We start from the raw sequence: 57,671 nt of genomic DNA, 5'->3' as shown, positions 1-57,671 counted from the left end.
AAGAAATCCGTGACTTATTAAAAAAAGAACAAGTTTAAATCCTTTGTATTAGACGTCATGTAGCACTAAAAAGTTAGCATAGAAAAAGGAAGCTGCGCGCAGCTTCCTTTTTTATTACGCCTTATTTAAACGTTCCTCAATTAACATCTCCAAGTCCTCAACAATTAAGTCAATTGGTACACCGTCCGCTTCTTCTGAATAGCCGCTATAATTTTTTACCATACGACCATTCTCGTCTACTAAAAAGAAAGTTACCGAATGGGTCACTTGGTCAGAGTTTGGGTCATCTCTCACTAATTGTTTTGTGGATTTTAATGCATATTGTTCAATATACTTTTGATTGTAGCCTGTTAACAAATTCCATTTCGACTCATCAGGTACAGGATAACGCGATAAATATTCTGTTAGCACTTCTGGTGTATCCGTTTCTGGGTCAACCGAAAATGCTACAATATTATAATCTTCAATCCCCTTTTTTACTAAAATATCTTGCACTTCTGTCATATTATAAGTCATTGGCTGACAAACAGTATTACAGTTGGTGAAGATATACATACCGAGCCATGGTTTTCCTTTTAAGCTATCGAGTGATACTTGGTCACCACGATGATTGATGTGCTCAAATGCAGCAAGCTCAACATCAAAATCTTCTTTAAATTTTGTATTACTACACGCACTAAGTACTAGAGCAGCAACAATAACAAGTAACCAATGCTTGATTTTCATATTTGTCCCCCACCTTCAAAACGCTATTTTTATCGTAGCTGATAACGCTTGCACAAGCAAGCCTTCATGGGTGACACATTTACTACTTTTTTGTGAAATTAACTTCACAATTAAGCGAGTTCTTTTAGAGCTTTGCAAATGGCTTCTAATTTTTGTTCTATCCTGTGTAATAAATAAAAAGAGACGACAATAGGAAAACCAACTTCTGATAACAGCCCCATCCACTCTGCCACTATGCTCTCCTCCTCGTTGCGAATCATGGATTTATAAAAGAACTGTAATTTTGCGTTCTACAATATGCGCACCCTTAATTGCCGTTAATCGTTGGTTCTCATGCTGAAATACGTTCGTTGCTAACACTTGATCCATGACTGCTTGAACATTTGCAGTTGTAGTTGTCACAATTGGTTCTGGTACTGTAATACTCACATTTTTGTCATGAGCTGTTTTAAACTGTAAATATAATGTTTTCATTATTCCCCTCCTATTCTGTAAGATCTGTTGTTGTTACTGTGTAAATACGTGATACATCCTTTGTACTTAACGAACTTAATGCTTGGGCAACATCATATATCTCTCGTGTAGGTGCTGCAGCATTTAATTTATTGTAGTTCGTTGCTTTTGTAACCGGTTTGCCATCTTTTTCACCGTCGTAAAATGCAATGTGTAATGTTGCTTTTGTAACTGTTGCTTGTGCCAAAGTAATCCCTCCTTTCACCAAATATTATGGAACGAAATCTGCATTTGGGGACAAGTGTGGTGATTTTTTTTTACAAAGCACGTATAATAAGGGCATTAGAAATAAAGAGGTGAACGATGTGAACGAGTTAAATGATGGCTTTATGTGGTTCATTTTGTTTTGGACATTTGTTTTAATTACCCTCATGGGAATTGGCGGATTTTTTATGTTCCGTAAATTTTTAAAACGCATGCCTAAACAAGATGGTTGGTCGGATTTGGATTGGCAAGAATATTATATTAATCAGTCCTTACATTTATGGGACGAGCCATCAAAAGAATTATTAGCAGAACTAGTAACACCTGTGCCTGAGCTCTTTAGACAAGTAGCTAAAGAAAAAATTGCAGGCAAGATTGCGCAAATCGCACTAGACGAAAAAGCAAAGAAAATTAATCACGACCTCATCATTCGAGGTTATATACAAGCAACACCAAAGCGTGACCATAAATTTCTGCGTAAAAAATTAGATGAAATGCAAATCGATGTTACACCATATGAGCATTTATTTGAGTAAAAAAACAGCAAGCCATCCGTAACTGGCTTGCTGTTTCTTATTATGTTATGCTGTTCATTTTGCCACGCAAAACTATACAATAGTCTAGCCTATCGTTTTCTCTAAGCGTTTGAATTGAATTAACATCGCAATGCGCCATGGTAAAATCATAAAGAACGCTAAGATCCAAAACATCCCGCCTAATTCACCTACATCAATGGATGAGCTCAACACGCCTTTTGCGACTAAACGTATGAGCAATAATGCCATTAAAATAAAGAAAAAGGCTTTAGACCGTTTCATGAAAATTGCTGTACCACGCACTTCAAATTTAGATGTCATAATCAAAACAATTGAAAATAACATGCCCACAATAGCAGCTTCTAAAATTTGAAGAGGTGCCACACGAAAATAAGGCGAGATAAACATTAGCGCCCCCGTTGACATGGCAAACGGCGGAATAATAATCTTTTTTGCGTTGACTGGCTTTTTTGCGGAGCGCATGCGTACAAACATGACAAAGATGCCCATCACAACTGCCATGACAGAAGAGCCGATCACTAAATAGTGTGAAGGAATCTGCTGAAAAATCGCTTGCATTCCTCTTCCTCCTAAATCTACATGTCTTGCATTAACTTATCTGCTACCATACGTAAAAAAGCAGGCTCAAAAGGTTTTGTAATAAAATCTTTTGCACCGCTCTCTAACGCTTCACGTATTAAGCGTTGTTGCCCTAATGCTGTTACCATAATAATGCGTGCATTAGGATACTTTTTAATAATTTCTTTTACTGCATCAATACCGCTCATAACAGGCATCGTGACATCCATCGTTACTAAATCTGGTTGAAGTGTTTCATATTGAGCAATCGCCTCTTTACCGTTCGCCGCTTCCCCAATCACTTCATAACCCCACTCTGTAAACATTTTCGAAATAGCGACACGCATGAAAAGCGCATCGTCTACAATTAATACTTTTGCCATATAGCTTGTCTCCTCACGAATCGCAATACTCTTCTAATAGTAACAGATTAGAAGCCCGTAAAGCCACCGAAAATTGGAGAAAGCAAACGTGTGATATACGTCATACCATCAAAGAATAGTAATAATCCGACTGCTATCATAATATAACCGCCTACTACCACAATCTTTTGGCTGTTTCGACGAATCCAACCTAAACGTGAAACAAAGAAAGATAATACAAAGAATGGAATGGCAAAGCCTAAATAATATAACAGCATATACATCATACCTGATTCAGGATTTGTACCTGCCATTACTGTAATACCTGCTAGAATAGGGCCTGTACATGGTGTCCACCCTGCTGCAAACGCAATACCAATTAAAAATGTGCCAATATAGCCTGACGGACGATTTTTAAATTGTACTTTATGGTCTTTCATTAAAAAATCAACTTTTAATAGGCCAACAATCATAAGACCAAAAATAATAATTAAAATTGCTCCTACACGACGTAACAAATCTTGGTAATTAAATAACATTTCTCCAATAAAGCTTGCACCAAAACCTAGCGCGATAAATATGACCGAAAACCCTGCTAAAAAGAATAGCGTATGTAGAACCGCTCGCTTTTGTAACATCCCTTTTTCCGAGTTAAGCTCGTTAAAAGACATACCCGTAATATACGATAAAAAAGCAGGATAGAGGGGCAATGTACATGGTGAAATAAAACTTAAAAACCCAGCTCCAAACGCCAAAAAAGCATTCACATCTGTTTGCATTTCATGTCTTCCTCTCTATGCGTACTGCTCTCTAGTGTAGCAAAAAAACAACATGAATGCTGTATTTCTGTTTATGAATTTTATTTGTCGAGATTATGAAAAAAGTGTGTGATTGCCCATAAAAAAAGAGATTGTGCAATTACAACAATCTCAATGATACTTTATTTTACTCATCTTCATCATCTACATATTCTAATATATCGCCTGGTTGACAATCTAATGCTTTACAAATAGCGGCTAATGTAGAAAATCGAACAGCTCGCACTTTACCTGTTTTTAATTTGGATAAATTCACGATAGAAACATCTACCTCTTTTGCTAATTCAGTCAACTGCATCTTACGGTCTGCCAATACTCGATCGAGACGAATAATAATCTTCATCTTTATCACTCCTAAACTATCGCTATCTTTATAAGGTGAACCAGCGAATTGAAATGGTAATTTTACAACTTTTATAGACTATAAACGTTGTTTTTTGTCACTTAACTATTTAATACCACATTTTGATTAATACAAACCTCGTTTTAGTGAAACCTTTAAAAAAGTTACCCTCTGTACTAAATTTTCAACCATAAGCATAAAAATTATAAAAAAATAAACCAACAAATGTCGGTTTACTTTTTAGTTGAAATGATTTCACCACTTCTCACATCATTAATTTCTTACGTGTAAATTGACGATACATGGATATTAAGAAAATAACAATCGCTAACCATACTAAACCGAATGCAATAAATTGAATTTTACTAAATGGTTCTTGGTAAATTAAAACACCTAACATCAATGTGATTGTTGGGGATAAATACTGAATAAAACCTACTACATATAAAGGAGCACGTTGCGCTCCCATAGCAAATAAAATAAGTGGAATTGCAGTTAAAATACCACCTAACATTAACAATAGACTTGTCTTAACGTCACTATGTAGAAAAACAGCGTCTCCCTGTACAAATAAATAGATATAATAACTTAATGCAATCGGTAATACAAAGAATGTCTCAATAACTAGTCCACGCGTAGCATCTAAACGAATTTTCTTTTTTAATACACCATAAGTAGCGAAACTAAACGCCAATATTAAAGCAATCCATGGTAATTCACCATAATAGATGGCAAGTAACAATACAGCACTAATCGCTATAACTGTAGCTAGTTTTTGTGCTGAAGTTAGCCTTTCTTTAAAAAAGATAACACCAAATAAAATAGATAAAATAGGGTTAATATAGTAACCTAAACTCGTTTGTACAATATGATTATGATTCACTGCCCAAATATACGTAAACCAATTAAGGGAAATAACAAAGGAGGCAATACCTAACTGCCAAAAAGCGGTTTTTTGTTGCCATAATTGTTTTACGTCTTGCCACAGTGGCTTACTTTGCTTACGTAATACTAAATATAACCATGTAAAAACAAATGCCCAAATAACACGGGCTGCTAAAATCTCCATGCTAGGTACATGGGTTAATTGCTTCCAAAATAAAGGGAATAATCCCCAGCATAAATACGCGAGCAGTGCAAAAATTACACCTTTTTTAAATTCACTCATCATGCACTCCTCCGTCTTTTTTATAGCGATTAACGTATTATAACATAGAAAATTAGTAGGGTTAGTAGAATTCGATTTAGAGACAAAAAAGCCGTGCGACCAAAATGGGTCACACGACAGTTTCACTTTGTGCCTGTAGTAAAACAAATTACAAATGGCGTTGTTGTTACTGCGCCATTAAACTATTACTGACGGTTTAGCTTCTCGTATTCTAGTTGTAATTGCTCAATGCGTTTACGCCCTTCTTCTCGTTCACGAGCGGTTTCAACCTGAATGCGTTTTGTTTCTTCAATCCCTTGCATAATCGTTTGCCAAGTTTGTTCAATCGTTTCGATTTTGATGCTTGAGGAGCCAGCCATCTCAGCAATACGCACACTACTATTACTAATATTCTCTGCATTTTTAATAAGCATTTCATTAGTACGACGGTCTAACTCGCTCATAGAATCTGCTACAAGTCGCTGACGTTTGACCATAACGGCATGAATTAAGCCTTGTTTAAAAATAGGAATTGTAGTAACGAATGCTGAATTCATTTTAGCAATAAGATGGTTATTACCTTGCTGCATCATACGAATTTGTGGTGCAGATTGGAATGAAACTTGTTGTGCCATCTCTAGATCATAGCGACGTTGCTCTAATAATTGTAAACTATTACGCAATGTTTCATATTGCATACCTGCTTCTTGATCGCCTTGCGCAGCTCTCTGCTCATACTGTGGAATCAACTGACGTACTTCTTCTATTTTTAATTCAATGGCTACAATGTACTTACTTAAATCTTGGAAATATTTTAAGTTCTCATCATACATTGTTTCTAGTTCAATTGTATTTTGCTTCATTTCAATCTCATACTTCATAATCTCTTGTTGAATATTATCTACTTCACGGTTCATTGTGTCGTATTTAGAAAGGAAACGTTCAATTTGTTCTTTACCTTTATTGAAAAGCCGTTTAATAAAGCCACCGCTTTTAGCTTCGTCTTTAAAGTCTTCTGGATCGAATTTATCCATAACTTGATTCAAATTATTTAATAATACGCTTGACTCTTCAACTTTACTTGCACGCATTTTACTTAACATACGGTCTGAAAATTGCGAAATCCCTGTTGCTGTTTCACGACCTAACTCTAACATCGCAATTTGGTTTTTCACATCAATTTTGTTTGCTAATGTTTGTACAGCTGGGTCTTCACGTAGTGCCAATTTATTTTTAGCGATGGTTGATAAACCTTCTCGTGCAATTTCTGGTAGTGGTTGTTGTTCTGGTAGTGGCTGCATTGTAAAGTTACTTGAATGTGCTGTTGGTTCTTGATATGGATTAGCTGTATTTGAAACAGCTGGTTTCTCTACTGGTAATCCAAATGGGTCTGTGTTTTGTGTCATGCCCATAACCTCCTTGATTATCTTTACCTCTTAGTATAGCGAATATAATAGCACCCTTGCTACTCTGTAATACGAAGTTAAAGAAAAAAAGTTTCGTTTTTCATGAATTTGGGGAGAATGTGACAATTATTTTAGATTTCCCTAACAATGCTTCAGTTAGCACTACTCAACTGTTTAAAAAGTTGGTAAAATGAATGCGTTAGGGAGTGCTGATAACTATGGGTAAAAATTTCATGGTAAAATTAATTAGTGCCATCATTGCTGGTGTAGCACTAAGTTTATTGCTTACACTAATTAATGTGTTAACAATTAATGATGAAACCTTCTCCATGTATTTAACATTGAATGTATTAATTGTTGTACCTTTATTTTTAGTATTTGGCATTGCTTTAGCTTTTGTCATAGAGCGCTATGCTAAAGATGAGAAAGGTAAATTATGGGGATACGGAATTATAGGTGCTGTTGTTTCTGCCGTATTGTATCTCACGTTAGTAAAAGGGGATATACAAGAGCTTATTTACTATGCTTCTGTTGGTGTAGTAGCTGCCTTGTTTTTCTTTATGATGCAAAAGTTAATTGCTCCTATGCTTGATCGCATTGAAGTTGCTAGTGCACTACAAGATGAGGCGCGAGAAGAATATGCACGCGAAAAAGAATTAAAACAAAAAGAAAAAACGCAACAAAAATAAAGATCGTGAGACAAATAAAAGTGATAAGAGACAATGATCATTGTCTCTTACCACTTTTTTGTTTATCAAGCTTTTTATTAAAAAGGAACATTAACATAATGAAATACTTTTCACCTACTGTATTCCGAAAATGATACGGTGTACAAGACAATGATTAGACTAAGTCCCTTGACTAGCTTTTAAGAAAACCAACCTTTTTCATTGACGAATGCTTTAATCCGCTCAAATAGCGTCTGAAAAATTTGCAAAAAATCTTGTAATAAGTTGAAGTACCATAGTAAAAAAATAATGGTAGCAAGTACTAAAAAGCGTAACGAAAATAAAGTACTCACAACAAACTTTAAAACGATACATGCTAAAATAATACAAACAATAATAATAATGGTTTCCATAACGTTCACCTACTTTTCGTCCTCTTTACTTTATACGTTTCTAACAGTTTGAGGTTTCATACCTAGGCAAAAGTCTCATACAATAAATATAAGTTAAGGGCAATAACAATACTAGCTACAAGCCACCCCAGTACCGTAACCCATCTTTTATTTACCAAAATACCCATTAACTTGGCATTAATTGTAAAAATAAGCAATGGAACAAGCGCAAAAGCAATCCCAAAAGATAATACAACTTGGCTCCATACTAATGCCTTTGTTGCATTTACTCCTAAACCGATAATCACAAGTGGTGGAATCATTGTAATAGCGCGCCTTACGTAGATGGGAATATGTTTATTAATAAAACCTTGCATGACTACATCTCCTGCCATTGTACCAACCGATGAACTTGCAAGCCCTGCAATGAGTAACCCTAATCCAAATGACATAGCTGCTACAGGCCCTAAATAAGTGCCCAATGCTTCATATGCGATGTCTAAATCTTCAATTTGTAATCCCTTATCATAAAAGACAGCTGCTGCTATAATTAACATCGCCATATTAATAGCACCAGCAACAACCATCGCTAATACAATATCAAATAACTCAAACTTATACACTCGTTGCTTATGCGCCTCTGTTTTCACTGTAACACGTCGCTGTGTGAGTGACGAATGCAAATAAATAGCATGCGGCATAACTGTAGCCCCTAAAATTCCTGTAGCAAGTAGGACTGAGTTTATCCCATCAAAAGCTGGGACAAAACCACTAGCTACCTCCATAGGGTTTGGTGAAGCTAAAAATAACTGACAGGCAAATGCTAATACAACAATGACCACCATGGCGGAAATGCCAGCTTCAAATGCACGTACACCACGACGTTGCAATTCTAAAATAATAAATGAGCCTACAGCTGTCAGTAAGGCCGCAGGAAATAAATCAATATTGAATAATAAATAGAGCCCTAACGCTGCGCCGATAAACTCGGCTAAATCCGTGGCGATAATAACAAGCTCCGCTTGTAGCCAGAGAAATATCGATGTTTTTTTCGAAAAACGCTCTCGTGCAACTTCTGGTAAATTCTTACCTGTTGCTATGCCTAATTTTGCTGATAAACTTTGAATTAAAACAGCCATTAAATTAGAAAAAGCGATTACCCATAATAATAAATAACCGTATGTAGAACCTGCTGTAATATTTGTGGCAAAGTTACCTGGGTCAATATAAGCTACAGCCGCAATAAAAGCGGGGCCTAAAAAAGGAAGCACCTTTTTATAACCACGTACTTCCCCTTCTAACACTGCAATTGCTGCTTGGTCTAAATTGGATAGTTGTTGTTTTTCCATACGATCCCTTCTCTCTTTCACCTTAATGAATGTTATTATTTTATACCTTCTTTTTTGTAGCGTAAACAAAAAAGTTTCCTAGATGAAAGTTAACTAATACACATGTACAACACATTTTACATATTATTGACAGTGATAGGTACGTCACGTACAATAAAAGGTAAATATTATTTTAATTACTAAAAAAAGGATGATACATATGCCTAAATGGAATAAACAACAAAAATATATACGAGCTCGAATTGTCTCCATTCATTTTTATATGCTTGTTATACTGCTTCTTCTCAATGAAAGTTTGTTTTTATTCTTTTCAGATGTACAATGGGGTACAACAAAAAGGATTGAAATACTTGTGATTACATTGGTAGTTGTATTAAGCGTAAATATTACACTAATGTATAAAAAAGTATTTGAAAAAAAGAGAAAGTATCCTTTAGCAAATACGCTTGTTGCTGCTTGTTTAACTCTTTTCACAGGTATTATTATATTTACTCAAAATAGCCCTTTTATTCAGCAAGGCTTAGTCCAATCTAATGTCATAATCTTCATTCTCTTGCTACAATTCACCGCTCAAACTGTATTTTCTGCCATTAGTTATCGTGAAAGCATTACTATTCATCAAAAAAGGATTGAACAATAATTGCTCAATCCTCTTGCCAATACTTCTCAATAAAGAGATCACGCCCTGATTGTGCGCGGTCTTGTTGATAAGCCATTTGGTCTTTTTTATAAAAATCTTGGTGATATTCTTCAGCAGGATAAAATACACTTGCTTCACGAATATTTGTCACAATTGGTGCATCAAAACGATGACTTGCAATTAGCTTTTCTTTAGATGCTTGTGCTAATTCAACTTGTTGCTGTGTATGGGTGAAGATAGCCGTTGTATACTGCTCCCCTCTATCGTGAAACTGGCCTCCTGCATCTGTTGGGTCAATTTGTGCCCAGTAAATTTCAAGTAGTGTATCATAACTAAATATAGCAGGGTCAAATTCAATTTGTACAACTTCTAAATGACCTGTATCGCCATTCTTCACTGCCTCATACGTAGGGCTTTCCACAGTCCCTCCCATGTAACCAGACGTCACAGAAAATATTCCCTCATAACTATCGAAAGGCTGTACCATACACCAAAAACAACCACCTGCAAATGTTGCCTTCTCTCGCATAACCTATCCTTCCCTTGTTTATAGATAAAACAAAGCTGTTACACGATTTATGTAACAGCTCGCTATGTCATTGGTCAAACCAAAGTGGTGTTGTATCTTCCTCATCACCATTATAATTAATTGTAATCTCTTCACCTGCTTGGATATCTTTGCGTGCAAAGAAATCAAAAGTATGGTTATCGAAATTAATATCATAGCGCGCATTTGCATCATATGCATGATTAAATAACATACCATATCCTAAAAGCATAGCCGTATGATTTTTACCATACTCAAATGCATAATCGGCTAATAATGTTTTTTCGATATGTTCGTGTTCTGCATTTGGATAAGCAATTACTGGTGCCTCATGTAATAAAGTTCCCTTTTTAATCGCCTCTTTTGCAAATACACCTCGGTTAAACTCGCCATCACTAAGTGTTGATGTTTTAATCTCTATCATTACTTATCTCCTGTTCACCCTCAAATTATCGTACACTCTATTGTCTCACGCTTTACTCATAAAAAACACCTTTATGCATAATTTTTGACTAAACAACAAAAACTACTGTTTATTTGTAATTGATTATTTAATACTATGCGTTAAATAATGATATACCGATTCTTTAATCACCGTCGTTAAATTAAATTCCATTTTTACAATCGGCACGCTTTTATTTTGTTTATCAACCGCTTCTTCTTCACAGACGGATTGATCTTCTAATTTACCTTGCCCTAAATAATAATAATCTTTATCCTTATCTTGTTTTTTTATAAAAATATGAATGGTTGAAGTATGGTGTAAGATTGGCGCCAGTTCTTTACTTGTTCTTTTACGATTTGCTCTTGAATACCAAAGTAACCTATGGTCGTTAATTAATTGATCACCATATAATACGGATGATTCTAGCGATTCGTCTTTATTATAGGTGATAAATAATGGTGTTGTATTTGCCTTTGTCTTATAACCATACATAGTAGATGTTTCATCTTGCTCCCAGTTGAGTAAACGACATACGTCCTTTCTCGTATACTTTTTGCCAATAGTGAGCGGTTTATCATGTTCATATTGTTTATTTTTTAATATAGCAACTTGTAAAATATCTTTTACGGCGTCTAAAACTTGTTTGTTTTCAAGGATTTTTTCAGTATGGTCGGATAACTGATACTGTTCTTTTTGTTTCTCAATATACGGTTGATTGCCATATTTCTTACGTTCTGCTTTTGTATAAAAAAGAAGCATCAACACTCGCTCTACAGATTGTAGTGTAGCTAGGCTACAATCGTAACCTTCCAACTTAGCAAGTAGCGTTTCTTTAGATACTTGTTTATTTTCAATAAGGAGTGAGAGTAACTGTACCTCATGAATACGTTTCCCATTCAATAATTCCTGACTCATAAAAGTTAACATCGCTTCCTCTTGTTTAGTAAGCGATACTTCAATTTCATTAATACGTTGCAAAAAAGCTACGTAATGAAGATGGTCAATCATAATTGTTTCTGGATCTATAGAATGATATTGCATAAATTCAGTTAACGAAGGGATATGATTTAATCGTTGTTTCAACTGCAAATAGGCTTCTTTGATATTTTTAAGAGCATGTAAATTAGTTGTATGAATAGCATCAAAAATGCGTTGTTGTGCAATCTCTTCAAAATTAATTGTTGAAACACCTTCTATATACTGTGTCTCCATAGTATGACGTAACGCATTGTCTTTGTTTAAACTTTGATCTCCTGCTAAAGCTGTAGGGATTAAATAATTATTTTTATAGTTACCAATGAAATCAATAATCGTCACAAAATCTTTTTGTGGATGCTTACGTAAGCCTCGACCTAGTTGTTGTATAAATACAATACTCGATGTAGTTTGACGCAACATAATAATTTGGTTAATTTCGGGAATATCAATACCTTCATTAAAAATATCTACGGTTAAAATATAAGCAATCTTTCCCGCTACTAGTTGTTGTATTACTTCTTGTCTTTGTTCTTGAGAGTCTTCACCTGTAAGCGCATAGGCTTCAATATTACATTTCCGCATTTTTTCAGCCAAAATATACGCTTCTTGTTTTGAGCTACAGAAAATCAATCCTTTAATAAATTCCCCTGAGAAACCATAATAACTTGCCTTTTCTAACATATAATGGACACGCTCATCTGCTGTAAGTTGTTGAATAGGCGTCTGTTCACAGATCGTCTCACCATTCTTCTCATAATCTGTGACACCAAAATAATGAAATGGGCATAACAAATCTTCTTGTAAGGCTTCTTGCAAACGAATTTCATAGGCAACATTATAATCAAATAAAGCAAAAACATTAAACTGATCTGTACGTTCTGGTGTCGCTGTCATGCCTAATAAAAAATCAGGTTTGAAATAATCTAATACTTTATGATAAGTTGTAGCCCCTGCTCTATGCACTTCATCTATAATAATATAATCAAAATGGTCTTGTGCAAAACGCTGTAAGACAGTATCTTGAGCCAACGTTTGAATCGTTGCAAATGTGTAGGTAGCATCATAATTTTTATCATGACCTGTTAGTAAAGCAAAATCGCCTTCATAACCACCTATAATTGCTCTATAATCTGCTATCGCCTTTTGCAAAATCTGCTCTCTATGTACAACAAATAATAGCCTTTTTGGATTGGCTTCACGAACTGCAAATGCTGAGAGATATGTCTTCCCTGTGCCAGTAGCTGAAATGACAAGCCCTCTTTTTTCGCCATTTTTTCTTAATTGTTGTATTTCACGTAATGCTGTTTGTTGCATGCGATTGGGCATAATATAAGCGTGAGCGTGTGGTTCAATGACGACTTTCGATAGTACATTTGGCTGATAGGCTTTTTTGTATTGATTAATCCACTCCGGCGTTATATGTTTGGCATTTTGCCATATGGTATTAAATTGAGTTAAAAAACTTTGAATCAACTCACCATTCTCCATACTAGATAACCTTACATTCCACTCATAGTTTTTCTTTAATGCTTGTGCGGTTAAGTTAGAACTCCCCACAATGAGTGAATAATAGTCAGCGCGTTGAAAAATATAACCTTTTGCGTGAAAACCTTCTTCATCTGTTACACGCACAGCCACATTAGGTAATTTCAAAAGTTCACTAAAAACTTTAGGTTGATTAAATTGCAAATAAGTAGATGTTAAAATCTTTCCTTTAACGCCTTTATGATGTAAATCATATAACACTGACTTTAACATCATTAATCCACTCTCCGTAATAAATGCAACAGAAAACATAAATGTTCTACACGTACGTAATTCTTCCAATAACGTCGGTAACATGATATGCTCTTTATTATTTAGTACGAGAGGCCTATGTTTTTGCCATGCTGAATAATCCTGATCGATAAACCCGCGCTGTAAGGCGGCATTAATTTGTTGTTCCATGTGGCTCTCCGTACAATTGTTGAATTTTTTCTACAGCTGGTATATCTGCTGGCGCCCAATTTAATTGACATAAATCCTGTGGTTTCAACCATTTTATAGCAGCATGTTCTTTATTCACAAGCTCACCTTGAATTACCTTGGCACGAAATGTTTCTAAACGCACAATAAAGGTATCATACGCATAAGTAGTATCATCGATTTGTTCATATACTTCGATTTCACATGTTAACTCCTCTTTAATTTCACGTCGTAAAGCTTGTTCTTTTGTTTCGCCAGCTTCTATTTTGCCACCAGGAAATTCCCAATAATGCGCCAGTGTCATCTTTTTACTACGCTGAGCACAAAAAATTTCACCACTTTCATTAAAAATAACTGCACCTACTACATGTACTTTCTTTTTCATAACGCCATTCCTTTCTCTCACTAGTCCTATCCATCTTACCTAAATATTCACAAGCTTGCAGCAGTTTATATTCAGGATCTGTCATTTATTAAACATAAGAACTTTTGTTCCCTGTATTGTTTATTATATGTTATAATGCTTGATAATCTTTAGATGAAAGAAGGTTTGAATAGGATGAAACTATTAACACCAAAAATTTCAGCAGATTTAGATGTGAAAAATATGACAGACATTTATTATGAGGATGATCTTACATTAAGCCGTTGTGAGATTACAAATAACGAGTTCGATGGACAAAAGCTTGAACATATCCAACTTTATAATGCTGTCATCAAAGGTTGTAACTTTGCTAATACTAATTTTAGTTATGCTGATATTACAGATGTACGTTTTGAAAATTGTGATTTATCAAATGTGAATTTTTATCATGCTTCCATTCACCGTGTGACATTTATCAATTGCAAATTACTAGGTTGTCGTTTCACAAAATCTAGCTTAGGCAATGTTTATTTTGACCATACACTCGCTTCCCTCACTCGATTTGATGAGGCTAAATTACATAATATTCATTTTAAACAATGTACGCTTGAACATGCTGATTTTTATGATGCTGTATTTAAAGGGATTCGCTTTGAAGAAGGGAGTATTAATGAGGCTAACTTTGAACAAACAACTTTAAAAGGGATTGATTTTAGTGATACTCATTTTGAAATGATTATCGCCACACCAGCAGAATTAAAAGGCTGTACCATTTCTAGTTTACAGGCTATTCAATTGATAGCTTTATTCGGGCTACATGTGAAATAGTTTACTTTGTCATGTAAGTTGCTCATACTTTAGTAATAAGCGACTAAATTATTAAAGCTTTGTCACAGTAAGGTGAAATAAAGGACGATTACACTATTTTGCGCTATACTTAATTTATCTTAAGGCGTGAAATGAGAGTGAGCAATTACGATGAAGAAAATTTTAGTAGTGGATGATGAAGAACGCATTGTACGTTTAATGACATTGTACTTAGAGCGTGAAGGATATCAAGTAGATTACGCGACAAATGGTGCTGATGCCATCTTCTTACACGAAGAAATGCACTATGATTGTATCCTTTTAGATGTGATGATGCCAGAGATTGATGGTATTAGTGCATGTCATAAAATTCGTGAGACTTCGTTTGTTCCCATTATTATGGTATCTGCAAAAGGTAATGAAGAAGACCGTATTTTAGGTTTTGAATGCGGTGCTGATGATTATATTGTTAAACCTTTTAGTCCGCGAGAATTGGTATTACGTGTACAGGCCGTAATGAAACGCTCTGTGGACTCGCTTGTTACACCTACAAATCACCAAAATGCTATTCAATTGGGCGATTTACGTATCGACCATGATGCACATCGCGTCACAATTGCTGACAAAGAGGTCATACTCACACCTAAAGAATATGACTTATTGCTTTATTTAGCGCAAAGTCCAGATAAGGTTTTCTCTCGTGAAACTTTATTAACAGATGTATGGCACTATGAATTTTTTGGCGACTTGCGTACGGTTGATACACATATTAAACGTTTACGTGAAAAGTTAAATGACCACTCACCTACGCTTGCAAACAGAATTGCTACAGTATGGGGCGTTGGGTATAAGTTTTCCAGATAAGCATATAAAAAAGCACACCGAAATGGGGTGTGCTTTATTTTATTACCAGAATAAAATATTTTTAAATGCCATAAAGATAGTCGTAAGTAATGCTTTTACACCTACAAGTAGTTCACTAAACGTTAAAATAGGATGGAATAATGTACCTGTCATAGCGTCAGCAAGTCGTCTACGCTTATGACCATTTAATTGCTGTGATAAACAGGTTACTTACTATGATTGCTTGGTAAGTGTATGGTTTGAAAAAGTTGCGCTTTCCGTTGCTAACTCGCTTAACTATCATGACCTTATTACAGAAGCAAATCATCTCGTAAAATATAGTAATAAATAAAAATAAGTAACAAGTCGCTAACAAGACAAAAACACCTTACGTTAATAAGAAATTGTAAACCTTAATACATCAACGTGAAGGTGTTTATTCATTATATTTGTTGTTTGGCTAATTGAATTTGTTCCTTTACTTGTTCAAACCCTGTACCACCATAGGAGTTACGACGACTAACAGCCGCTGTCGGTGCTAAAAGATCAAAGACATCTGCTTCAATTAATGCACTTTCCTTTTGCATATCGTCGAGTGTTAAATCTAATAAGTAACAGCCTTTTTGAATACAAGTAAATACTAATTTCCCTGTCACTTCATGTGCTTCACGAAATGGCATGCCCTTCGTTGCTAAATAATCCGCAAGCTCTGTGGCGTTGGAGAAGTCACTATGCACAGCTTCTTGTAGACGTGATTTATTGACTGTCATTGTACGCACCATCCCCTCAAATATTTTAAGTGCACCAACAACCGTGTGTACAGTATCAAACATTCCCTCTTTGTCTTCTTGCATATCTTTGTTATAAGTTAACGGCGTACCTTTTAAAACCGTTAATAAACCGATGAGATTACCATAAATACGCCCTGTTTTGCCGCGGATCAATTCTGCCATATCTGGATTTTTCTTTTGTGGCATAATGGATGAACCTGTTGAGAAAGCATCATCTAATTCAATAAAAGCAAATTCATCAGTTGACCACATAATAATTTCCTCTGCAAAGCGCGAAAGATGTGTCATTAAAAGCGCACTGTTGTTTAAAAATTCCACAATAAAGTCACGGTCACTCACGGCATCCATTGAATTCGCATATACTTCGCTAAACCCTAATAAATCTGCACTTCTTTGACGGTCAATCGGGAATGTAGTACCTGCCATAGCTCCTGCTCCTAGTGGTGAAATATCAATGCGCTTCATAGACTCCATAAAACGAGCTTTATCACGTGCTAACATCCAAAAGTACGTCATAATATGATGGGCAAATGAGATGGGTTGTGCACGCTGCAAATGGGTATACCCAGGTGCTATTGTATCTATATTTTCCTCTGCCTGTTGGAGTATAGTTTGTTGGAAAGTCGTCAGTAAAGTAATAATTTCTGAAACACGAGCCTTTAAGTATAAATGCATATCTGTTGCCACTTGGTCGTTACGACTACGTCCTGTATGCAATTTGCCTCCTACTGGACCAATTAAATCAATGAGCATTTTTTCTAAATTTAAATGAATATCCTCTTGTGCCACTTGAAATTTAAGTTCATGTTTCAATGCTTTTTCTTTAAGTTGCGCTAAGCCTTGTAAAATTTGCGTCACATCGGCTTGCGGTAGAATACCTGTCTCTCCAAGCATCGTTACATGTGCTATGCTCCCCGCAATATCTTCGATTACTAACTGCTGGTCAAAACCGATAGACGCTCCAAACTCATCTACCCAAGCTTCTGCCGATTTTTGAAAACGGCCACCCCATAATTTTGTCATATTATTCGCTCCTCATAAACAGTTGATCCATATACTACTACATATTTATTGTTTTATTTTTTATTAACAGATGCATTTACAACTGTTGGTAATCCCCATAATTCAATAAAGCCGACTGCTGAATCATGATTAAACATATCTTCACGTGAATAAGTTGCCAATTTTTCATTATAGAGCGAATTTGGCGACTTACGCCCTTCGATAATGGCATGGCCTTTAAATAATTTAACACGCACTGTACCATTCACATATTGTTGTGTATCTTTTAAAAATGCTTGCAATGCTTCACGCAATGGGGAAAACCATAAGCCATCATAAATTAATTCTGTTAATTGTTTTTCAATAACAGGTTTAAAATGAGCAAGCTCTTTTACTAATGTAATATCTTCTAACTCTTTATGTGCTTTTAATAAGACATGTGCGCCTGGTATTTCATATACTTCACGTGATTTAATACCGACTAAACGATTTTCCACATGGTCAATACGACCAATACCATGCTCACCTGCTATTTTATTTACATGTTGAATTAAATCTGCTAACTTCATTGTCTCTCCATTTAATTGAACAGGCACACCTTTAACAAACTCAATTTCTACAATTTCCGCTTGATCTGGCGTTTCTTCTAATGGCTTTGTTAAACCATATGCCTCTTCTGGTGGTGCAATCCAAGGGTCTTCCATAATACCTGCTTCATTCGCACGCCCCCATAAATTTTGGTCAATGGAGAATGGAGAGTCTTTTGTAGCTGGCACAGGCACGTCGTGAGCCAGTGCATATTCAATTTCTTCATCTCGACTCCAACCCCAATCACGCACAGGTGCGAGTACTTCTAAATTAGGGTTTAATGCACGAATGGAAACTTCAAAGCGCACTTGGTCGTTACCTTTACCAGTACATCCATGTGCTACAGCAGAAGCATTTGTTTCATTTGCAATTTCTACTAATTTCTTGGCAATTAAAGGGCGAGATAAAGCGGAAACTAACGGATATTTTTGCTCATACCACGTATGGCCCTGCAATGAAATTAATGCGTAATCTTCTGCAAACTCATCTTTGGCATCAACCATATATGATTCAACAGCACCGACTTGTAGCGCTTTATTTTTAATGAATTCAAGGTCCTTACCTTCGCCAACATCTAAACAAACCGCAATTACGTCATAACCTTGTTCTTTTAAATATGGAATCGCGACTGATGTATCGAGACCACCTGAATAAGCTAATACTACTTTTTTTGTCATATTTCTTACGCCTCCATCGTTGCTGAACTGAATTTTTATACAGTACAACTAAAATTTATACAAGCATTTTACCACGGTATAAAAATGAGTTCAAGTGAATTTTTATAATTTGTTTTTCTACATTAAGGAAATTAGCAAATATGGTACAATAGAGAGCATACCAATTAATAGGAGTAAGAAAATGAAAATTATTGATTTAACTAAAACACTATATGAAGGGATGCCTGTTTACCCTGGTGACCCAGAAGTACACATTACAACAACTCACACCTATGATAGTCATAGCTGGTTATTGCGTACACTTTCGCTTGGGTCACATACTGGCACACATGTTGATGCACCTGCACATATGCATGAAAATGGAGATAATTTAGATGACTTGCCAGCAGAGCGCTTTATGGGCAAAAGTAAAGTTGTACGCCTACAAGACACGTTTCCCATTGAGCGTGGATTGTTTTTTATTGAGGAAGCAACTTTACAAGATGCGCATAAAATTACAGCAAGTCAACCATTATTTGTAGGTGGCAATATTACAGAGGCTTTAGAGCGGGAATTATTACGTCAAGGCATTATTACTTATACACATTTAGTCAATTTAGAACAACTCACAGATGAATTTTTATTCATTGGACTACCATTAAAAATTGCACAAGGTGATGGCTCACCTATTCGTGCTATAGCGATGATAAATGAAGTAGACAAGTGAGGACTCAATCGCTATAGTGAACATGTTATGTATGAAAAAGGGGAATCCATATGCACGTATCAATAATTGTACCTTGTTACAATGAAGAACAAAATATCGAAGCGTTTTACGAAGAAACGCGCACTATACTCAATCAACTTGCTATGCAATGTGAAATTATTTTTATTAATGATGGCAGTAAAGACGGGACGCAAAGACAATTATCACGTCTACACGATAAAGATGACCACTGCCATTACATTCAATTTAGCCGTAACTTTGGTAAAGAGGCTGCTATGTTAGCAGGTTTAAGTTATGCTACTGGCGCCTACAGTATTATTATGGATGCTGATTTGCAACATCCTCCTGAACTGATTCCCAAACTAATTGAAAAAGCCGAAGAAGGTTACGATCAAGTCATTGCTAAACGAAACCGTAAAGGAGATAATGTCTCTCGCACCTTTTTTACAAACATTTATTATAAATGTATCAATGCAATGACAGATGTCCATTTTGAAAATGGCATTGGCGATTTTAGATTATTGTCACGTAAAGCTGTCAATGCATTATTAAATTTACGCGAATACAATCGCTTTTCCAAAGGATTATTTTCTTGGATTGGCTTTGAAGCAGCAACGATTACATATGAAAATGTAACAAGAGCTGAAGGGGATAGTAAATGGTCCTTCCGCAGTTTATTAAACTATGGTATTGATGGTATTATTTCTTTTAACAATAAACCTTTACGTCTCGCTATTTATGGTGGGTTATTAATTACCCTACTTGATTTTATTTATATTTTTGTGATGTTCATTCAAACGATGCTCCATGGAATTGAAGTACCAGGTTACTTTACGACGATAGCTGCGGTATTGTTTTTAGGTGGTGTGCAATTAATTGCCATCGGTATTATTGGTGAGTACATCGGTCGCATTTACTATGAGGTGAAACAGCGACCACCTTATTTAGTCGCTTACTCTACAAAGAAAAAGGTTGACTTAAAATGATGCAACGTATTCATACATTTATTCGTTCTGAAGTATTTCGCTTTATCATAGTAGGTTGTTTAAATACCGCTAATTACTATATTTTATATTTAATCTTTTTAAAGCTCATACAACTCAATTATTTATTCGCACATATTTTGGCTTTTCTTATTAGTATGGTAGGTTCATTTTTCTTGAATTCCTATTTTACGTATCGTACCAAACCTACGTTAAAGAAGTTCTTTCAGTTTCCTATGACTTATGTTGTAAATATTACTGTAACGACGGTAAGTATTTACATTTTAGTGGACTTGATTGGATTAAATGATGTTATATCGCCATTATTAGCCTCATTTATTGCTATTCCATTCACGTTCATTATTTCTAAGAAAATATTACAACAAGGCTAACATACAAAATGGGTAGCGCAGGCTACTCCATATTAAAAGGAACACCGCTTCTATAAATCCGGTGTTCCTTTTTGTATACTTGTTATTTTATATCGAACTAGATACTGTAAAACTCACCCACGAATTAAAACTACAAATGATTAGCTATTTTCTTTATTTTTCAAATTTCTTTTATACCATATTTGATAAATCGTACCAGTTATTAATATAAAAAATGCCAATAACGTAATCAAACGAGCTTGGTCAAAGTAAGGTGTGCGGTAGATGAGTTCAATCTCATGCTCACCTTCTCTTAATGGGATGCCAATAAAGCTATAGTTTACTTCATGAAGAGGAACCTCCTCCCCATTCACTAAAGCTTGCCACCCCTTACTATAAGGTATGCTAAATATTGCGATACTTGGTTCATTAACTGCCATTGTACCTGTAACTCCTGTATCTTGCACTGTACTATTCGTTAGTGCATGTGCATTGCGTGCTTGCAACAAAGCAGGTAGGGGCTCATAACTATTAAAATGTGTAGCTATATTTTGAAGCTCATACTGTCCTTTTATCAAATGTACATCAATATAAGGTTTATCGTAGTTATGTCCTAAATTAAATGTATAATCTTTTTTAAGGTAGTGCCAAGGGTTACTTTGCCCTAAATAATGAAACGACTTGTCCAATACCTTTACAATATAAGACTTCTCTTCTGCTTTCATTAATTCCATCTGCAGATGATATTCCCCTACAGTTGGATTTTGTGGGAGTGGGATTCTTAATTGTCCTCCTGCTTCCCCTACTGTAATATGTGAGGCATCTGTCATGGTAATATTAGTGAGCTCAATATCTGTCATAGCCACCTTTTTTGTAGCTGTTACTAACTTGGAGGGGTCAAAGTTTGATGACCCTTGTTGTAATTGTTGATCGTTATTGTGTACAATAACGGCTTGCCAAATGGCTTGGTCAAAAGCTGCGCTTGTCAGTTGTTCAGCTTCAGAAGTAGTCAGCCACTGGTCGGCAGGTATGGCGAAACCTACTGGCAACGTCTCTTTCGCCTCATAAATTGTCCATTCTCCTAATGTAGCCATCGCCTGATGATGATACGGGATATGTCTAGCTCGATCTTTAATCACTTGGAAACGATTCGCCATCCATAACTCTTGATATAAACGCTCATCATAATTTGCATAACGACTTACTGAACCACTTTGTAAAGTTTGGCTATGTTCTTTATAATATTGATGAATATTGAGTGGGATTAGGCTTTGATACGTGCTGTTACTATAGTAAGGATAATAAAAACTTGCATTGTCTGGTATAGCATCGTCAGCCCAAATTGTACGTTGTATACCTTGTGTACGCTGTTGAATAAGTTGGGCTACTTCTTGTGTTATTTTATTATCATAACCAGGTAGTTGCAAAAATTCGCGACTTAATGTCTGATATGTGCTTGCATCACCAAGTACACGTGTGAAATAAAAATGGGCTTGTAATGTACTATGTGCAAATAATAATAATAAAAGAGAAGAGGCAAAACCTATGCGCCACCGTTTCGTTTGTACAAGCCAATAGCCTCCTAATGCAATCATACTGCCTATACCTATGACTAACAATTTCATATTCACAGCCGTGATCGTTTGATCGCTTACTAGTAACACAATGATTAACCATACTAATAAGCTCATACTCGCAATCAAATAAGGCTGCCATTGTATTGTTCGTACCCGTGTCATCGTTTCTGCACTTAAAAGAGCAATCCCTAAATAAACCCCATAAAACCAACGCCTCTGCATAGCAGCAAAACCATTAAATACAGAATACATATAAGGAATACAGATCATTACGATGAGCACCATTAAAAAATATTTATAGCGTTTAGGTTGCTTTGTCATAAGTAAACAAATCATCAGTACACCTGTAATTAAGGGTAATAGCATCGCATCTGCTTCTTGGTATGACAGAAATAAAGTCTTTGGCAGTTGAAAGTAAAAATCCCAACTGAAAAATAAGGCATATTTAGCTTCTTGACCATGTCGATCACTTTGTAAATACTGGTATACAGCAGGTATAAAAGCGATAGCAGCTAATGCTAAACTACATACATAATACAAACTTAAATGCAACGCATAACGGACAAAATTACGCCATGTTGTAACCGTTTGTGTATCAAAAAATAAAAAGATAGCATAGCACATTACAAATAAGGTTGTAATGTAACCGAAATAAAAATTAAGTAAAGCCAGTGCCATAGTTAAAATGAAAGGAAATGCTATTTTTCTTCGGACAGTAATTTCTAAACCAAGCAGTACTACTGGCAGTAGCACAAAAGCCTCTACCATAAAATCTAATGTCAAACCATATTGAATGAAGACAAAAGAAGTGCTATACATAATTGCCCCAAAGCTCGCAGCTACAAAGCCATTACCACGATAAGTGAATAAAGCATACGTAAAAAGTGAGGCAATGACCATTTGTATTATTAATACATACGTATGTTGTGTAGCTAACGTTGTGATTGTGCTAGCACCTGTCAAAAAAGTAGTCAGGTAAAAGGTCAGCGATGTTGAGTAATAATAGGCAAACTGCCCATACACATCGCCACCAATACCGTATTGCCATGACCAAAATAACGATTGCCCTTGATGGATGAGATCACTTAGTAACATTTTATAATAGAGCATTTGTGTCGTAGCGTCTGCACCGCGCATCAACATCGGTGAGTCTGTCTTTAAAAAATACCACAATGCAGCCCTAACAGCAGCCAAACTCACTACGCTAATCGCAATAATTGGCACTACTTTACGCATTTTACTCCCCTCCTTTAACACGCTGCATTTTACGGCGATAAAGTGGTAATACATAATGAAGTAATAACAACAATAAACCAATCACTGTTATGCCTAAACTCTCAATGAAGTACGGCGTTTGATACGCTAAAGTAATGGTATGTTTTCCTGCTGTGATTGGTAACCCCATAAATGTAAAGTCTACCTCATGTAACGGTACTTCTTGCCCATCTATTGTGGCCATCCAGCCCTTACTATATGGAATACTTAACAATACTACACCTTTAGCTGGTACTTCAATCACACCTGATAATGTGTGGGGTGTTGTAGTAATTTGTGTGAGTGGATACTTTTTCAGTTGCTCAACTTGTGTTACGTAATGACTATAATTAAGGAAATCAATACGCACCTCTGTAATTGTGTAAGTACCTTCTGTTAATTGTACGTCAATATAATCTGTTTTATGTTGCCAACCTAAATTAAAGTGAAACTGCTCTTTCGGATAATTCCATACATTGTATTTCCCTAAGTAAGTCATCTTTTTATCTAACATTTGCATCGTAAACCCGCTATCATCTCGCTTATTGATTGTGAGTGCAACATGCACCTCACCTTGCTGTTCTTTTGGCTTTTGAAAAGGGATCCGAATAGAGCCATTATTATGCATAACAAATGTATTACCTTGTTGCGTGCCATTTACTACTGTGACACCTGCCAAACCTTGTTTTAACGTTGTAGCTTGTAAATCTTGTAAGTCTATATGAGAGCGTTGTTGTTGCAAGCTTTTATCTGCGTCCTTCACAATGAAACTTTGTAACAACAATTCATCTTGTTGTGCACTTGTCAGTGGTGCAACTTGACTCTCTGTTACATACGCTGTATTAGGAAACCATACTCCTAAAGGTAAAGCATATTGATTCTCCCATAACTCCCATTCCTTATTAGCGTACACCTGTTCATAGCCATATGGCTTATGACGCGCATTAGGTTGTACTACTGTAAAGCGATTGCCTAATAACGTCTCCAAAAACAACCGCTCATCATAATTGTTATACACACTCACTGTACCTGGTTGTAAGGTTTTGGATTGCTCTTTAAAAAAATGATGAACATTGTTAGGGATTAAACTATTATACGCAGCACTCGAAGGATAACCATAATACATGCTCATGTTTACTTCTGTACTTGGATCATCCCAAATTGTCCGTTCCATCCCAGTACGACGTTGATTAATTTGTGAGACGATATCCAAGGCTAGCTCATTTGTAAAACCTGGCTTTGTAAAAAATGCTTCTGCCGCTTTCTTTTGATCTTGCTGAGGCCCAAGTAATGCGGTGAATGTAGCATGATATTGCACCATTCCCGTCATTATTACGATAAGGATAATACTTATCGTCGCCCCTCTGTATAGCCATACTTTTTGAGTCATAGCTAGTAACAATAAGATGACAGTGATAATAGCAAATCCTATTAACATACTATCTGTTGCCTCAGTTTCGCGTCCCTGCAACGACCATGTACGTTGCCCGCTCCAATACACTATGCTAAGTAATATTACACTAAGCCAGACAATCGTGCGCCGCTTCATCTTGATAACGTCATCAAAACTATATGCCGCTAAATAAGTGAAGCCAAATAATAACATATAAAACCAACGACGTTGCATAGCTGAAAAGCCGTTCATCATAGAATATACATATGGGGAAACAAGCAATAGTAATAAGGTAACGAGCCATAATTTTTTAGGCAAATATTGACGATTTGGCAAGCCAAACATGGCAAGTAATAATACACCTGCAATCATGGCAATCCCTATTACACCTGTCTCCTGATACGATAAAAAGAACCATCTCGGTATTCGTGCATATGTATCATCTTTAAAAAATAAAGACAACTCATACTCTGCTCCTATACGTCCACTTTGCAAAAATTGATACACTGTAGGGAAAAAGCCAACAGCTGCAATCATTACACTAAGCATATAATAACCACTTGTAGTTAATACATACTGTAAAAAACCTTTCACTGACTTTGTAAAACGAGGTTCATCAAAGAATTTATATATGGCATAGATCATTAAAAAAATAGTTGTCATATACGCAAAATAAAAGTTAGAAAATAGAACTATAGCTAAGGTAATAACAAAGGCATAAGGTTTATTCGACTTTATGTAATGTTCAAACCCTAAAATAACAAGTGGTAATAACATAAAACTTTCCATCATAAAATCAAAAATAACAGCATAATTTGCTAAAAAGGCACTACCACCATACAGCACACTTCCAAGAAAAGCAGCCAAATAACTCCGCTCTTTATAACGTAATAATGTAAACATGATATACATACCAAATGTAACTTGTAACATTAATGTAGGCAGTGTTAATGCTAAAATAGCATCAACTGTAGGCGTATCAAATAATAAACTTGCTATAAATGAAATAGATGTTGTGTAATAATAACCGAATTGCCCATACACATCGCCACCTAAGCCATATACCCATGACCAAAATAAACCGCCATCCTCGACTAGCTGGCGAATAAGATGTTTAAAATATAAAAATTGCCCTGTGGCATCTGTACCACGCATTGTAGCTGGTGCACCTGAGCGAATAAAATAATAAAAGAACAATGCACTAATCCCGTACAATACTAAGATAATACCGCTCTGTTGTAACCCTTTTTTTAACATGTTTTACTCCTTAATTAACCAATATCATATATTATTGTAACGAATTCACTATAGTGATACAACCTCGCATCCTAATGCTTGTCTTCAAACGATATGACTTGAGATAAAATGAATGGTTAGTTGTCATATTATTTTACTAAATGAAAAGACACTAAATCTTTAATACTAGTGTTGTTTGTATGTATAATATGAATTGATTACTATTACCTAATTCATACTATATTATTGTAGTTGCAATACGCCATGACGAATTAGTGTGATTTGGAGGATACTATTGTGACTTTACAGGAGCAAAATTTAAATGCCTTTGTCGTACAAGCTTTAGATAAAAATATGGCGATTATTTTATTTGATGACACGCGTCACGTGCAATATGTAAGCCCATCCTTCGCTGCAGCTGTTCATTATACACCGCAACAAATGGTTGGTATGGCACACCGTGAACTTTGTTTTGATCATTTTGTTAATCGACCGGAATACGAACACTTTTGGCGCAATTTATTAGCTGGGCACAAATACGAGGACAAAATTGAACGTAAGGACCGCTATGGCAACAGCGTGTGGTTAGAGGCTAACTATATGCCCATTTTCAACGAAAAAAGACGAGTTACTCACATTTTAAAGATTGCCTTTAACATTACAGAACGCCAAACAAAAATACGTACTGTAACTGATCACTTGCATCAGATGGCAGAAAACTTGAACTACCTTTCAACAAATGGGATTATGAGTAGTCGCCACTTAGCTGCTGGTATTGAAGAAGTGGCGACTATCTCTACAACAAACGCTACTATTATTACATCCCTTGAAAAGCGTACACAAGATATTCAACAAGTGGTACAAACCATTCGTGAAATTGCCGCGCAAACCAATTTGCTTGCACTAAATGCTGCAATTGAAGCCGCGCGTGCAGGTGAGCATGGGCGTGGGTTTACTGTAGTTGCTAATGAAGTACGCAAATTGTCAGAACGTGTAGAACAATCCATTGTGGAAGTACGTTCGAATGTAAATGCCATCACGAAAGAAATTGACGAAATGTCTAGTGGGGTGCACGCTATTCATAACACTGTATCTGCCAATTCTTCGCAAATACAAACAACATTAGATGATTTTGATGCTATGACAGCTGCTGCCCATTCGCTTGAAAAGGAAGCCAAAAACTTCCGCCAATGGATTTAACGTTGATCACTTTATTCACGAGGCCATAAAAGCTATGCAAAAATGAGTTCGGCATAATGCCGAACTCATTTTATATTGTAATTATTTATTCGCCTGCTTGTAACTCATACATTTCTGCATAACGCCCACCTAAAGCTAATAATTCTTCATGTGAACCACTTTCGGCAATTTCACCTGCATCTAAAACTAAAATTTTATCTGCTGATTTAATTGTTGACAAACGATGTGCAATAACAAAAGTTGTACGTCCTGCTTTTAATACATCCATTGCATGTTGAATCATTTCCTCTGTTTCTGTATCAATATTAGAAGTAGCTTCGTCTAATATTAAAATTGCAGGGTCAAAAGCTAATGCCCTTGCAAATGAAATTAATTGACGTTGTCCTGCTGATAACGTATTTCCTTTCTCAATAACAGGCTCATCGATACCTTGAGGTAAATTACGCAACACACGTTCGCCACCTACCGCTTGTAAAGCTCGTTCTACTTTATCTCGCGTAATAGCAGGATCATTTAAACTTACATTTGAAGCAATAGTACCTGTGAATAAATAAGGATCTTGCAGCACAATACCCATATGTTCACGAATGGCTTGTCGCGAATGATTAGCAAGTGGCTCGCCATCAATTGTAATTTGACCTTTAGACACATCATAAAAGCGGAATAATAAATTCATAATCGAACTTTTACCAGAACCTGTATGACCGACTAATGCAATTGTTTCACCTTTTTTAGCTTCAAAATCAATATCTTTTAAGACATACTCTTCTTCTTTGTATGCAAACCAAACGTGTTCAAAACGCACATTACCTTCATAACGCGTTATTTTTTTATCATCAACAGGTTCACCCTTTTGATCGAGTAAAGAAAAGACACGTTCTGAAGCAACATTTGCACGTTCTAAATGCGACAGTTGATTAACAATATTCGTAACAGGGCTAAAAATACGCGTAATATAATCAACAAAAGCATAGAGTAAACCAATAGATACACCGAAGTCTGGCCCTAAAGATTGCGTACCAAAATATACGATAAACGTTAATAGCGCTACAGATTGCAACGTCTCTACTAAGTTAAACGAAGTCGCAGCATCCAATACGAGTAATTTATTTTGATAACGGTAATGTTCATCATTTGTTTTTTCAAACTCTTCTTGCATTTGCTTTTCACGACCAAATGCTTGAATAATCGGCATACCTTGAATGGACTCATTAATACGAGCATTCATATCACTCACTTTACTGCGAATGACATGATTGTATTTTGACGCAATGCGACGATACAATACCATCCACAATAAAATAATTGGCACTAATGCTAAAGCAATTAAGGCCATGCGCCACTCTAAAATAAAGAGCGCAATATAAATCCCTAAAATCATCATAATACTTGATGCAAAGTTAGATAGCACTGTAACAAATAAATTGCGAATCGCCTCTGTATCATTCGTAATGCGCGATACAACTTTACCAGCAGGTAAGTTATCAAAATAGCGAATTGGTAATGTTTGTACATGTTCATAAACATCATTACGCATTTTTTGAATAATACGATTAGCACCATTATTTAATAAGATAGCTTGAATATAACGGAATATAGCAGCGATAATGGCCAATCCTAAAAATACAGCTAATAAAAGAACAAGCGCTTTTACATTAATACCTGTTGTGTCTGCTGTTGCGATATGGTCATCAATAATGCGCTTTGCAATAAAAGGACCGGATACATCTGCTGCAACAGCTATCATTAATAGAAACAGACCAAGTAAGAGTGGTTTTTTATACAATTTAGCATAGCCAAATAATCGTTCTCTTGTACGCATTATTCCACCCCCTCAATTTGTTGGCGGTCGTACTGTTCTTTGTACCAGCCTTTTTCTTGTAGTAATTGTTCATGTGTACCTTCTTCTGTTACATAGCCATCTTCTAACACAATAATATGATCCGCATGTTGCACAGCAGAGAGACGGTGCGTCACAATTAATGTGGTTTTATCTGCGCGGACTTGACGTATATTAGCAATAATACGCGCTTCTGTTTTAGCATCTACTGCGGATAAAGAATCATCTAAAATTAAGATCTCTGGGTCACGAATCAGGGCACGTGCAATAGAAATACGCTGTTTTTGTCCACCTGATAAGGCGACTCCTTTTTCACCAACAAGCGTTTGAATGCCTTCTGGCAAACGCTTTAAATCTTTATCAAAATCTGCCATGCGAATGGCTTCTTGTAACTGTTGTTCTGTGGCATCTGGTTTGCCAAACAAAATATTTTCGCGAACAGTACGTGAGAATAATACATGTGATTGTGGCACATAACCAATCCAATCGCGCACTTGTGCCTTTGTTTGCGCCTCGATGGAAGCTTGCCCAAGTTGCAGCTCTCCATCACCTTTTGGATATTCACGCAATAATTGCTTAATAAATGTTGTTTTACCACTACCTGTTTTACCTACAATACCTAATGTTTCACCACGTCTAATATGCACATTAATATCTTGCAGATTAGCGCTATGGGATTGTGGATACTGGAATTTCAAACCTTTAAATTGAATTTCATCAGGTCGTTCCAAAATAGTAGCATCAATAGGGTCAACTACCGCTTCCTTAGCCTCCAATGTTTCTTGTACACGGTCTAAAGAGGCATTCCCCATTTGCATAACATTAATTAATTCGCCAATGGCAAACATCGGCCACACAATCATGCCAAGATACACATTAAACATCACGAGACCACCAACAGTCATTTCACCATTAGCTACTAAAAATGCACCATAACCTAAACCAATCATATAGCTTAATGTTGTGACGATTTTTGTTAATGGGTTGAACAGTGCCTCCACACGCTTAACACGCATGTTTTTTTGATAGACATCTTCTGTCATCGTAGCAAATTGTTCTTCCATTTCTCGTTCTTGTACATACGCTCGCACCACTCGCACACCTTCAACAGCTTCTAAAACGCCATCGTTTAAATCACCGAATGACTTTTGTGCTTTCATATAGCGCTCATGTATTAATTTACCTAATATTTTCATAGCTATTGCTAAAAGAGGTAATGGCAGAACGGCTGCCAATGTTAATTTCCATGAAACCATGACACACATCGTCACGATTATCGTTAATAAATATAATGTGGAATCGGCTAATGTTAAAATACCGAAACCTGCTGTCTCAGCCACTGCTGATAAATCATTTGTTGCACGAGCCATTAAGTCACCTGTACGGTTTTTCTCGTAAAATGTAGGCGTCATGTGCAAAAATTTGCGCATTAAATGCGAACGAAATTGACGTTCTAACTCATTTGCTCCACTAAATAAATAATATTGCCAACCAAAGCTAGCGATATAAGACAAAATAATCGTTACAGCGAGATAAATGACTTGCTCCATTAAAAATGAAGTTGTCATATTATTTTGATGAATGGCATCAATTGTTTTACCTACAAGTAGCGGTGGGATAATAGCTAATAAGTTAGCAACACATAATAAAAAAATTGCTACCGTATATTTTTTCCATTGTTCTTTAAAAAACCATTGTAATTTTCCTAATACTGAAAACATATAAAACTCCCTTTTCTATTATAAAATTGCTAGTCGGGGTCCATCGACTCCTTTATAATTTTTTTGTTTTGTTCAAGTAACTTTTTCATAATCCTCTCTCCCTCATTTCGATTACATTTACTAAAAATGACAACAAAAAAGCACATACTCTTTTGAGCATGTGCTAAAAGGGCAGACATATACCACATCTATCCCTATTTTATTGTAGTCATTGGTAAGAGATAATGGGTGTTATGAAATTGTTGCTCATGATGACCTACTGTTCTGATTTTCATAGTCCTTACCTCCTCACGTTATAGTAGTAATGCTTCTATAGATTAACATGACATAAATTGAATTGTCAATTAATTTTTTATTATAGCAATATTCTTATCTCATTATGTCCTATATTTTTATCGCAAACGATTAGCCTTTTAACCACTACTCTATTAAACAAGACGTTGAGATAACTATGTAAAAGTGCGAAGCCTTTGCCGATTCACATAATTGATAACGCTAATTCCACCAATCGTAAGGCATCTTGATATTTTTAAATAAAAAAGGTTATCCAACTTGCGGAATAACCTTTTTCATATCTACGTTAAAATGTAAAACGATTAATTAAATTTTGTAACTCTTGTGCCTGTTCTGCCATATGATGTGAAGCATCATCAATTTGTTTGATTGCTTCTAATTGTTCCTCTGTTGCTGCTGCAACATGTGTAATATTGTCAGAAATAGTGGTAGAAATTTGTGCCACTGCTTCAGTTGATGAGGTGATTTCTTCTACACCTGCTGACATTTGTTCAGTAACAGCTGATACTTCATGGACTTGCGTATTCACTTCATCAATAGCACCTTTAATTTTCACAAAGCCTTGTTGGGTAGCATTAACCACTTGAATACCTGCTGCTGTTTCTTTTGTATTGCCTTCCATAGCTGTCATAACACGCTGGGTATCCTGTTGAATGGTCCCAATTAATAAAGCAATTTGATCTGCCGATTGTTTAGACTGCTCTGCTAAAATACGCACTTCATTTGCCACTACAGCAAAGCCTTTACCTTGTTCACCTGCTCTTGCTGCTTCAATCGCAGCATTTAAAGCTAATAAATTTGTTTGATCTGCAATACCAGTAATGACAGAAACAATATGACCAATCTCATTTGATTGATCTGCTAATTTTCCAATGGCATGCGATACTGCATCAGATGAGATGTTAATCGCATCCATTTGTTGAATAACACGTTGGAGTGCCTCATTACCTTCTTCTGCTTCATCGCTTGTTTGTTTAGTAGCATCTGCAATACTTGCGGTTGTTTCCGCTACTTGTTGTACACCAATCGCCATTTCTTGTAGAGCTGTCACACTTTCTGTAATACTTGTTACTGTCTGCTCAGAACCATCATCTACTTGATGCATCGTATCATTGATTTGTGTTGTTGCGCCTGCCGTTTCAGCTGCAGTTTCTGACAATTGTCTAGATGTAGCCGTTACAGATTGCGCGGTTGTATGAATTTGTTGCATCATTTGCTTTAATGTAGTTAACATATTGTTAAAAGACTGTGCAACTTGCCCAATTTCATCTTTTGATGTAATAGAAATGGTTTTTGTTAAGTCGCCTTCACCTTTAGCAATCGTATCAATCTGTTTTACTAAACGTCGCAGTGGTTTAACCATACGTGCTGTCAATAGCGAGCTCACCACAAATGCTATAAGTAAAACGACTGCTACAATTAAAGCTAAGCGCGTAATAAAACTCCATAATACTGTTTGTATTTCATCAATAATCTCCCCTACAAACCACATCCCAATAATTTCGCCTTTTGCATTTTTAATGGGTGTATATAAAGTTAAATACTTAGTGCCAACGACATCCGCTTCACCAATATATGTCTCTCCTTTTTCCATCACCGCTTCAATAACAATAGGGTCTGCATCTTTTCCAGTTAGACGCTTACCATCAAGTTCTAGTGTCGTGATTAAGCCCTTGGTATCTTGAAAGACCGTTACGCCACCATCCATCATTTGTCCAAGCTCATCAATCAGCGGTACTTGCTCTTCAATGCGTGTATCCCCCTTATACAACGCACCTTCTTTTATCTGCCAGTCACCTTTGACTCTCTCATCAAATAAGTTGTAACTTAAGGCAGATAATTTTTCTACATTTTTTTCATAATTTTCGTACATTAAATTCGTTGATTGAAAATAAATGACAATACCAATTACTATGGTAACTAATAAAATAAAAGCCATAACTAACGAATTAAATTTTGCACGCAAAGACATATGTATGCATCCTCTCCAGAAGTGAATTATCTAGGTTATTTTGCCTATACTTTTAATGTATATCATATAACAATGGTATTCAATACCATGGAAAATTGTTTACAACATAGACACAAAAAAGGCGCAATTTAGCACAAATTAGTGTTAAATCACGCCTTTTTATTATAATTATTACATAAATTTAAAGCTCACTTAACATCACTATCTCACTTACAATAAACGCTTACGCAAGGTTGCTGGGTCGTCTTGTGATAATAAACCAAATGGCACATCTAATACCGTGCGGGCACCGCGTTCACCATTATGAGATAAGCGATACGCTGCTCGTGCATATGCTACTAACACACTTGACGTAAAGGCAGGGTTACTTTCTAGCTTTAGTGAGAACTCCATAATTTGCTTATGCTGTTGTGCACTCTCTCCACTACGAATCACAAAACCACCATGTGGCATTCCACTATGCTCGGCTGTAAAGGTTGCTTCGTCAATAAAATGTACAGTTGTCTCGTACTCGTCAAAATAATTTGGCATCGTAACAATCGTTTGTTCAATTGCTTGTTGGTCAGCACCATCTTCTACAACGACATAACAGACCCTAGCATGTTTTTCACGTGTAGTTAATGAGGGATTTTCACCACTACGCACTCGATTAACCGCCTCTTCTAGCGGAAGTGTGTATTGTACAGCCTGTTTAACCCCTTCAATGCGACGAACAGCATCGGAATGCCCTTGGCTTAAACCATCGCCCCAAAATGTATACGTCTCCCCTTGTGGAAGGACACACTCACCTAATAAACGATTTAACGAAAACAGACCTGGGTCCCACCCTACAGAAATCAACGCGATGTTCCCACCACGTAATGCTGCTTGATCTACTTCTTGGAAAAATGCAGGAATTTTAGCATGTGTATCAAAACTATCCACCGTCGTAAAATGTTCTGCTAATGCGGGTACTTGTTCTGGTAAATCTGTAGCTGACCCCCCACATAATAACATCACATCAATCTCATCTTTAAACTGTAAAACATCATCAAGATGACATACTTGTGCTTCAGCCGTTGCAATTTTCACTTCTGATGGATTGCGACGTGTAAACACAGCTACTAACACCATATCATCATTTTGTGTAATAGCTTGTTCTGCACCTTTCCCCAAATTCCCGTAACCTACAATCCCAACTTTTATTTTGCTCATAGACTAACCTCCATTGCGAAATGTATGTTCTATTCTACCATAAAATTCTTAATTATTTGACGGTTTAGCTCGGCTTTTTCAGAACATTTTTAATAAAACGTTATCATAACGGCTGAAGTTCAGTCATTTGTCACAAAACTATAAAGTAAATTGGCGTAACTCTTGCTGCAAGGTATGTGTGACTTCTTCTAAAGCTATAATTTTTTCATGTATAGTATGGAAAGCTTGTAGTTGTTCATTAGCAGACGCTGTAATTTCTTCTGTACCTGCCGCATTTTCCTCCGTTATAGCGGAAATATTTGTGATAGCACTCGCCATATCACCGCTCATGCTCTCTGTGCTTTCAATCTCTTTGACAACTTGCTCTAACTCTTTATTCATCTGCATCATCTGAGCAGCAATTTGCTGAAAGGCTGCTTCGGTCGTCATCATAGACTGTGATTGTTCTTGCATCAATTGGTGCCCCTCTTGTACACGCTGTTGTATGAGATTAATACCTGTTTGCATCTGTTGTGCCATCGTCGAAATCAATTGTGTTGCCTTCTCTGTTTCCGTGGAGAGTTTTTTTACTTCATGCGCTACTACTGCAAAACCTTTGCCAGCCTCACCAGCCCGAGCAGCTTCAATCGCTGCATTAATAGCTAAAAGGTTAGTTTGATTAGCAATTGTATAAACAACTGTCGTTGCTTCTTGAATAGTCGTAGTAAGTGACATAAAGTCTGTCACGGCTGTTTTAATATCATCTGATGTTGCTGTAATTGTTGTTGTTAAGTTTGATTGTTGCTGTAAAGATGTTTGCCCTTCATTCACCACTTCCAAAGTGGTTTGACTTGTGGTGGTAACATGTTCACTAATCTCACGCACCTCTGTAAACTCATCGTTTACATGATGAATCAAAGTAGCTGTCTTTTGTGTTTCTTCAGAAATCACCATGCTTCCTTTAGCCAACTGATCTGTAGCTTCTGCGATTTGTACGCTACCTTCTTTTAATGTACGCATATATTGTGTAACTTGACTTGTAAATTGTGATACATTGTTGCCAGTTTGCTCAATCGATTGAATGGTACCTCTTAAAGTATTCATCATAGTCACAAAATTTGTCGCAAGATTATTGATTTCTTTATAACTTCCTGTAGTTAAGGCTTGCATATCATGAGCTATTGTTAAGTCACCCTTGGCAATAGCTTGAGTGGACTGTACCATCGTCTGTAATGGTTTAGCGATTTTTCTAGCTGCCATAAATGAAAAAATCACAGCAATCATAATGAGTAACACACTACCAAAAACAATAAATGTTGTCATAAAGGTAAGTTTGTTTTTAATATCTGTATTAAGTGACTCATACCACTGATTTGTCTCTTGTTTTAATACATGCATATCATTTAATATCCCCATAATACGCAAGGATTGTTTTTTTACTTCTGCCACATCATTTTGTTGTAAACCATCTGTAGCTGCACTCACTAACACTTCATACTTATCTGCAATTTTCCGAATGATAACTTGATGCTCTTCAACTTTTGCTAGTGGCTCTAATGCCGTTAAACTTCCTTGTGTCAATGCGATATTGTCTAATGCTTCTTTTTTATTCGCCTCAGACGCTAAATAAGTATAATGGTTCAAAGATTGGCTTGTGACAATTAAATCTTGTTCTAAATCTTTAATCATCATTAACAAGTTTGTATCGTCTTGTGCCGTTGTTTGTACGTTAAACGTTTGATACACCATAAATGCTAACATAGCGACTGCTAACATAACGGGCAGTAATGTATTAATAAAAATTTTACTTTGTAACCTCATCACTGCACCTCCTCTTTTACAATCAACTCACCCTTTATTATGGCTTCTTTTGCCTTATCTAAAGTCCGTTGATATTGCTTTGGCGCAGAAATTACGCGCAGAGGTGCTAAACCTACACCTGCTTCTTTTAAACCTAATTCATAGTGTTGCTGTTGTTCTTGATTGTGTAATAGATCATTAACGACTTGATAGATCGCTTGGTCAACATTTTTCAACATGGAGGTTACAACAGCCTTTTCTGCAATAAAAAATTGATCTGTGTCAACACCTGCAGCATACACGCCTTTTTTCTCTGCTGCTTGTAATGCACCAAAACCTGAAAAACCTGCAGCATGATAAATAAAATCTGCACCTTGATCCATATGTTGAAGAGCAATTTGTTCACCTAATTTAGCATTATTGAAATCATTAGCATACTCACGTTTAATCGCGATATCTTTGTCAATATAGCGAGCTCCTTGTATGTACCCTGCTTCAAAATGTTGAATAACAGGTGTTACTTCCCCACCTATAAAACTAATCTGCTTATTTGTAGAAGTTAATGCCGCAAGCATACCAATTAAAAAACTAGCTTCGTGTTCTTTAAAGGTAATTGATATGATGTTTGAAGCATCTGCTTGCCCGTCAACGAGTATAAAAGTTTCTTGTGGATACTTTTCGGCTACTTTTGTTAACGCCTTCTGTGCACTAAAACCTAATCCAATAATTGCATCATATTGCTCTGTTACTAATTGTTCTAACTGCTGTTCATAATTACCGTCTATTACTTCTTTATAATCGAATAAGATGCCTAATTCATCTCTCGCTTTTGTTAAACCATTAAAAGCCAAGTCATTAAATGATTCATCGCCTAGACCTGCATCAGAAAGTACAATCCCAACCCGATAAGGTCTCGTTTCCTCCTCTGCCTTTGTACTACACCCTGCCAATAAAACAATAAGACCTATGACAATCCAGCCCATATGTTTCATAGTGACACCTCCATAATCTGTTTAATCTGCTACGTTATAAATGATAAGTATTATCACGAACTGCCCTTCGCTTTTCTTATTACTCAAACAATATAAATAAGCTTATTTACCTATAGTTTATATTTATATAGTAGCCCCAAAGACTACTATACTTATTTTAATGATAAAAGTAAATTATTTCATGAATTAGAAGGTACCGTAAAGGGTATTTTTTGCCATAAAAAAAGACTCCAGTTAGACTGGAGTCTTTAACACGCGTTAATTATTGTTCTGTTGCTTTTGCACGTAGTACCATTTGTAAAATACCACCGTGACGATAGTAGTCTACTTCTACTTCTGAGTCGAAACGAGCTAAAGCTTGGAATTCTTTAACGGTACCGTCTTCAGATTTAGCTGTTACTGTTAGGATATCACGAGGTTTAACGCCTTCAGCGATGTTAACAGAGATTTCTTCTTTACCAGTTAAGCCTAAAGTTTCAGCAGATTCGCCAGCCATGAATTGAAGAGGTAGAACACCCATCATTACAAGGTTAGAACGGTGAATACGCTCGTAGCTTTGTGCGATAACTGTTTTAATGCCTAAAAGGTTAGTACCTTTTGCTGCCCAGTCACGTGAAGAACCCATACCGTAGTCGTTACCAGCCAATACTACTAAGCCAGTGCCGTCTGCTTGGTACTTCATGCAAGCGTCGTAGATGTACTCTACTTCGCCAGTTGGCCAGTACGTAGTGAAGCCACCTTCAGTACCTGGAGCCACTTGGTTACGGATACGGATGTTAGCGAATGTACCGCGCATCATTACTTCGTGGTTACCACGACGTGAACCGTATGAGTTGAAGTCGCGAATCGCAACGCCATTCTCGATTAAATATTTACCTGCAGGTGTATCTTTACCGATTGCACCAGCTGGTGAAATATGGTCAGTTGTAATTGAGTCACCAAACTTAGCGATTACACGCATGTTGTCAAGGCTTTCGATTGAGCCTGGCTCTTTTGCAAGACCTTGGAAGAATGGTGGGTTTTGGATGTAAGTTGATTTGTCATCGAATGTGTAAAGAGATTCAGTTGACGTTTCAATGGCATTCCAAGCTTCGTTAGCAGTGAATACTGTTTCATATTCTTTTTGGAATAATTCACGAGTAACTACTTTGTTTAATACTTCGTTTACTTCTTCAGTTGCAGGCCAGATGTCTTTGAAGAATACATCTTTACCGTCAGCTGTTTTACCAATAGCGTCTGTTTGTAGGTCGATGTCTACAGTACCAGCTAATGCGTATGCTACTACTAATGGTGGTGAAGCAAGGTAGTTCGCTTTTACAAGTGGGTGAACACGGCCTTCGAAGTTACGGTTACCAGAAAGTACAGAAGTTACGAATAAGTCGTTATCTTTAATCGCGTCTTCGATTTCTGGAAGTAAAGGACCTGAGTTACCGATACATGTTGTACAGCCGTAACCCACAGTGTTAAAGCCAATTTTGTTTAGGTATTCTTGAAGACCTGAATCTTCTAGGTAACCTGTAACAACTTTTGAACCTGGTGCTAAAGAAGTTTTAACCCATTTAGGAACTTCCATGCCTAACTCAACCGCTTTTTTAGCTACAAGACCTGCAGCGATTAAAACGTATGGGTTAGATGTATTTGTACAAGATGTAATAGCAGCAATTGCTACTGCACCTGTTGGGATTTCTACGTCGCCTTCAGCGAATTTAGCTGTAGATGTTTTAGCGAACTCATCTTCAGTTAAACCGAAGCCTTGTACGCCCATTGGTGCTGTAACGGCTTCTTTGTAGCGTGCACGCATTTGAGATAATGGAATTAAGTCTTGTGGACGTTTAGGGCCAGAAAGGTTTGGCTCAATGTCTGCAAGGTCAATTTCTACTACATCAGTGTATACAGGCTCTAATGTTGGGTCAAAGAACATGTCGTTAGCTTTAAGATAAGCTTCAACAACTGCTACGTGTTCTTCATCACGACCAGTTAAACGCATATAGTTAAGTGATTCTTCATCAATTGCGAAGTAACCACAAGTAGCACCATACTCAGGCGCCATGTTTGAAATTGTAGCACGGTCAGCTAATGGTAATTGTGGAACACCAGGACCGAAGAACTCTACGAATTTACCTACTACACCTTTAGCACGTAAAACTTGAGTTACTTTAAGTGCTAAGTCAGTAGCTGTTGTTCCATTAGGAAGGTCGCCCGTTAATTTAACACCGATTACTTCAGGAATTGGGAAGTAAGATGGTTGACCAAGCATACCTGCTTCAGCCTCGATACCACCAACACCCCATCCAAGTACGCCAAGGCCATTGATCATTGTCGTATGTGAGTCAGTACCTACTACTGAGTCTGGGAATGTTTCGAAAGTACCATCAGTATTTTCATAAACGTGTACAACTGGTGCAAGGTACTCTAAGTTAACTTGGTGTACGATACCTGTTGCAGGTGGTACAGCACGGAAGTTATCATAAGCCGTTTGCGCCCATTTTAGGAAGTTGTAACGCTCTGCATTTCGTTCAAACTCCAAGTCCATATTTGCTTGTAAAGCAGATTGGTTACCGTATTTGTCTACTTGTACTGAGTGGTCAATTACAAGGTCAACTGGAATTGCTGGGTTGATTTTTGCTGGGTCTCCACCCATTTCTTTCATTGCTGAACGTAGAGAAGCTAAGTCCACTACTACTGGAACACCTGTGAAGTCTTGTAATACAACACGAGATGGTTTGAATGGTACTTCTGCTTCTGCATCAGCGTCTCTGCCCCATTTAGCTAAGTTATCTACGTGGTCCTCTTTAATAACATAGCCATCATATTGACGTAAAACAGATTCTAATAACACTTTGATTGAATAAGGAAGGTTTGATACTTTTGCAATGCCCGCTTCTTCAATTGCACCTAAACGGTAGTAATTATACGCTTTACCATTTACGTCGAATGTAGAACGGCTGTTGTGTAAGTTTGCCATTTACGGTTCCCCCTAAAATTTAAATTCTTTATTGAAAAGGCTGAATAAAGCTTCTTTTCTCCAACTCCTATGATAGCGCATTACGCTATATAAGTAAATTACATTAATATTATATTTTACGATAAGTAAAACTAATGACCTTTGCTATTTTGCCATAAATTACACTTGAAAAAGTTTCTCAATAAGCTATTTTTTAACTATTTTACATACAGTAGAACTTTTTAACGCACATCGTATTGACAGATTCACTTTTTATTACTAGAAACGACCTTTATTTATTGTTGAAATTTGCTCTTTTCAATCATTAATTTTGGCTCATAGCTTCTGTGTCATACGATTTCCACTATTTTTCACAAAACTTTTCCTTATATAGCTGATTACTTGTACGGCTATTACTTGCTTCACATGCATAATTTTGTTTTACTGAATGCATTAAACCTTGCAAGGAGTGCAAATATGAAACGACTTCTTCCTTTTATTTGTCTCGTGCTATTAGTAGGTTGCGAATCGCGTATCACACCCTCAGAACCTATTGTTATTGAACAGACAACACTAACAAACTATGCTCCCGTACTACCAACTGACAATTTTATAACTAAAACTATGCAATCCTGGCGTGATATTCATCCCAATACTTATCAAGATATTTTACAGGCACTAATGCATTACGATACAACGTACCACTTTTCACCTTCCGAGATACATCCGGATGATGTAATGGCGATCGTGGAAGCCATTGCCGATAATAATCGCTATGACGTCCCGTTAAAAAAATGGGGTGTACGTTATACAAATATTGATGGGGAGTTAACCTTTACGTACAAACTACCTTATGATGAATTAATGAAGAGAAAAACGTTTGTAGACCAACAAGTACAAAGCATTATTGCTAATGAAGTGCCATCAAATGCCACAGAGTATGAACGTGTTAAAGCACTCCATGATTACGTTGTTCTCAATACAGCCTATGATGTTACCACTTATGAGAATTGTGACGCCATTAACTGCGAAAATGTAGCTGACCCCTACTCTGCTTATGGGCTATTCGCTAACCAAATAGCTGTTTGTTCAGGCTATACAGGTGCTTTCACTGCGTTACTAGATGCAGCTGGCATTGAAAACTATGTCGTTACAGGTACTGCTAAAGGTGTTGGGCATGCTTGGAATATTGTAAAAGTTGATGGTCAATACTATCACGTTGATACTACATGGGATGACCCTGTACCTGACCGCCCAAATGAGGTACAATATGATTATTTTTTAAAACCTAATGGAGAAATGTATGATCATTCTTGGAAGCCCGATGACTTTCCCCCTGTAGCAAAAGAAGCGTATCCACATTGATACGCTTCTTTTGCTCTGTTATTCTTTTGCATGGCTTTATAAGTTGTTAGTGTTATTGTGTTTTTTCGACATGCGAAGCAAAGAATAAAATTGTATTACGGAAGCCGCCATCTGTTGTATTGTAGGAATAAGTTGTTAGAGGAATGCCCCAAAATTGAATGTAATCATCCTCTAAAATATCGCCGCTTGTTTTAAACATATACACGTGATAACTCATATCCGCATTTTCATCATATACATTCAGCCACGTTTCAGTTTCGCCAAAGTCATGGGTTGTCTCATCTACTTGTACAACTTGCCCTGTAAACGTCATAAGCGTAGATAAGTGAGGCTGTAAATTTTTGTTTAATAACTTAATGTCCACACTTTGTGCATCTGCCTTTACTTTAGTAATGGCTTCTTCAGTAACCGCAGGAAAAATCGTCTCATGCTCAGTAACATAATCATAAGATGTTTCAGACAATTCTCCTTGGTCATCTGTTAACATAGGCACCGCTTTTTTAAGTACGTCAGCATATTTCTTCCCTTTATCTTCTGCCGTTTTTTCACTATCTTCTTTCGCTTGATCAGTTGAAGTACCTTCTGAACTACATGCTGTTAATAATAAAGTAACGCATAGCATAAATATCAATCTTTTCATTATTCTTCTCCTCTTCCTTTAACATTGATACCACTGGTCATGGTATTCGATAGGGTAAATCATTTCTCGCTCTTTGCCATATTGTGATAGCCACACAATCAATGTCGCATTAGATTGACTTTTATCTAATGTATGGGTTAATTCTTGTTGAGGTAATAAAAGTTCATATTCGTTGTCATTGATTTGCGGATGATTGGGTTGTTCGCTATAAGAGTTAATGCGGTCTAAACGATATGTAACAGGTAGTACACAACCTTTGAAATAAGCTACAGCAATCACATAAAAATATTGCTTCATAAATAAAATATGAATGGGCTTTATACTATATGACTGAAGCTTATCCTGTTGTTCATACATAATCTCCATATATTTATTTTTTACGATGCATTCTGTCACAGTCCAAATGAGATCACATAATCGATTTTTAGTGTGGGGTAACTCATCATAATAGGTCAACTCTTTTTCAAGCATAGTATATACAATTTCCTTATTCTTTAACGTACTTTGCCCAAGCAAGTTTGTTATGAATGTTCTCAATTCACCTATACTAAAGGCTCGACTTGCTATTATTATTTTTGCAATAACATACACTTGTTCTACAGGCAGAGCTTTCGTCTTATTGCCTGTTAAAATATAGCCTTTTCTTTGCCCATCATACTCAATCATCTGACCAGAAAAAGAATTCGCCAAATGTTCTTGAATTGTACTAATATCACGCTGGATTGTTCGCATACTAACAGATAAACGATGGGATGTTTCTAATTTGTTTATCGTTTCGCCGTTGTTTAATTGATCATATATTTGCAAAATCCGATGTATTTGTTCCGACTTCCTCACAAGAATACCTCCTTTCTAACCAAAATCGCTCAAGTCTTACATTAACAAATAGACTAGACAGATTATGTCACTATCTAATTTTTTTGTCATAAAAAATAACCTATACTTTGTATAAAATGTAGGCTATTCATAAAAACTATATTACTGATCTATAACAGCAGAACTTTTTTACAGAAAGCAAAATAAATATTGAATAATAGCCTATTCATGTCGATAATACTTACAATAACTACAATGGAGGTAATAGTGATCACAAAGGTTTTATAGTGGCGATCTTAAGTATCATGTCTATTTAAGTGTTGTTTACAAAGACTGTGAAAGCATTTATTTCAGAGCTTTCAAGAGGCGATGAACAGCGGAACTTGGCTATGGTCATATCAAATATGCTAGATCTAATAATGTTGATTTGAAGCAACATATGAAAAAGGCTATCGACTAACAACAGCGACTTCATTGTTGATGGATGATATATTTGATAGGATGCACAACAGTATATTTGATTCCCACAACACGCCCATCCATTTTTCAGGTAATACAATGCTAGATGGTATTTTTATTACATAAAAAATTATGATCTTTTATGGAAAGTAGGTAATTGTATGAATGCAAATTCTGTTATTCGTCATCAAGTCATGTCATATTATACTAATCATACCCATATGCCGTCAGATAAAGTACAGAAGGCTGCCTTTCTGGTTGAAGCAACAAAAGGTGAGGTGACTCAAAAGGACACTTCCGCTCTTTACAAAACGCTTACGGATCAATATGATGTTAGAAATGCTACCTTTGAAGAAATTGCGGAAATATCCAAAATTTTATATAAGGCAGGGGAAATATCTTTTCAAGAACATGCGGTTTTATCATTTGATTATGGCAGGGCTACAGACTACATGAAGCGCTATGCGCCAGGCAAAATCTCAGCTGATTTTGACATGTATATAACGCCTGCTAATAGCCTTGGACAAAGAGATTGGTTGGCAGAACTTAGTGCAAGAGCAGCACAAGCCTTTCAATTTGGTGAATTAGTGGGGTATCAACATAACACAAGCATACTTACTGTTTTAGAACGGTTATCACGATAAAAAAGGTGGCTCAGCCACCCTTTTTTATCTTTTCTTTTTGTTTTAAGATTGAGGGAAAATAGTTACTTTACTATGCGTCTCATCGCCAAATTCTCTTCTTATTGTTCTTCAATTTGCAACACCTCCCAGTCATCTGTAGCTAATACGTGATGCAACCTTCTGCGTGCCTCTCTTAAACGCGTTTTTACCGTATTGTCTGATAAATGAAGTAGTTCTGCAATTTCAAGAATATTGCGTTCCTCATAATAATAAAAAATAATAGGTTCACGGTATTTGATCGGTAGGGCTAATACAGCGTTTGCAATCGTTTGCCGTTCTTCTTTTAAAATCATGGCAGCAGTTTCTACATGGCTACGTGTCAACTTTTCTTTAATGATCACTTTACGATATGCCCAACTCTTTACATAATCTTTGCATTGATTAACAGTCATTACCGTTAAATATTGTTTTATTTTTCCTTCTTCTTGATAAGCAGCTTGGTTTTTATAAAATTTTAAAAACACTTCCTGCACAATATCTTCAGCTATTTGTTTGTCTTTTACGTATAAATAACTTAGTTTTAATAAGTATATTGTATAAGTCTTTACAACCTCCTCTATCTCCATATGTTATCTCCTCTCATCTGGCACTCTCACAACTTCTGTTTGGTCTTGATGTTGCAATGTAATATCCCATCTATTCTGCTCAAATCTTGCACTTTTAATACCTACAAGTTCATCTTTATTTTGAATAGCCTGAGCAATAGCTTCTTCTTGTGTTAGCTGGGCATTAGGGTAACGTAGCGCTTGCCAACTACTCACACTATTGTCTTCAAACACTTGTGCACGTTGCCCCAACTGCAACTTTTGCTCTGTTTCAATCCATAAAGATTGGTTTTGTTGGTGAGCGTTAACAATTAAATAACGATTTCCCTTTTGTTTTAAGACTTCGCCTTTAATTTTTGTTTTTTTCATTTGACGATGCTCTTCTTTCAATGCTTGCCAGTCATAATCATATGCTTGTTTTATTATGCGAAGCTGTTCTTGCTCTTCTTTAGTTTGTGCCTGTAATTCAAACTCTTGTAATGTTAATGGTGTAAATGGCAATGCTCTTTCGGTGTTTTCTGATAATTTTTTTAACAAATACGAATCAATCATTTGTTGTGCTTGTTCTGTATTTGCTATATTGCGTGAAGGCTGTATAATATTATTTTTTTGTTTAAATTGTTCAATTTCCTTATCATAGCGCTTAGAAAAAGTAGCCAACGCTTTATCTTCAAAATTGGCATCTATTGACTGAGCATTTTGGTACAATTGTAATTTCTGTCGTTGTGCAATAATCGTTTTTGCATATCCTTCCTCTGTGACACCTAACTTTTGATACAAATAATCCATTATTTTTTGTTCAGGTGCTTCCAGTATGGATTGTTGTTGTTGAATGGTGGCTAAGTGAATAGCCTCTTCTGTAATGATGATCCCTTGTTGTTGAGCATAATAGGCTAATGCAGCTTGGTTAAATAAGTCTTCAAAAACAAGATGTTTCACTGTAGCTTCGTCAGAGAAATACCACGATAATATGTAATTTCTATATACTTCTCCTTCAAATACCTCTTGTGATAACCATTCATCAAAATTAGCGTGCTGCTCTTTCGGATAAAATGCGAGTATGAGCGTAGTGCAACATACGATAATAAAACTTAGGACCATGGGTATTTTTATCTTTTTTATGCGGGATTTCTTTTCTAGATTGATCTTTACATATTGCTCTACAGCCTTCGCTTGTACAGATAAGTCACCTATTTTTTCATCTAATTGTTGTTTAATCGGATTCATTCATAAACACCTCCCTACTTATATAACGAGGCTACTAGTATTTACGTTTTCCTTTTTTGGTAGTTATTATATAATATAGAGGGTGAGAGAGGAGATATATCATGTTACTTGAAACCAATAGACTCTTATTAAAAAGTTATGACCATACATTGGCTGAACAAGTTTTTCACGTTGTTCAACAACAAGCAATTGCGCATACTTTAATGCACTTACCACACCCTTATCCAAGAAACTTTGTAGAACGTTGGATTACTTACGTCAAGGAAAGTTATGAACAAGGAACAGCTTATGAACTTGCTATTTTTCTAAAGGAGACTGAACAATATATTGGCAATTGTGGATTAGTGAGTGTAACAAAAGCTCATAAGAAAGCGGAGATTGGCTATTTTATTGATGTCCACCATTGGGGTAAAGGTTATGCTACAGAAGCTTGTCAAGAAGTATTAGCGTTTGGTTTTACCACACTGCATTTAAATCGTATTAGTGGACGTTGTATGACAAGAAATCCAGCTTCTCGAAACGTATTAGAAAAAATCGGTATGACATTTGAAGGTAGGCACAGACAAGAATTTATGAAAAATAATCTATATGAAGATATTGACTATCTAGCTATTTTAGCAAATGATTACTTTACTAAGCGTTGATTTTATCCTACATATTTAAGCCACAAAAAAGCACAAACACTAATAAAATAGCGTTTGTGCTTACTGATTTATTTTACTATAGTTTAATCGAAATATACTTTGTTTCTAAATAATCTTCCATACCTTGGCGTCCGCCTTCACGACCTGTACCGCTTTCTTTCCAGCCACCAAATGGCGCTTGCGCTGCTGAAGGGCCACCATCATTTAAACCGATAATACCATATTCAAGTGCTTCGCTAACATAAAAAGCTTCTGACAAATTTGTAGTAAACACATAGGCCGCTAAACCAAATGGTGTATCGTTAGCACGTGTAATTGCATCATCCACATCTGTAAATGTTGCTATTGGAAGCAATGGACCAAATGTTTCTTCTGACATACATTGCATATCGTCTGTAACACCTGACATTACAGTAGGTGCATAATAGTACCCGTCTCCTGCAATACGCTGACCACCTGTTTCAATAATTGCACCTTTAGCACGCGCATCTTCCACATGCTCATTCACTTTATCAACGGCATTTTCATCAATCATAGGCCCAATTGTTGTTTGTTGGTCTAAGCCATTCCCTACTTTCATTTCTTTCACCTTATCTGCTACAGCTGACACAAATTGCGCTTCAATATCTTGATGAACATACACACGGTTTGTACAAATACAAGTTTGGCCAGCATTGCGGAATTTAGAAGCAAGTACACCTGTTACTGCTACATCTAAATCGGCATCTTTTAGCACAATAAACGGGGCGTGCCCGCCTAGCTCTAATGATACTTTTTTCATTGTATCTGCTGACTCTTTCATCAACTGCTTGCCCACTTCTGTTGAACCTGTGAATGTTAATTTGCGCACGCGACGATCTTTTGTCCAAGCACCACCAATTTCACGCGCTGAACCTGTAACAATATTTAGCACACCTTTAGGAACACCAGCTTGCTCCGCATATTCAACAAGTTTGATAGCAGTTAATGGTGTTTGACTTGCTGGTTTTAAAACCGCTGTACAACCCACTGCTAAAGCTGGTGCAATTTTTCGAGTAATCATAGCTGCTGGGAAATTCCATGGCGTAATAGCTGCTACAACACCAATAGGTTGGCGTAATACTAACATGCGTTTATCTGGTGCTGATGCAGGGATTGTCTCGCCGTAAACGCGCTTACCTTCTTCCGCGTACCACTGAATATAAGCATTGGCATAACGTACTTCACCAAGAGCTTCTGCTAATGGCTTACCTTGTTCTTCTGTCATAAGTTTAGCAATTTCTTCTTCATTTTCTTTAACAAGTTCGTACCAACGATACAAAATGTCACAACGTTCTTGTGCTGTTTTCTTTTTCCACATCGTAAATGCTTCAGCTGCTGCATCTACTGCTTGTTTCGCTTCCTTTTCGCCACCATAAGGTACAGATGCTATTGGTTTTGTCGTTGCAGGATTAATTACTTCATATTGCTTCCAATCTGTACCTACCCATTCACCATTAATTAAAAGTTCGTAATTTTTCATTTTACTTCTCTCCTTTTTCAACAACTTGTCCTTCATGAGCTGCTGAGTAAATGGTAAAAATATCTTGCCACTCTAATTTTAACGGACTTCGTGCTAAAATTCTCGTTTGCAGTATTGCATCATCCGTTAAAGATGAAATTGCTTCTTTATGAATACCAAATGCTTGCAATGTTGAAGGGATTTGAATATCCTCCACTAAGCGCTTCAACTCACGCACACATGCTTTTGATGCTTCTTGCTGTGACATGCCTGATGGGCTGAAACCCATTGCCTCATAAATATCTTTCATTTGGCGCTCACAACTTGGGCGAATATAACCCATGACATATGGTAGTAATACTGCATTCGATTCACCATGAGCTAAGTGAAATTGTCCACCTAATGGGTAAGCCAAACCATGTACACCTGCTACACCTGCGTTAAAGAACGCAAGGCCTGCTAAGTAACTGCCATAACTCATTTTAGTACGTGCTTCTTTGTCATCACCTTGATGGACAGCCGTACGAATTGAAGAGCTAATGAGACGTATTGCCTGTAAAGCTAATGCATCTGACACAGGACTAGCAAATTTTGAAACATACGCCTCAATCGCATGTGTTAAAGCATCGGCTCCTGTTGCTGCTGTTACTTTAGGGGGTAATGACATCGTCAATGCTGGGTCAACAATAGCGACATCTGCAATTAATGCATCATGAGCAACTACATCTTTTGTTGTCTCTAATGCTAGTACCGAAATATTTGTTACTTCAGAACCTGTACCTGATGTGGTTGGAATCAATATCGTTGGCAATCCTTTATGTGCCACTTGACGCGTACCTGTTAAGTTTAAATAGTCTGCAACCTCACCTTCATGTTGAGATAATACCCCGGCTAACTTACTTAAATCAAGCGCGCTGCCACCACCAATGCCAACTACTGCATCAAACTGATTCTCTTTAGTAAATTTGACTAATTTTTCACCTATGGCTAATGGCGGTTCAGGTACTACATCTGTATACACCTCATATGAGAGATGTAATGCTTCAATCGGTTTAATAACATTTGCTGTTAAACCAATCTCATGTAAAAAGGGGTCTGTCACAATTAAAATATGCTTTGCATTAAAACGTTGTAATTCACTAGGCAAATGCTCCATAGCTCCCCACCCTGTATAACTGAGTGGTGGTAATGTAATTTTTTCTGACATCTTAGTCTTCCTTTCTCGCTTTAAATTCTGATTGATTTTTGACAAAAGTATCATCTACTTCGCCGCGGAAAAAATCTCTTCCATAAATTAAAAATACTAATAAAATACCAACACCAAAGCCCCAAGCAGCGCCTTTAATCGCAAGTACGCCACCTATAATGCCTGCAATACCTAAATCACGTTGGCTGCGAGCTTCTAATACGCCCACTTTTACACTTACATAACCTTGAATCAATAATGTGAGTGCCAATGCTACACCTAAAATAGGTTGTACTAAACCAACAATTGGCAATAGCAATAAGCCTGTATTTGTTCCCCAACGGAATGAGCCTACACCGCCAAAAAACGAATCCATAGCAGCTCGCCCTTTTTTATAGCGCTCTACCATCACAACCTGCATAGCTGACCATAAAGGACCTGCCATTGTCACATCTGGACCTAATATACTCATAGTGGCATTACGGAAACCAAAAATAAGATGTGCACGACTTGGATTATAATCTAATTTCTCATCATCACGAGATGCGTCTGCTTCTTCAACTAAAATACGCGTTTGAATAACATCACCAAATAATACAATATACGCAGCAAATACTGTAGGTAATGCCGTAATGAACATCATCATTGGTGGTAAACCTAAGCCAAATATCGTATATTCATTCCACAATGTTATAAAATCGGGCTTTGAAAAACCCCATTCAATTGTGGGCCAAGCTGCTTCTTTAAATAATGGTGCAATAATAACTGCTAATATAATAACAGGGAACACACCTAATTTTGCGATTAAACCAAATAAAGGATGCTTTGTTTGAATTTGCGCGAAATGTTTAGAGAACATCAAATAAAAACCTAAACCTACCGCTATCGTAATCGTCCATGGGAATTGATCAAAACGACCACCAATTTGGAAAACCGAAATAATAGCAGCAAAGCCCGCGCCTAATATAATGCCTGAGTTTAAAGCAGGTGGTATTAAACGAATGACTTTATTAGCTAACCCCGTAGCCCCTAAAAGTAAGGATAGTATGCCGAGGGTCAACTGGAAGGCAATTAGGGCATGCACACGTTCTGGCCCTTCTGGAAATTGCTGTACATATAACATAATCAACGGAATGGCTGGTGTGATCCACCCTGGTACGGCTGGGTCACCAAGTAAATGATGTAATAAATAAAATAGACCATTTAACATGACAATAGCTAATGCCACTTCAAATGGCATACCTAATAACTCTGTCAATAGCGGAATCGCTGATAAGTCTACTGCACACATTAACAAACCTTGTACATAATCAGGCCACTCAAAACGATAATGAATAAAAGGTAATCGAATTTTAAATGGTCCTGCTGGAATATGCGGTGCTTCTTGACCATACTCCCTATTTTTCCACAACATAAATTGTCCCCCTTAGTGAATTACGCATAAAGTACGTTACATTGATGCATTACTTCTACTTTTCTGAATATTGAACACAAATGAATACGTATACATTAAACTCAAAAAAATAAATGCCATAAAATGAATACGTATACATTTTAGGCGAAAAAGTAGAAGCAACTCAGCATCTCTGCGTCGTGCTTCTAGAAAATACTTTAACAGATTCGGTAATTTGTATGCAAGGCTTTTTTTCATTTTCAATCATTTTAATTAATTCTTGAATCGCCACTAACCCTAAATTACGCTCTGAAATACTGCCTACGGTCGTTAATTGAATGGCCCCGTGGCGACTATCTTCTACGTTGTCAATACCAATAATACTTAACTCCTCGGGTATTTTAACTTGAGCTTTATACGCGACATCCATTACCGCTAATGCAATAGAATCTGCCCCACAAACAATAGCTGTAGGCGGTGTGGGCAACTGCATTAATTGTGCATATGCTTTAGCGACTTCTTCTTTGTCAGCAGTGTTATGAATGACCAACTCTGGTAGTAATGTCCCGAGAGCTTGTTTCACCCCTATAAAACGGTCATGAAAAGTACTCACCTTTTGAGAACCTCCAATAAAAGCAATACGTTTATGCCCCAATCGTTGTAAATGTTGCGCTGCTAAATACCCTGCTTGTTTATTATCAATCTCGACAAAATATTCATTTCTCGCATGCTTACGATTGTACGTAATAAAAGGAATTGACATATGTGTCAATTGCTCAAATATCGCATCTTCTAAAAAAACACAAGACAAAATCATACCAGCTACTTTTGTTTGAATCGCTGTAGCATAAGCTAGAGCAAGTTCGTCATCTTGCACAAATTGTACATTGACTTGATAACCTTTTTTGTTAGCATAATTTACAATGGCTGATGTTGTTTCTACAAAAAAAGGATTATACAAAGGGCCAGATAATAATGTAATTAACTTTGTTTTGTCTTGTACAAGTGAACGTGCATGCGCATTTGGCACATATTTTAAAGTTTCAATAGCTGCCTGTACTTTATCACGAGTTTTAGCTTGTACACGGTCTGGGTGATTCAGGACACGTGAGACAGTAGCCTGTGAAACGCCCGCTTGAATTGCGACATCTTTGGACGAAACCATCCTATCACTCCTTCTTCTTAAAATAGTACATTTATCTATTAAAATATACCGTATTATCATTGATATAGCGACATTTTTCAAGAAAGAGACACAATATTAAAGGATGCTATATCACCCAGGGCGAATTATTTAGATGCAACTTCAAAAGGAAAACACTCACCGCTGTAGTGAGTGTTTCATAGAGAGTTCGATATTTATTGTCATCGACTTATATTTTACATGATTGGTCTAAAAACAACACTATAAATATTTTGACCATCACCAAGTTCCATCACTACTGATATTGACTCTATAGTTTCGCTTAATCTCACTGTTTTCCCTTCATGAATTTCTGTCATCGTTCGTATCATTAACATATCTTGCAATACTTCAAATGAATAGGCTTTTGGCTCTAGTATGGCTAAAACTTCATTTAAAGCTTGATGTGCTTCAACAGCATATTGTTTATTTTGCAAAGGACGAGCTTTCTCAAAAATCATCTGTGTCGTAGTCAATTTATCATCATCGTATTCTATTCTTACGATGATTCCGGCACTTTTATATTCATAGGTGAATTCTTCATCAGGTATTTTCGTAAACAGAGTTGTCGCTAATAATTGTGTTTCAAAATCACTAGGTGATATGTCAAATGTAATGAGTTGACTAAATCCTTCACTTTGCAGAAGTACTTGACTATCCACTTTAGGATGTAACTGGCCACATCCACTTAATACGACTAATAAGACAATAAGATACATATATTTCTTCATAGCATTCGTCCATTGTCGAGCTCATATACCTTGTTACATAATGTTGTAATTTGTCTATCATCATGAGTCGTTAATAAAATTGTTGTGCCCTTTTCTTGATACGCTTTTAATAAACATTGGAAGTTTTCAACACTTGCCTTATCCAACCCATTAAATGGCTCATCTAAAATCAGGATAGAGGGATTTTCCATAATGGCTTGTGCAATGCGTAATTTTTGTTTCATACCTAAGGAATATGCCCTCACTTTTTTATTAATGGCTTCCCCTAAGCCAACAACCTGCATTGCATGTATGATATCCTCTTTAGAAATTTTTTGTTGAATATTGGCTAAAATAGCTAAATTTTCGTAGCCAGTAATCGTATTTAAAAAGACTGGTGCCTCAATTAATACACCTGCATCACGAATAAAATGCGTGCCACATGTAATTTGCTCATCGTTAATGATAATTTCACCTGTATCAATGGTTATAAAACCACAGATTGCCTTCATAATCATCGTTTTACCTGACCCATTATGACCAACTAAACCTACACACTCGCCCTTATGGATATCAAATGAAATATCTTGAAATATAGGATGCTCCTTAATCTTTTTAGAAATATTTCTTACGCTTATTATAGCTGTCATCATAATTACTCCTTTTCTAACACTTGATAAGCCATCGACTCTTTAATTTTCTTAATACTAATCAGCAATACTGTAGCAACGATAAAAGTTGGTATAAAATATAAACGCGGATTATAAAATACAATATTTATTACATCACTATTCATTCCAAAAATTAAACACAGCATAATAATAAATAATAAGTAAAATTGTGCGATAATTGCATTTGTTTTAAGATAGATGAGTAACATAATTTGTGCTAGCCCATACAATAAAACTATACGTGAAATGGTAAATAACAGCATAATAGCAACAGTCTCTATCGTTAATGAGTCTTTAGGATAAGGGGCTAATAATTTGGTTACACCATAACTTATTAAAGTATAACTGACGCTATATACTATAATTTTTGTACATATACCTCGTTGCAAATAACGCAAAAAATGTTGCTGTGTACGTAATCTCGCTAATAATAAAGGATGATATGAGCGATCTAATCGTATAAAGCGCCACCCTGCTAGTAAAATACCTACCATATAAAACAAAAAGCTTGGTATACTTACCATATAATTGCTCGTATCAACAAATGGAAAGGTAGTGCTATCTGTAGAGCCTAACATAATGGCTAAATAATCCATATTATGTAGATCATATTCTAATAATTCTTGATATATGGCATAGTTAGCAATCACTCCATCTGCTACATTATAGCTAATATAACTCACTACAAATGCCATGCTTATTGCAATTAATACACTCATACTAGGTGCTCCTTGCTTATTTTTTTTATGCCAAAATAAATTATAATCACTGCCATAAAAGCGACAAATAAAATGGAAACATACATTTGCCATAACGGGACAGTCGTATTATACGCTACAATATTCGCCTGAATATCCAAATAAGGTAAGTTGAAATAAATTGCTATTCTCGTTTGTACAACAAAAAAAAGATAAACTGCTATAGGTAATATATATACGCGGTTGGTCCATAATGCTAAGCCTAAAGTTAACAATGCATATGAAAATATCATGGAGCCATAATAGCAAAATATCATAAACATAAACACAATATACGGATATTCACTATAAAACCCTTCTGGCAACCATGTATCAATACTACCTAAACTTGTTAGGCTAGGGACTGAGAAAAATCCTGCAATTGTAAAAATAAACGCCATACTCACAGTAACTGTAATTGTAACTATACTGGCATATTGCGTGATAGTGAACCAATATTGTTTCTTTAAGTTAGCAAAACGATGTTTACCATAAATAAAATAACTATGTAAGTCTTTTGTAAAAGGGATACAAGGTAATATACTAAATAGAGGGAAGATTAACGCCATATTAAACATGCTATACATAACAAAATACTCCCAAGTCAATACGCCTTCAAGATTTAATAAAATAAAACTTTTATACGCATCTGGATGAAGGTCTCCAGGGCGTTCCCAAATACTTTGTATTAACATTTGTAAACGTTCATTATACATAAAGTATGAAAACACCAAAATAAACATCAGTATCATACTATTTAATAACGTATACTTATTCCAAAATCGATATTTATATAAACGTAGAAATTTCATAATCTTCACTCCATTTTAAAAACCTATACCATGCATTTTGGTATAGGTTTAGGTTTACTATTACACTTATTAATATGTATCAGGCGACCATCGACCAGATATTGTCACTGTCCTATTCATAGCACTACCTTGATTACCTGTATTATGTGTTTTTGTCATACGTAATTCATATGCATGTCCTAGAGTAGCATGTCTGAAGTAAGGAAATACTGCCCTCTGTCCTCTTTGAAGCAAACCACCTGCAAATTTGGTACTTGTATATGGTGCATAAATTGTGCTAGTTATCCAAGCTGATCCCTTATCTCGATCTAGATTAACAACTGCACCTTCGCCACCTGGTTTAGTTGAATCCTTTATTTTTTTTATTGGCGCTGTTGCTTTTGCCTCATTTAAAAATGAAATAGTAAAATTGTTAAAAGGTAGAACTGTTTTATCGGAATTTGCATTTGCCTCTATAGCAAATGCACTTGTACAAATAGCTGCACCTAACACAGCACTTAAAAACTTTTTCTTTAAATTCATTAATGAAACCTCCTTTATCTCTCTACAAACCATATTACCATATAATTACTCAAATTGTAAACATTTTATATTTATTTGTAAAAAAACAAAAAAGGTACTTTATGTAGATTTAAACATAATACAAAATATATCGATTTTATATTATATACATTAGACAAAAAAGCGCTATCACAATTAAAAAGAGGCTGGGACATAACCCTGCTTATAAATGAAAAGCCCTTGAACTTTTACGCAATGTAAAAGTTCAAGGGCTTTGATTTTTGTGGTTAAAAAAGAACACCTTCTGTTAAAATAAAGTCACCAAAACAAAATCCAACAGAAAGAAGTGTTCTTATGTTTAAAAATTATACCATGAATCAACTGATTTTGCCTCTAGATATTGAAATGAAATTATAAGCTAACGATATTGCTTTTCATGTCCACAATTTAGTGGAAAGTATTCCACACGAAGCGTTCGCACCATTTCTTCGAAATGAGGGGTGTCCAGCTTACCATCCTCGTATGATGTGGTTGGCGCAAGGATATGAACCGAGTTATCGTACAATTAATCGCTTCCGTGTACATAAAGATATGAAGGAATTACTTCGTCAATGCTTTGTCCAATTCCGTTGCCAACTTATCGAAACCAAACAGATTGATAACGAAGCGATTTTTATTGATGGTACGAAAATTGAAGCGAACGCCAATAAATTCACCTTTGTGTGGAAAAAAGCCATCGTACGTTACCAGACTAATCTTATTGAAAAATCGCAGGCGGTGTACGATGAATTACTTGACCAATCGATTATCCTGGCAATTCAACGCGAAAACGAAGAAGAACTGACGCTACCTGAACTTGTCAAAGTCATTGAAGCTGTCGATGAGGTCGTCAAAGACTTTGATCAACAGATGCGCCGAAAAGAAAACACCTACGCCGACAACGTAAGCATCCGAAAGCCATGCGGAAAACATGGATTGACCTTGTGTTACGTAAACAAAAATACGCCAAGGACATGACGATTTTTGGCACACGAAATAGTTATGCGAAGATAGACCAGGATGCCACTTTTATGCGGATGAAAGATGATTATATGAGAAATGGGTAGTTAAAAGCAGGGTATAACGTACAAATTGCGACTGAACGACAGTATGCCCTTGCGTAGCAGATGCAGGCTACGGCAGCGAACAAAATTATGATGATATTCTGACAAATCGCAAGCGTGAAGCACTCATCACGTATCACTTTTAACGACACGAACAAAAGAAAAAGTATCGACAAAATCCCTTCAACACGGCTAACTGGCCCTATGATGAAACGACAGATAGCTATACCTGTCCTAACCAGCAAACGCTAACATTTCGTTACCCTTCGGTCCGTTCGGACCGAAATGGCTTCACCCGAACGTTCAAGGTATACCAATGCGAAAATTGTACAGACTGTCCTTTCCGTACGTCCTGTACAAAAGCTAAGGAAGGGAAGCATCGTACCTTAATGGTGAATGAAAAATGGGAAAACCAAAAGAATTATGTAAAAGCGAAGCTTTCAGCGGAAAAAACAGGCGCGATTTATCGAAAACGTAAAATCGATGTTGAACCTGTTTTTGGTCACCTGAAAGCTAATTTGCGTTTCACTCGCTTCTCCGTTCGCGGCAAAACGAAGGTTGCGAATGAAATGGGACTAGCATTGATAGCTGTGAACTTTCGCAAGTTCACAGCTAATCAATAAAAATACCCATAAAAAATTGAAAAAGAGAAATTGAGTGCGCTCAATTTCTCTTTTTCTTTGGCTGAACACTAGTTATGTCCCAGCCTCAAACTTATTATTCATTATATATTTTAGACTGCAACTTACGACAGCCATTTAGGTGGTGTGTTTTTTGACCAATAAATTTCGCCAAGATCGTGGTGTGTAGAGAAGTTATCTTGTGCTACATGATAGTGAAAATTGTAATAGAAACCCTCGCTTGGACGATTTTCTGTGCGCACATGGAAGCGAATCACGTCTTTACCTTGGTGTTGAACATGAAACATTTTTTCGGCATAACCACCGCTTGGATTTTCTGTTATAGTTAATTCATCTAACTCTGCACAGTTCAAAGCGATGGCTTCCTCAATTTTAGGAAAGATATAGGTATCAAAGTCATCGCTAATTTTTGGTGCGATGCGCGTACCAAACTTGACATATGATTGTTCTTTAGCTAAGTCTAGTAGTGATGGTTCTTCACTTTTGGGTGTTGGCTCGATTGCTTCAACGACTTCTGTTTTTGGTGTTTCTAAATCTGCTGCTTCTGCAAATGAGGATGAAGCACTTGCCTTACCACTATCGTCATTGTGCCAAATCTCGTGCATTGGTGTAATGACACCAAAGGTTAAAAAAGCTACTGTGACCATTAAACTTTGCTTTAACCATTTTTTCATTTACATTCACCTTCTTTATTTCTACAAAATTTTGAATTTTTATCACGGTTTATAT

54 protein-coding genes and 1 pseudogene (1 of these 55 cut by a window edge) are annotated in these 57,671 nt (G+C 36.4%); 14 read left to right on the top strand and 41 right to left on the bottom strand.

Annotation, left to right across the window (positions count from 1 at the left end; all coding sequences use genetic code 11):
• Nucleotides 1–38, top strand: partial view of a large conductance mechanosensitive channel protein MscL gene (mscL, locus tag IEW44_RS03270; protein WP_188613594.1) — the end only. Its footprint begins 343 nt before the window's first position; 38 of the gene's 381 nt are visible here — the last part of the coding sequence; its start codon lies off the left edge, out of view; the stop codon is at nt 36–38.
• A gap of 76 nt (nt 39–114) precedes the next feature.
• Here the strand turns inward: mscL and IEW44_RS03265 are convergent, their stop codons facing one another.
• The 4 genes from IEW44_RS03265 to IEW44_RS03250 form a co-directional block, all read right to left on the bottom strand.
• Nucleotides 115–726 carry an SCO family protein gene (locus IEW44_RS03265; protein ID WP_188613593.1) on the bottom strand — a complete coding sequence of 204 codons (612 nt, stop codon included), beginning with the start codon at nt 724–726 and terminating at the stop codon, nt 115–117.
• A 110-nt stretch (nt 727–836) separates the two neighbouring features.
• Entirely contained in the window at nt 837–986 is a 150-nt protein-coding gene (locus IEW44_RS03260; RefSeq protein WP_373286124.1) for a YvrJ family protein, read from the bottom strand.
• A 4-nt stretch (nt 987–990) separates the two neighbouring features.
• Nucleotides 991–1,200 carry a DUF2922 domain-containing protein gene (locus IEW44_RS03255; RefSeq protein WP_188613591.1) on the bottom strand — a complete coding sequence of 70 codons (210 nt, stop codon included), beginning with the start codon at nt 1,198–1,200 and terminating at the stop codon, nt 991–993.
• 10 nt (nt 1,201–1,210) lie between these two features.
• Entirely contained in the window at nt 1,211–1,426 is a 216-nt protein-coding gene (locus tag IEW44_RS03250; protein ID WP_188613590.1) for a DUF1659 domain-containing protein, read from the bottom strand.
• Nucleotides 1,427–1,568: 142 nt separating this feature from the next.
• Between IEW44_RS03250 and IEW44_RS03245 the strand changes: the two genes are divergently transcribed.
• Nucleotides 1,569–1,979 carry a DUF2621 domain-containing protein gene (locus tag IEW44_RS03245; RefSeq protein ID WP_188613813.1) on the top strand — a complete coding sequence of 137 codons (411 nt, stop codon included), beginning with the start codon at nt 1,569–1,571 and terminating at the stop codon, nt 1,977–1,979.
• 84 nt (nt 1,980–2,063) lie between these two features.
• On the opposite strand, the gene IEW44_RS03240 is transcribed toward IEW44_RS03245, so the two are convergent.
• The 6 genes from IEW44_RS03240 to IEW44_RS03215 form a co-directional block, all read right to left on the bottom strand.
• Nucleotides 2,064–2,549, bottom strand: a complete 486-nt coding sequence (locus tag IEW44_RS03240) for a CcdC family protein (protein WP_188613812.1) — start codon at nt 2,547–2,549, stop codon at nt 2,064–2,066.
• Nucleotides 2,550–2,575: 26 nt separating this feature from the next.
• Nucleotides 2,576–2,941 carry a response regulator gene (locus IEW44_RS03235; protein WP_188613589.1) on the bottom strand — a complete coding sequence of 122 codons (366 nt, stop codon included), beginning with the start codon at nt 2,939–2,941 and terminating at the stop codon, nt 2,576–2,578.
• 47 nt (nt 2,942–2,988) lie between these two features.
• On the bottom strand, nt 2,989–3,699 hold the full coding sequence (locus tag IEW44_RS03230; RefSeq protein ID WP_188613588.1) for a cytochrome c biogenesis CcdA family protein: 711 nt from the start codon (nt 3,697–3,699) through the stop codon (nt 2,989–2,991).
• A 166-nt stretch (nt 3,700–3,865) separates the two neighbouring features.
• Nucleotides 3,866–4,081: a helix-turn-helix domain-containing protein gene (locus IEW44_RS03225; protein WP_188613587.1), complete on the bottom strand. Its 216-nt coding sequence runs from the start codon at nt 4,079–4,081 to the stop codon at nt 3,866–3,868.
• A 265-nt stretch (nt 4,082–4,346) separates the two neighbouring features.
• The gene (gene rarD, locus IEW44_RS03220) at nt 4,347–5,249 is read right to left on the bottom strand and encodes an EamA family transporter RarD (protein WP_188613586.1); all 903 of its coding nucleotides are present in this window, start codon (nt 5,247–5,249) and stop codon (nt 4,347–4,349) included.
• A gap of 185 nt (nt 5,250–5,434) precedes the next feature.
• Nucleotides 5,435–6,529, bottom strand: a complete 1,095-nt coding sequence (locus IEW44_RS03215) for a toxic anion resistance protein (RefSeq protein ID WP_188613811.1) — start codon at nt 6,527–6,529, stop codon at nt 5,435–5,437.
• 323 nt (nt 6,530–6,852) lie between these two features.
• Between IEW44_RS03215 and IEW44_RS03210 the strand changes: the two genes are divergently transcribed.
• Nucleotides 6,853–7,323, top strand: coding sequence for a hypothetical protein (locus tag IEW44_RS03210; RefSeq protein ID WP_188613585.1), 471 nt, complete (start codon nt 6,853–6,855; stop codon nt 7,321–7,323).
• A gap of 179 nt (nt 7,324–7,502) precedes the next feature.
• Here IEW44_RS03210 and IEW44_RS03205 read toward each other — a convergent pair whose 3' ends face one another.
• Nucleotides 7,503–7,715 carry a hypothetical protein gene (locus IEW44_RS03205; protein ID WP_188613584.1) on the bottom strand — a complete coding sequence of 71 codons (213 nt, stop codon included), beginning with the start codon at nt 7,713–7,715 and terminating at the stop codon, nt 7,503–7,505.
• A gap of 62 nt (nt 7,716–7,777) precedes the next feature.
• Nucleotides 7,778–9,043 (bottom strand): Nramp family divalent metal transporter, encoded by a 1,266-nt coding sequence (locus IEW44_RS03200; RefSeq protein WP_188613583.1) that lies wholly within the window; start codon nt 9,041–9,043, stop codon nt 7,778–7,780.
• 199 nt (nt 9,044–9,242) lie between these two features.
• Between IEW44_RS03200 and IEW44_RS03195 the strand changes: the two genes are divergently transcribed.
• Nucleotides 9,243–9,683: a hypothetical protein gene (locus IEW44_RS03195; protein WP_188613582.1), complete on the top strand. Its 441-nt coding sequence runs from the start codon at nt 9,243–9,245 to the stop codon at nt 9,681–9,683.
• 4 nt (nt 9,684–9,687) lie between these two features.
• Here the strand turns inward: IEW44_RS03195 and msrA are convergent, their stop codons facing one another.
• The 4 genes from msrA to IEW44_RS03175 form a co-directional block, all read right to left on the bottom strand.
• Nucleotides 9,688–10,212, bottom strand: coding sequence for a peptide-methionine (S)-S-oxide reductase MsrA (gene msrA, locus IEW44_RS03190; protein WP_188613581.1), 525 nt, complete (start codon nt 10,210–10,212; stop codon nt 9,688–9,690).
• Between the two features lie 67 nt (nt 10,213–10,279).
• A complete protein-coding gene (locus IEW44_RS03185) occupies nt 10,280–10,654 on the bottom strand; it encodes an SET domain-containing protein (protein WP_188613580.1) in 375 nt (124 codons plus the stop codon).
• Between the two features lie 123 nt (nt 10,655–10,777).
• Nucleotides 10,778–13,600 (bottom strand): DEAD/DEAH box helicase, encoded by a 2,823-nt coding sequence (locus tag IEW44_RS03180; RefSeq protein WP_188613579.1) that lies wholly within the window; start codon nt 13,598–13,600, stop codon nt 10,778–10,780.
• Nucleotides 13,584–14,003: a (deoxy)nucleoside triphosphate pyrophosphohydrolase gene (locus IEW44_RS03175; RefSeq protein ID WP_188613578.1), complete on the bottom strand. Its 420-nt coding sequence runs from the start codon at nt 14,001–14,003 to the stop codon at nt 13,584–13,586. The genes IEW44_RS03180 and IEW44_RS03175 overlap by 17 nt, the downstream gene beginning before the upstream one ends.
• A 174-nt stretch (nt 14,004–14,177) precedes the next feature.
• Between IEW44_RS03175 and IEW44_RS03170 the strand changes: the two genes are divergently transcribed.
• Entirely contained in the window at nt 14,178–14,810 is a 633-nt protein-coding gene (locus IEW44_RS03170) for a pentapeptide repeat-containing protein (protein ID WP_188613577.1), read from the top strand.
• A 150-nt stretch (nt 14,811–14,960) separates the two neighbouring features.
• Nucleotides 14,961–15,653, top strand: coding sequence for a response regulator transcription factor (locus IEW44_RS03165; protein WP_188613576.1), 693 nt, complete (start codon nt 14,961–14,963; stop codon nt 15,651–15,653).
• Nucleotides 15,654–16,075: 422 nt separating this feature from the next.
• Here the strand turns inward: IEW44_RS03165 and argH are convergent, their stop codons facing one another.
• On the bottom strand, nt 16,076–17,446 hold the full coding sequence (argH, locus tag IEW44_RS03160) for an argininosuccinate lyase (RefSeq protein ID WP_188613575.1): 1,371 nt from the start codon (nt 17,444–17,446) through the stop codon (nt 16,076–16,078).
• Between the two features lie 53 nt (nt 17,447–17,499).
• Nucleotides 17,500–18,690: an argininosuccinate synthase gene (locus tag IEW44_RS03155; RefSeq protein WP_188613574.1), complete on the bottom strand. Its 1,191-nt coding sequence runs from the start codon at nt 18,688–18,690 to the stop codon at nt 17,500–17,502.
• A gap of 181 nt (nt 18,691–18,871) precedes the next feature.
• On the opposite strand from IEW44_RS03155, the gene IEW44_RS03150 reads away from it, so the two are divergent.
• From IEW44_RS03150 to IEW44_RS03140, 3 genes are read left to right on the top strand one after another with little or no spacing between them, the layout of a single operon-like run.
• Nucleotides 18,872–19,396 carry a cyclase family protein gene (locus IEW44_RS03150; RefSeq protein WP_188613573.1) on the top strand — a complete coding sequence of 175 codons (525 nt, stop codon included), beginning with the start codon at nt 18,872–18,874 and terminating at the stop codon, nt 19,394–19,396.
• Nucleotides 19,397–19,446: 50 nt separating this feature from the next.
• Entirely contained in the window at nt 19,447–20,382 is a 936-nt protein-coding gene (locus tag IEW44_RS03145) for a glycosyltransferase family 2 protein (protein ID WP_188613572.1), read from the top strand.
• Nucleotides 20,379–20,771 carry a GtrA family protein gene (locus IEW44_RS03140; RefSeq protein WP_188613571.1) on the top strand — a complete coding sequence of 131 codons (393 nt, stop codon included), beginning with the start codon at nt 20,379–20,381 and terminating at the stop codon, nt 20,769–20,771. Before IEW44_RS03145 ends, IEW44_RS03140 begins: the two co-directional genes overlap by 4 nt.
• A gap of 140 nt (nt 20,772–20,911) precedes the next feature.
• On the opposite strand, the gene IEW44_RS03135 is transcribed toward IEW44_RS03140, so the two are convergent.
• A complete protein-coding gene (locus IEW44_RS03135) occupies nt 20,912–23,563 on the bottom strand; it encodes a YfhO family protein (RefSeq protein ID WP_188613570.1) in 2,652 nt (883 codons plus the stop codon).
• 1 nt (nt 23,564) lies between these two features.
• The gene (locus tag IEW44_RS03130; RefSeq protein ID WP_188613569.1) at nt 23,565–26,231 is read right to left on the bottom strand and encodes a YfhO family protein; all 2,667 of its coding nucleotides are present in this window, start codon (nt 26,229–26,231) and stop codon (nt 23,565–23,567) included.
• 276 nt (nt 26,232–26,507) lie between these two features.
• On the opposite strand from IEW44_RS03130, the gene IEW44_RS16070 reads away from it, so the two are divergent.
• Nucleotides 26,508–27,410 carry a methyl-accepting chemotaxis protein gene (locus tag IEW44_RS16070; protein WP_308421625.1) on the top strand — a complete coding sequence of 301 codons (903 nt, stop codon included), beginning with the start codon at nt 26,508–26,510 and terminating at the stop codon, nt 27,408–27,410.
• 85 nt (nt 27,411–27,495) lie between these two features.
• On the opposite strand, the gene IEW44_RS03120 is transcribed toward IEW44_RS16070, so the two are convergent.
• The 7 genes from IEW44_RS03120 to acnA form a co-directional block, all read right to left on the bottom strand.
• Nucleotides 27,496–29,232 (bottom strand): ABC transporter ATP-binding protein, encoded by a 1,737-nt coding sequence (locus IEW44_RS03120; protein ID WP_188613568.1) that lies wholly within the window; start codon nt 29,230–29,232, stop codon nt 27,496–27,498.
• Nucleotides 29,232–30,971: an ABC transporter ATP-binding protein gene (locus IEW44_RS03115; protein ID WP_188613567.1), complete on the bottom strand. Its 1,740-nt coding sequence runs from the start codon at nt 30,969–30,971 to the stop codon at nt 29,232–29,234. The genes IEW44_RS03120 and IEW44_RS03115 overlap by 1 nt, the downstream gene beginning before the upstream one ends.
• 580 nt (nt 30,972–31,551) lie before the next feature.
• Nucleotides 31,552–33,237: a methyl-accepting chemotaxis protein gene (locus IEW44_RS03110; protein ID WP_188613566.1), complete on the bottom strand. Its 1,686-nt coding sequence runs from the start codon at nt 33,235–33,237 to the stop codon at nt 31,552–31,554.
• 210 nt (nt 33,238–33,447) lie between these two features.
• A complete protein-coding gene (locus IEW44_RS03105; RefSeq protein ID WP_188613565.1) occupies nt 33,448–34,431 on the bottom strand; it encodes a diaminopimelate dehydrogenase in 984 nt (327 codons plus the stop codon).
• A gap of 138 nt (nt 34,432–34,569) precedes the next feature.
• Complete coding sequence (locus IEW44_RS03100) at nt 34,570–36,231, bottom strand: methyl-accepting chemotaxis protein (RefSeq protein ID WP_188613564.1); 1,662 nt, start codon at nt 36,229–36,231, stop codon at nt 34,570–34,572.
• Complete coding sequence (locus IEW44_RS03095) at nt 36,231–37,202, bottom strand: BMP family lipoprotein (RefSeq protein WP_188613563.1); 972 nt, start codon at nt 37,200–37,202, stop codon at nt 36,231–36,233. The genes IEW44_RS03100 and IEW44_RS03095 overlap by 1 nt, the downstream gene beginning before the upstream one ends.
• A 262-nt stretch (nt 37,203–37,464) precedes the next feature.
• Nucleotides 37,465–40,167, bottom strand: coding sequence for an aconitate hydratase AcnA (gene acnA / locus IEW44_RS03090; protein ID WP_188613562.1), 2,703 nt, complete (start codon nt 40,165–40,167; stop codon nt 37,465–37,467).
• A gap of 456 nt (nt 40,168–40,623) precedes the next feature.
• Between acnA and IEW44_RS03085 the strand changes: the two genes are divergently transcribed.
• On the top strand, nt 40,624–41,511 hold the full coding sequence (locus IEW44_RS03085) for a transglutaminase domain-containing protein (protein WP_188613561.1): 888 nt from the start codon (nt 40,624–40,626) through the stop codon (nt 41,509–41,511).
• A 52-nt stretch (nt 41,512–41,563) separates the two neighbouring features.
• On the opposite strand, the gene IEW44_RS03080 is transcribed toward IEW44_RS03085, so the two are convergent.
• Both IEW44_RS03080 and IEW44_RS03075 read right to left on the bottom strand, forming a co-directional pair.
• Nucleotides 41,564–42,151: a putative periplasmic lipoprotein gene (locus IEW44_RS03080; protein ID WP_188613560.1), complete on the bottom strand. Its 588-nt coding sequence runs from the start codon at nt 42,149–42,151 to the stop codon at nt 41,564–41,566.
• A gap of 18 nt (nt 42,152–42,169) precedes the next feature.
• Entirely contained in the window at nt 42,170–42,988 is an 819-nt protein-coding gene (locus IEW44_RS03075; RefSeq protein WP_188613559.1) for a WYL domain-containing protein, read from the bottom strand.
• 599 nt (nt 42,989–43,587) lie between these two features.
• On the opposite strand from IEW44_RS03075, the gene IEW44_RS03070 reads away from it, so the two are divergent.
• The gene (locus IEW44_RS03070) at nt 43,588–44,070 is read left to right on the top strand and encodes a hypothetical protein (RefSeq protein WP_188613558.1); all 483 of its coding nucleotides are present in this window, start codon (nt 43,588–43,590) and stop codon (nt 44,068–44,070) included.
• 98 nt (nt 44,071–44,168) lie between these two features.
• On the opposite strand, the gene IEW44_RS03065 is transcribed toward IEW44_RS03070, so the two are convergent.
• Entirely contained in the window at nt 44,169–44,675 is a 507-nt protein-coding gene (locus IEW44_RS03065; RefSeq protein ID WP_188613557.1) for a sigma-70 family RNA polymerase sigma factor, read from the bottom strand.
• A 3-nt stretch (nt 44,676–44,678) separates the two neighbouring features.
• A complete protein-coding gene (locus tag IEW44_RS03060) occupies nt 44,679–45,881 on the bottom strand; it encodes a hypothetical protein (RefSeq protein ID WP_188613556.1) in 1,203 nt (400 codons plus the stop codon).
• 101 nt (nt 45,882–45,982) lie between these two features.
• Between IEW44_RS03060 and IEW44_RS03055 the strand changes: the two genes are divergently transcribed.
• Nucleotides 45,983–46,525 carry a GNAT family N-acetyltransferase gene (locus IEW44_RS03055; protein WP_188613555.1) on the top strand — a complete coding sequence of 181 codons (543 nt, stop codon included), beginning with the start codon at nt 45,983–45,985 and terminating at the stop codon, nt 46,523–46,525.
• Between the two features lie 76 nt (nt 46,526–46,601).
• On the opposite strand, the gene IEW44_RS03050 is transcribed toward IEW44_RS03055, so the two are convergent.
• From IEW44_RS03050 to IEW44_RS03010, 9 genes are all read right to left on the bottom strand, one after another.
• A complete protein-coding gene (locus IEW44_RS03050) occupies nt 46,602–48,026 on the bottom strand; it encodes an NAD-dependent succinate-semialdehyde dehydrogenase (protein ID WP_188613554.1) in 1,425 nt (474 codons plus the stop codon).
• Nucleotide 48,027: 1 nt separating this feature from the next.
• Entirely contained in the window at nt 48,028–49,212 is a 1,185-nt protein-coding gene (locus IEW44_RS03045) for an iron-containing alcohol dehydrogenase (RefSeq protein WP_188613553.1), read from the bottom strand.
• Nucleotide 49,213: 1 nt separating this feature from the next.
• Nucleotides 49,214–50,605 carry a hypothetical protein gene (locus tag IEW44_RS03040; protein ID WP_188613552.1) on the bottom strand — a complete coding sequence of 464 codons (1,392 nt, stop codon included), beginning with the start codon at nt 50,603–50,605 and terminating at the stop codon, nt 49,214–49,216.
• A gap of 163 nt (nt 50,606–50,768) precedes the next feature.
• The gene (locus IEW44_RS03035) at nt 50,769–51,749 is read right to left on the bottom strand and encodes a LacI family DNA-binding transcriptional regulator (RefSeq protein WP_188613551.1); all 981 of its coding nucleotides are present in this window, start codon (nt 51,747–51,749) and stop codon (nt 50,769–50,771) included.
• 215 nt (nt 51,750–51,964) lie between these two features.
• The gene (locus tag IEW44_RS03030) at nt 51,965–52,498 is read right to left on the bottom strand and encodes a hypothetical protein (RefSeq protein WP_188613550.1); all 534 of its coding nucleotides are present in this window, start codon (nt 52,496–52,498) and stop codon (nt 51,965–51,967) included.
• A complete protein-coding gene (locus IEW44_RS03025; protein WP_229704140.1) occupies nt 52,495–53,127 on the bottom strand; it encodes an ABC transporter ATP-binding protein in 633 nt (210 codons plus the stop codon). Before IEW44_RS03025 ends, IEW44_RS03030 begins: the two co-directional genes overlap by 4 nt.
• A 5-nt stretch (nt 53,128–53,132) precedes the next feature.
• Nucleotides 53,133–53,867, bottom strand: a complete 735-nt coding sequence (locus IEW44_RS03020; protein WP_188613548.1) for a hypothetical protein — start codon at nt 53,865–53,867, stop codon at nt 53,133–53,135.
• Nucleotides 53,864–54,697, bottom strand: coding sequence for a hypothetical protein (locus IEW44_RS03015; protein ID WP_188613547.1), 834 nt, complete (start codon nt 54,695–54,697; stop codon nt 53,864–53,866). Before IEW44_RS03015 ends, IEW44_RS03020 begins: the two co-directional genes overlap by 4 nt.
• 69 nt (nt 54,698–54,766) lie before the next feature.
• Nucleotides 54,767–55,219, bottom strand: a complete 453-nt coding sequence (locus tag IEW44_RS03010; RefSeq protein WP_188613546.1) for a hypothetical protein — start codon at nt 55,217–55,219, stop codon at nt 54,767–54,769.
• Between the two features lie 333 nt (nt 55,220–55,552).
• On the opposite strand from IEW44_RS03010, the pseudogene IEW44_RS03005 reads away from it, so the two are divergent.
• A pseudogene (locus IEW44_RS03005) lies at nt 55,553–56,924 on the top strand (transposase).
• A gap of 122 nt (nt 56,925–57,046) precedes the next feature.
• Here IEW44_RS03005 and IEW44_RS03000 read toward each other — a convergent pair.
• Nucleotides 57,047–57,616, bottom strand: coding sequence for a YpjP family protein (locus IEW44_RS03000; RefSeq protein WP_188613545.1), 570 nt, complete (start codon nt 57,614–57,616; stop codon nt 57,047–57,049).
• Nucleotides 57,617–57,671 lie beyond the last annotated feature (55 nt).

This window comes from Lysinibacillus alkalisoli (assembly GCF_014643595.1).
Lineage (GTDB): Bacteria > Bacillota > Bacilli > Bacillales_A > Planococcaceae > Metalysinibacillus > Metalysinibacillus alkalisoli.
Note: the sequence above shows the minus strand (reverse complement) of the source record. Positions and strands in the feature narration are given on the sequence as shown.

What these genes read in the sequence shown, in the direction of transcription:
- IEW44_RS03265 (WP_188613593.1), bottom strand. Translation starts at nt 726, where the DNA reads ATGAAAATCAAGCATTGGTTACTTGTTATTGTTGCTGCTCTAGTACTT.
- IEW44_RS03260 (WP_373286124.1), bottom strand. Translation starts at nt 986, where the DNA reads ATGATTCGCAACGAGGAGGAGAGCATAGTGGCAGAGTGGATGGGGCTG.
- IEW44_RS03255 (WP_188613591.1), bottom strand. Translation starts at nt 1,200, where the DNA reads ATGAAAACATTATATTTACAGTTTAAAACAGCTCATGACAAAAATGTG.
- IEW44_RS03245 (WP_188613813.1), top strand. Translation starts at nt 1,569, where the DNA reads ATGTGGTTCATTTTGTTTTGGACATTTGTTTTAATTACCCTCATGGGA.
- IEW44_RS03235 (WP_188613589.1), bottom strand. Translation starts at nt 2,941, where the DNA reads ATGGCAAAAGTATTAATTGTAGACGATGCGCTTTTCATGCGTGTCGCT.
- IEW44_RS03230 (WP_188613588.1), bottom strand. Translation starts at nt 3,699, where the DNA reads ATGCAAACAGATGTGAATGCTTTTTTGGCGTTTGGAGCTGGGTTTTTA.
- IEW44_RS03225 (WP_188613587.1), bottom strand. Translation starts at nt 4,081, where the DNA reads ATGAAGATTATTATTCGTCTCGATCGAGTATTGGCAGACCGTAAGATG.
- rarD (WP_188613586.1), bottom strand. Translation starts at nt 5,249, where the DNA reads ATGAGTGAATTTAAAAAAGGTGTAATTTTTGCACTGCTCGCGTATTTA.
- IEW44_RS03215 (WP_188613811.1), bottom strand. Translation starts at nt 6,529, where the DNA reads ATGCAGCCACTACCAGAACAACAACCACTACCAGAAATTGCACGAGAA.
- IEW44_RS03210 (WP_188613585.1), top strand. Translation starts at nt 6,853, where the DNA reads ATGGGTAAAAATTTCATGGTAAAATTAATTAGTGCCATCATTGCTGGT.
- IEW44_RS03205 (WP_188613584.1), bottom strand. Translation starts at nt 7,715, where the DNA reads ATGGAAACCATTATTATTATTGTTTGTATTATTTTAGCATGTATCGTT.
- IEW44_RS03200 (WP_188613583.1), bottom strand. Translation starts at nt 9,043, where the DNA reads ATGGAAAAACAACAACTATCCAATTTAGACCAAGCAGCAATTGCAGTG.
- IEW44_RS03195 (WP_188613582.1), top strand. Translation starts at nt 9,243, where the DNA reads ATGCCTAAATGGAATAAACAACAAAAATATATACGAGCTCGAATTGTC.
- msrA (WP_188613581.1), bottom strand. Translation starts at nt 10,212, where the DNA reads ATGCGAGAGAAGGCAACATTTGCAGGTGGTTGTTTTTGGTGTATGGTA.
- IEW44_RS03185 (WP_188613580.1), bottom strand. Translation starts at nt 10,654, where the DNA reads ATGATAGAGATTAAAACATCAACACTTAGTGATGGCGAGTTTAACCGA.
- IEW44_RS03180 (WP_188613579.1), bottom strand. Translation starts at nt 13,600, where the DNA reads ATGGAACAACAAATTAATGCCGCCTTACAGCGCGGGTTTATCGATCAG.
- IEW44_RS03175 (WP_188613578.1), bottom strand. Translation starts at nt 14,003, where the DNA reads ATGAAAAAGAAAGTACATGTAGTAGGTGCAGTTATTTTTAATGAAAGT.
- IEW44_RS03170 (WP_188613577.1), top strand. Translation starts at nt 14,178, where the DNA reads ATGAAACTATTAACACCAAAAATTTCAGCAGATTTAGATGTGAAAAAT.
- IEW44_RS03165 (WP_188613576.1), top strand. Translation starts at nt 14,961, where the DNA reads ATGAAGAAAATTTTAGTAGTGGATGATGAAGAACGCATTGTACGTTTA.
- argH (WP_188613575.1), bottom strand. Translation starts at nt 17,446, where the DNA reads ATGACAAAATTATGGGGTGGCCGTTTTCAAAAATCGGCAGAAGCTTGG.
- IEW44_RS03155 (WP_188613574.1), bottom strand. Translation starts at nt 18,690, where the DNA reads ATGACAAAAAAAGTAGTATTAGCTTATTCAGGTGGTCTCGATACATCA.
- IEW44_RS03150 (WP_188613573.1), top strand. Translation starts at nt 18,872, where the DNA reads ATGAAAATTATTGATTTAACTAAAACACTATATGAAGGGATGCCTGTT.
- IEW44_RS03145 (WP_188613572.1), top strand. Translation starts at nt 19,447, where the DNA reads ATGCACGTATCAATAATTGTACCTTGTTACAATGAAGAACAAAATATC.
- IEW44_RS03140 (WP_188613571.1), top strand. Translation starts at nt 20,379, where the DNA reads ATGATGCAACGTATTCATACATTTATTCGTTCTGAAGTATTTCGCTTT.
- IEW44_RS03135 (WP_188613570.1), bottom strand. Translation starts at nt 23,563, where the DNA reads ATGCGTAAAGTAGTGCCAATTATTGCGATTAGCGTAGTGAGTTTGGCT.
- IEW44_RS03130 (WP_188613569.1), bottom strand. Translation starts at nt 26,231, where the DNA reads ATGTTAAAAAAAGGGTTACAACAGAGCGGTATTATCTTAGTATTGTAC.
- IEW44_RS03120 (WP_188613568.1), bottom strand. Translation starts at nt 29,232, where the DNA reads ATGCGTACAAGAGAACGATTATTTGGCTATGCTAAATTGTATAAAAAA.
- IEW44_RS03115 (WP_188613567.1), bottom strand. Translation starts at nt 30,971, where the DNA reads ATGTTTTCAGTATTAGGAAAATTACAATGGTTTTTTAAAGAACAATGG.
- IEW44_RS03110 (WP_188613566.1), bottom strand. Translation starts at nt 33,237, where the DNA reads ATGTCTTTGCGTGCAAAATTTAATTCGTTAGTTATGGCTTTTATTTTA.
- IEW44_RS03105 (WP_188613565.1), bottom strand. Translation starts at nt 34,431, where the DNA reads ATGAGCAAAATAAAAGTTGGGATTGTAGGTTACGGGAATTTGGGGAAA.
- IEW44_RS03100 (WP_188613564.1), bottom strand. Translation starts at nt 36,231, where the DNA reads ATGAGGTTACAAAGTAAAATTTTTATTAATACATTACTGCCCGTTATG.
- IEW44_RS03095 (WP_188613563.1), bottom strand. Translation starts at nt 37,202, where the DNA reads ATGAAACATATGGGCTGGATTGTCATAGGTCTTATTGTTTTATTGGCA.
- acnA (WP_188613562.1), bottom strand. Translation starts at nt 40,167, where the DNA reads ATGGCAAACTTACACAACAGCCGTTCTACATTCGACGTAAATGGTAAA.
- IEW44_RS03085 (WP_188613561.1), top strand. Translation starts at nt 40,624, where the DNA reads ATGAAACGACTTCTTCCTTTTATTTGTCTCGTGCTATTAGTAGGTTGC.
- IEW44_RS03080 (WP_188613560.1), bottom strand. Translation starts at nt 42,151, where the DNA reads ATGAAAAGATTGATATTTATGCTATGCGTTACTTTATTATTAACAGCA.
- IEW44_RS03070 (WP_188613558.1), top strand. Translation starts at nt 43,588, where the DNA reads ATGAATGCAAATTCTGTTATTCGTCATCAAGTCATGTCATATTATACT.
- IEW44_RS03065 (WP_188613557.1), bottom strand. Translation starts at nt 44,675, where the DNA reads ATGGAGATAGAGGAGGTTGTAAAGACTTATACAATATACTTATTAAAA.
- IEW44_RS03060 (WP_188613556.1), bottom strand. Translation starts at nt 45,881, where the DNA reads ATGAATCCGATTAAACAACAATTAGATGAAAAAATAGGTGACTTATCT.
- IEW44_RS03055 (WP_188613555.1), top strand. Translation starts at nt 45,983, where the DNA reads ATGTTACTTGAAACCAATAGACTCTTATTAAAAAGTTATGACCATACA.
- IEW44_RS03050 (WP_188613554.1), bottom strand. Translation starts at nt 48,026, where the DNA reads ATGAAAAATTACGAACTTTTAATTAATGGTGAATGGGTAGGTACAGAT.
- IEW44_RS03045 (WP_188613553.1), bottom strand. Translation starts at nt 49,212, where the DNA reads ATGTCAGAAAAAATTACATTACCACCACTCAGTTATACAGGGTGGGGA.
- IEW44_RS03040 (WP_188613552.1), bottom strand. Translation starts at nt 50,605, where the DNA reads ATGTTGTGGAAAAATAGGGAGTATGGTCAAGAAGCACCGCATATTCCA.
- IEW44_RS03035 (WP_188613551.1), bottom strand. Translation starts at nt 51,749, where the DNA reads ATGGTTTCGTCCAAAGATGTCGCAATTCAAGCGGGCGTTTCACAGGCT.
- IEW44_RS03030 (WP_188613550.1), bottom strand. Translation starts at nt 52,498, where the DNA reads ATGAAGAAATATATGTATCTTATTGTCTTATTAGTCGTATTAAGTGGA.
- IEW44_RS03025 (WP_229704140.1), bottom strand. Translation starts at nt 53,127, where the DNA reads ATGACAGCTATAATAAGCGTAAGAAATATTTCTAAAAAGATTAAGGAG.
- IEW44_RS03020 (WP_188613548.1), bottom strand. Translation starts at nt 53,867, where the DNA reads ATGAGTGTATTAATTGCAATAAGCATGGCATTTGTAGTGAGTTATATT.
- IEW44_RS03015 (WP_188613547.1), bottom strand. Translation starts at nt 54,697, where the DNA reads ATGAAATTTCTACGTTTATATAAATATCGATTTTGGAATAAGTATACG.
- IEW44_RS03010 (WP_188613546.1), bottom strand. Translation starts at nt 55,219, where the DNA reads ATGAATTTAAAGAAAAAGTTTTTAAGTGCTGTGTTAGGTGCAGCTATT.
- IEW44_RS03000 (WP_188613545.1), bottom strand. Translation starts at nt 57,616, where the DNA reads ATGAAAAAATGGTTAAAGCAAAGTTTAATGGTCACAGTAGCTTTTTTA.